Raw genomic sequence first — 55520 nt, forward strand, 5'->3', positions numbered from 1 at the left:
CGTCGATTTCGGGTGCGATTATGTGTGCTTGTGTACTCGTGTTTTTGAGTGCTTGTGTCTACGATGAGGTATGTCCACGATGAGAACCGCCACGTCCGCGCAGCGGCCAGGCCTGCGCGCCTATGAAGAGTCGGTCGGCCTGCCGTTCCCGGAGATCGTCACCCGCCTGCGAGAGACGCTCGGCGTGAAGCTCGTCGCATACCTAGGCAACGTCGGTTCGACCCGCCCCGTGGCCGGCTGGGCTTCGGGCACGAGCTCGCCCGGCCAGCTCGACGAACTGCGGCTGCGCACGGCGTACCAGATCGCTGGCGTGCTCCGTGAGCGGTACTCCGCCGCGACCACGCAGTCCTGGTTCCAGGGCATGAACCCGGCCCTCGACTACACGGCGCCCGCGCGGCTCCTCCGCGAACAGGAGCCTGCCGACGTTGGTGGTCAGCTGCTCTCGGCTGCGGCGTCCTTCGCCTTCGTCGGATGAGTTCGACCGGAATCCATGTGACCACCGACCCCGGCGTCATCTGGCGGATCGGGCACGCCCCTGACCCCTGGGCCTGGACCCCGTGGGAATATGCCGGCGACAACGGCCTATTCGATGGCCGCTGGGACGACCAGCTCGGCAAGTTTCGGACGATATACACGGCCGAGACCCTCGTCGGCTGCTTCCTCGAGGTCCTCGCCCGCCTTCGTCCCGACGTGCAGCTCGTCCGGGAGCTCGACGCGATCGTCGACGACGACGGCAGCGCACCCCTCTACCCGACCGCCGAAGCCGGCGCCGTCGGGTACGAGTGGCTCGAGGACCGCGTCTGGGCCCGTGGGACGCAGACCGGCGCGTTCTGCTTCATCACGCACTCGGACTCGGTCGCCTACCTTGCCGCGAGCGGTGTGTTCGCCGCTTTTGGCATCGCGGCTGCCGACATTGGCACCGACCTGCTCAAAGACCCGAACCGACGCGACATGACCAGGACGATCGCCCGGAGCATCTACGAGATGCGCGACGACGACGGAGCAGCCTTGTGCGATGGCGTCGAGTTCCGCTCCCGTCATGGCGACGAACTGGGCATGTGGGCGATCTTCGAGCGCTTCGCAGACGGCGACAACGACCGCCCGACACACATCGCACCGGACACACAGGGCACCATTACCCCGGACAACGAAGCCCTTCAGCACGCGTTCGCGACACTTGGGCTGCACTGGCACGACGCGGGCTGAAGCGCTATTACCCCTACGATGCCGCCATGCCCATGCCCCCAGAGCAACGCGCAGCGCAGCGCACTCTCATCGGTCTCTTCCGCGCCGGCAGCTATGTCTGGCTAGACGAGCAACGCGGACTCTGCATGTGGCGCAGTCACGATGCCGGCGAGTGGATGCAGGACGCGGGCGAGCTCGGCACGCACCTCGAAACGCTCGAGATCCCGTACTCGGTCGCGATCGAGACGCAGATCGTCCGGAAGCGCCAGGTGGCCGGCTTCACCGTTCAGGTCGCGCGGAAGGACTTCCCGGCGATCACGCGCTGGGTGCCGTCGTTCCAGAAGTCAATTGACGCCGCCGATGCCCGTTGGGCCGAGAACGAGCCCGCGGCCGACTGACCCGCGACGGCGCGCATGTACTCGCTTCGCCGCACGCCCAGCCATGCACGTAGACGACCGCGGCGATGACAACCAGGGCGGGGTCATGGCGTTGGCGTTGGCTTCTCGCTTTTCGTTCCGGTGATCACGGGCACTGTCTCCCCGTCATCCGCCGGGACGGTCGAGCAACCCGCGAGGCCGAGGGGGAGAAGCGCAGCAGCTGCGGCGAACAAGATGACGGGACGTCGCATGCCGGTCAGTGTAGATCGGCGCGGGCGGTCGCGACGGCACCACCTCCTCGGCGACGTCACCATCACCCCGGCGGCCACCGGCCGTGTGCACGCGCTCACCGAGCAGCACGCTGCGAAGAACGAGCTCTACGTTGAGTGGCCGCACGTCGGCGTTGTCCTGCACAAGCTCCGCGACCTCCCGGGCATGTACTCGATCGGCAGCGAGACCACGTTCGCGTGACAAAACAGCCCCACAGCTTGGTCGGCTGCGGGGGTGTTCTCTTTCCAGGACCCGACGCGCGTCAGATGTCCTCGATGTCGGAGAGACTGAAGTCGGAGATCTGCTCTAACTGCGTGCCCGACACGAAGAACGGGTTGTCATCGCGCCCATCAACCTCGATCATCACGACGTCGCCATCGCGCGTGAGGGTCTTGAAGCGGTCGCCGATGATCAGTGTGAGGTGCCCGTGCATCTCGCGTGTCTCATGCACGGTGTACAAGCCCCGCGCGTCCGCCCTCGCGATCGCATCCGTCGCCGCGTCGGTGAGCTCCTTCGCCTTCTTCGGGCCGAAGCGCTTGTAGAGGTAGGTGCCGCCCACTGTTACGCCGACGCCGACGAACACGAGACTGGTGAGCGCCACACCCTTGACGACGCCGACGCTCTCGCCCTCCGCGAAAATTTTCTCCAGAAGCTCTTCGGGTCCGCCGGCCGCCTTCGCCATCATCGAGAGGTTGACGTACTCGTCCATGTTGCCCAAGGCTGTTCTCCTGTCGAGTCGAGTGAGCAGGAGCCTATAGGCGAGGAACGATCACTCTCGGAGCTCGCCTCAAGCGACGGATCAGATGCATGCCGCACTCGTGATCGTGGCTTCGCCACCGGCGCCGACGCTCGGCGTGTACGAGCTGCCGCTCTTGGTGAAGATGTCGAACGTCGTCGTCTTCCACTGGCCGCGCGCCATGTGCTCGAGTCGCTCACGCCCGATGAGCACGACGTCGCCGTAGGAGTCCTCGAAGGACCACTCGAAGGCGAAACCCTTCTCGCACCCGTTCTCGTCGCCAACCTCAACGGTCCAGCAGTACGACTTCGCCTCGGACACGTTCGTCTCACAGCCCTCGGTCGGCTTCGTCGCCCAGGCGCCGCCGATGAACATCTCGGCGCTGGAGTCCATGCCCTTCGGACGAGAGCTCGTCGTCGTCGCGTCCGTCGTGCTCGCCGAGGTGGCCGAGCAACCCGTGAGAGCGCCAAGCACCAGAGCTGCGCCGATGATGAGGGCTGATCGTTTCACGAACGTCACCCTACGGGTTGGCGTTGCGCTGACCCCCACCGCCGTTCGCGGTACCGCACTCGTAGGCTGCTGCCATGACCGCACCAGTGCCCGTGCCGCGGCAGCCGTTCGATCCCGCCACGCTGTCGGTGCGCGAACTGCTTGCCAGCTACGTCGCGATCCTCGACGAGCTCATGCGCCGCTCGCTCGTCCGGACGCGCAACTCACCGCTCGGTGACCTCGCGGAGAGCCTCGCCGCGCGCGCCTACGGCGGATCGCTCGCGCCGAACTCGGAGAAGAGCTATGACCTCATCGCCGACGATGGCCGGCGGATCCAGGTCAAGGCGCGCACGGTGCGCGCCGACGACAAGCGGAGCCAGAACTTCTCGGCGGTCCGCTCATGGGACTTCGATGCGGCGCTGTTCCTGCTCTTCGACGCTGCGACGTACGACCTGGTGTGGGCGCGCGAGCTCGACCGCGACTTGACGCAGTCGCTCGGTCGTCGAGTCGAGCACACGAACTCGTCCGCGGTGCTCGTCCGTGACGTCGCGCACGCGGGCGCCGACGTGACCGATCTCGTTCGCGCGGCGTACGACCGCATTGACGAGCCGACCGTCTAGGCCGCCTGATGCAATAGGTGCGACTGGGGCCGCGACACTCAGGCTGCTCGTTCGATGGCCGCTGCGAACCGCCTCGCTGCGGTCTCCTGGGGCGGTGCGAACCCGCCGCGACCCATCTGACCGCCTGCCGCCCACGAGCCGGCCACGCTACGGCCAGGCAAGGCCACAGAGGGCCGTCGCGAACGAGCAAGCAGGGGCCGTGACCGGCGGCAGGGCGGAGCCTGACCACGGAGTGACCAGACTTTGGTCGCAAGCCGGCCGCACGGCCCGCAGCGGGCCGAATCCCCGTCGCGAGTGCTCCCGAACCATGAATCGGACCACCGTCTGGTCAGCGGGCGGCCAACAGTCGGTCACTGTGGGGCGACGCGTGCCCGCGGCGTGACCGGCAACTGACCAGCCACGCCCGGCGTCTACGACCTCGGAACGAGGGTCCCACAAGGGCATGAGTGGTGGCGGGAGCCTGGCGCGAAGGATGCGATCGGGGGCCATGCTCAGCCCGCACCAGGAGTGCCGCGCCCGGCGTCGGCCGGCGCTCGTTCGTGCCTCTCTCGGCCTCGGTCCTGGGGCGATGCACGCCTGGTGCGGGATCGCGGTGCAGGGGTAATCGGCCCCCCCCCAGGATGCGAGGGGATCGCGAGGGCGGACGGCCGCGCCCCCGCCCCCGCTGATGAGACGCCGGCGGAGACGGAGAACACCTCGTGCTCGAGGCAGAGGGAGCCCGAGCTCGGCGGAGCCTGATGATGCGAGAGCGTCCCCCCGGGGCTACGCCCCGTCGGCATCGAAGGCAGCACCGCTCGGGCCTGGCGGCCCTCCCGGATCCTCCGGTGCTTCGCGACCGAGAGGGCGAACGCGGCCAAAGCCTGACGCTCGGAGCGCGCGACGACGATCGCGGAGCGAACCAAGGGGATCGGCGTTCCGGTCGAACTCTGCATCGAGCGCACCGGCCGGACAACCTACTGACGTGGGGAACGAGAACACGGCTCCGAGCTACTCCATCGCGAGTTGTGTGGTCGAGACCGGGCATCGGCTAGTCGCGACGCCCGACCAGGACGGCGTTGACAGCAACGCGCTTCGGCGAGCAGGACGCGCGCTCCTTACCGCCGAGATCGCCGGATTTGGCCCAATCGGCCCAGGCGTTGAGAAAAAGAAGAATGGTCAAGGCCTCGAAATCCGGTTGCGGTTCTACGATGCGGATGAGCTCGCGCACGTCGACCGCATGCGCGATGAGGTCGAGGAAGCCGTGGGTCTCAGCATCGGTGGCTGGCCATGGGCGATCCAGTTCGCCCTCGACGTCATCGATGCTGGCGGGGGCTGGCTTGGCAGCGGATTGGAGTGGCCGACCGTCCGACCGTCCCGGCATCTCGACTTTCTTCCGAATCTGATCGACCGCCGTTGCCTGGTGCAGGACCGCGGACTGCTGCAGGTTCTTGGGCGACGTCTGCGCTATCGGATCGGGGTTGATCACAGGTGGGGCGAGTCCGATGTCTTCTGGTGGACAACAGTCCAGACCGAAGCTTGGATCGCACGCACCATCGTTGGGAACGAACACCAGTCGCTCGACCACGTGCACCGCCGCCAGTTCAACGGCGTGGTTCAGGAGCTCTTACCGTTGCCCGGTACATCGGTTGATCCCCTGCGCAATTCGCCAGACGACTGGGGCTTCGTCGACCTCGTCGACGATCCCATAACAATCGTCTCCATCGGCCCCGCCACCGGTGGGCAAACAGCGGTGGACGTTCGCAAGAGACTCGGAAGGGCGGGCGACCAGCTCCAGACCCGAACCCGTCGCGTCACGTCGGAATGGGGCGTGGACGATCCGGGCGTGCCGTACGCAGACGCCTTGGAAACACTCGCAGCGGAGCGACACGCTCGCAGGGAATGCGACGTCGTCCTCCTGTTCCGCGGCGGCTTCTCCAGCTCCGCCCCACTGACATCCGCATCGAGCCGCCGGATACTGGACGCGGCCCAGATCCTTGTATCGCAAGGCATTGAGGTGGTCATTGCGCTCGGTCATGGAACGACCAGTGTTCATGGACTGGCTGGTCGAGCGCCAGCGGTAGGTGTCTTCGAGGCGATCACCCCGACGGCCGGCGCAGCGTGGATCGTGCGGGAACACGTGAACAATCGCCTGGTAAGTGCAGTCCTGGACGATGGCCAGCCTCTCGATCCGTGACCTCCTTGCGAGGCACGCAGTGTGCCAATCCGTGTTGCGCGGGACTCGCGGCAGCAGAAACGCAGCGCGGCGACGGATTCAAGCATTTCGATGGCTACTGCGGCAGCGGTCCCTTCATGACCGAGATGCTCGCTGAGCTTGGCACGAGCGGCCTCCCGAAGACGATCGTCGCGACGGCGGAGTCGCATCTCGAGCTGCACTACCTCGAGATGCTGCACATCGCCAAGGCCCGACGAGACGGTGTCCGTGTCGGTAACAGCAACTTCGGTGGTCCGCGACCGTTTCCGAACCTGTAAGGGGCGTTATTTGAGGTCGCCCCGGCCGTGATGTGTGTGGCCGACGACCCGAATACTCGACTTATCGCGTGTTCTGGTCGACGCGTTCGACGCCAGTATGGAGCGATCTTCGCGCCATCGAGGACCTGTCCCGCCCGTTCCCGTCGTGTGGCTCCACAGTGGAGAGCTGTGCCAGACGAACTCGAAGTCACTCACCAAGGCTCGGAAGCCCACCAGCAATCACTCGAAGCGGCCACGCTCGTGACGACTTACACACCACGAGACCTGGCGGCTGAGCTCGGCTACGCGAATGAGTCCCGGCCGGGGGAGCCGCGCGGGAGCACCACCAAAAGCGCCACCCCCGAACACACCGGGCCCTTGGTGATCGACGAGGCGCACGCCGACGACGTGCGTGAACGTGCGTGAGGTAGCTGAGCGCTGTTACGACAGGTCGAGGTAGCGCAGCGCGTACCCGTCGGGCACCGTGCCGCTGTCGCCGAAGTAGTGGAAGAAGATCTCGGTGGCTTCGTCGGCGCCGAACACCTCGGCCGGGTGCACCGGGTGGTCGGTTCCTGCGACGTTCACCGTCTCGGTGAGTGGCTCGTCCACGTCGTGCTCGCGTCCGACGACGTAGTGGCGGAGCTCGCCGTTCTCGACGCGCTGGATCTCGATGCTCATGCGCTCGGCGCTGCCGCCGGCTTGGATGTACCGGCTGTTCCAGTCGTGGTCTGAGTAGCCGGGGGCGTCGGGCCAGCCGGCCGAGTCCGGGACGTACCAGAGCTGGTAGGCCCAGTCCTCGTGGTTGTCCAGCTGACCGAGGTTGAACCGGATCTGCTCCCGGTACGGCCGGAACGCGTCGGTCAGTCGCATGCTGGACTCGGAGTTGGTGGTCATGACGAACATCAGTGTCAGGGTACTTTCTGCTCGATGACCTCAGTGATCTTGATGATCCTGCCGTTGAGGGTCGCGATGGCGGGGTTGCTGGGGCTGACCGCGCCATCGAACGCGCGTTGCTCTGCGTTGCGGGACGCGGCGCCGCTCTTGATCTCGATGCCGACGTATGTGCCGTCCGGTTTCTTCGCCAGGCCGTCGTACACGCGGCCGTTCGAGACGCCGTCGACTCGGGCCTTGACCTTCGTCGTGTCGACTTCCGTACCGAGTCTCTTCTCGACTTGCTTGATGCCCTGTGCTTCCTTCTCGGCGGCGTCGACGCGAGCCTTGGAGTTGTCCTGCGACCGGTACTTGCCGTCCTTGCTGCGGCCGCCGTGCTTGTCGTGGGGCTCTTTCGCGCGCCGAGCCTTCTCGGCTTCCGAGGCATGGTCGGTGCGGTACGGGGTGTTCCGGTCATCGGTCATCGCATGGATACCGAGCTGACCGCCGCCGGTGGCGGCCATGCCAGCACCTGCGGCGATGACGCCGGCCCCGGCGATGTTCAGCGGCACACCGCCGATGGCACCGACGCCGGTGAGGTCAAGAGCCCCGCCGCCGACCTCCATCGCACTGCCACCGGCCATCATGGCGATTCCGCCGAGGAGCTCGAGTACCTCGTCGGGATGGTTGGTCATCGCATTGCCGAGTGAGGCGAAGATGTTGCCCGCGGTCGCCGCAGCATCTTGAACATGCGGCCACATCGCTTCGGCTTCCGCGCCCAGGACCGCACCGCCCACGCCGACGACGGCCTTGGTGGTGTTCCAAGCGTCCTCGAACCAGTTGTCGCGATCGGCCTTGGCACCCGTGCTGGAGACCTGCGCCGCGGTGTGGACCGGGTGAGCATTGACCGATGAGGGGCTGATCGCATCGACCTGTGCGGCGATGGCGTTCATCGTGCTGGTGACGTTGTCGTTGTGGGCCTGGACCCGGACACGCAGCCCGACCTCTTCCGTCACCAGCGCGGGAACCTGCTGCCAATTCTCGACCACGGTACCGACGGCGCCGAGCAGGTCACCCCGCGCAGCCTGCTTTGCTGCTTCCGCAGCGACTCGGCCAGGAGCGGAGGCGTGGAACTGCTCGATCTGCCGCACCAAGACGTCGTGATCGTGCTTGAGGTCCTCGATGCGGTTCGCTGCGATCGAGGCGACTTGCAGGAACTCGTCGGCGGCTGTCTGGATCTGCTTTGCCTTCTGGAGCGCCGGGCCCATCAGCGGAGCGAGGGCCGGCTGCAGTGCATCTGACGTGAACACCGCCGGGAGCCCCGACCAGGTGATGGAGCCGCTGGTCGCAGCCGACAACACGCCTTCGGCGGCAGCCGAGAACCGTTGAGCCGCTGACCGCAGCGAATCGGCGTCATCCGCGACGTCGATCACGTCGGCGGCATTCAGCGCACCAGCAAGGACGCTCACGGGCTGAGCTTCCGCGCCGCCATGGCAATCGAGGAGTCGGTGCTCGCGACCGCGTGGGCGGCGGTCGTGAGCGACGCGCCGAGACTCGTCATGCGGGTTCCGACATCGTCCGCGTTGCCGCGGAACCTTTCGGCGAGGCGCTGCATCGCACCCGCAAGCTGCGGCGTCGAGACGGCACTCGCTGCGCTGGCCAGCGCCGTGTCAGCGTCTGCAGCGTGCTCGTCGCTCGATGAACTGTGCACGTGCATCTCGCGGATGAGCGCGCAGAGTCCGCTTTCGTCGAGCCGGAGCTCCCCGGCCATGGCACCCCCCGTTCCTGGGCCAACGTGTTGCAGAGGCAACCATAAGCCGAAGACGTGTCGGACGCACCTGTCGCGAGCGCGAGGTGAGTGGTGGGAAGGGGTGCGGGGATCTCCGCGACCGAAACGCTTGCAGCACGAGATCGCAGGTCACCCTCGGGTGTCAACGGTCTTCCGCCGCAGCGTTGGCGACGCGTACGACCAACCCATCACAACTGATCGGCTACCGGTCGATGCGTGCGAGCCAATCGCGGACCAGGGCGGCAGTGACCTCCGGTTGCTCGAGGTGCGTGTTGTGCCCAGCTGCGTCGAGGACGACGAAGCTCCCTCTCGGGTAGTGGTCCCGGAGTGCGAGCCCGTCCTCGTAGCCGACGACGTCGTCCTGCCGACCGAACAGATGCAGGGCCGGCGCGGTGAACAGTTCCGGATGGCGCTCTTCCGGCACGGCGTCCAGCGCGTAGTCGGCGGCGATGCGGTCCATCACAGCAGGGTCGGCGCCACGGAGACCAGGCAGCACGTACCGCTCGAACGCTGTGAACGCGGCGGCGTCCTGGATGACGCTGACCTCCTCGAACGCTGCTCGCGCGTCGCCAGCGGCTTCGAGGACGGACGGTTCGGTGTGCAGCACTATGCGTTCCGGGACGGCGCGGTCGGCGTGTGCTGGCTGCACGACGCCAGCCAGGGTCGCGACACCGAGGACGCGGTCTCGGCGTTCGTGGGCGACGTGTCGGGCGATCATGCCCCCGAAGGAGTTCCCGATGACGGCGAAGGGCTCGTCGCCGAGGTGGTCGTCGATCTCGGCGAGTACCTCGTCGGCCACGTCGACCGCACTCTTCGCGGTCGCGGTCGCCGCGGCGGCTTCGGCCCACGGCAGGTCGAGGAACACCATCCGCCACGGCAGATCCTGCACCGCGTCCGCCAGCGGCAGCATGATCCGGTGGTCGACACCGAACCCGTGGATGGCGACGAGCGGACGACCAGAACCGAGAACGCGCGCAATCACCAGGTAAGCCTACGAGCAGCCCGAACCGAGAGCTGATCCATCGCCGGACCGCCCGCCGGGTCACGGCGGCGACGACGCAGTTCGGGTGGAAGTCGTGATCAGTACCGGCCGCGGCGACGCGCGACGGCGAGAAGCCCGAGCGCACCAGTGCCGAGGACGACCAGGGCGACTCCGACCCAGGCGGAGGCGGTGAAGAGGATGGCGAACCCTCCTGTTGTGACGATGTGCGGGGTGACCGACCGACCGTTCTCGTTCTCGTGGACCGCTGCCGATCGGTGATCGTCGTGGACCCCTACTCTCCGCGATCGGGGTACGCATCACCTGCTCGCTTTTCGTCACGATCCCGCCGTTGCTGCTCCGTTTTCCGAACCTGCTCCCACGGCGACGTTGGATCGGGGGACAAGATCCGGCTTGCAGAGCCCTTGTCTGGGAACTCGATGAAGGATTCCGTCGGCGCGTGACTTCCGTCTGGGGTGCCCCGTCTCATCCGTGAACAGCAACCGCTGGGAACGCCCGGCGGGACGAACGGAAGGAAACGACATGGCTGACACCACGACCCCCAACACCATCAGCAGCACCCGTTCCGCCGGCACCCACGCCGCGGGCTCGACTCCGTCGGGCAAGACCACGATCGACGACACCGTGGTCGAGAAGGTCGCCGGCATCGCCGCACGCGAGGTCAACGGCGTGCACTCGCTCGGCTCGGGCGCTGCCCGTGCGATCGGTGCGATCCGCGACGCGATCGGTCAGCGTGACTTCGGTCAGGGCGTCAAGGTCGAGGTCGGCGAGAAGCAGGTCGCCGCGGACGTGGTGATCGTCGCCGAGTACCCGGTGTCGCTGCAGCAGGTCGCCGACGGCGTGCGTTCGTCGGTCGCCCGTGCGCTGACCCAGATCGTCGGCATGGAGGTCGCCGAGGTCAACGTGACCGTCCAGGACGTCTTCATCCCGGGCGACGACAACGACGACGAGAAGAAGGAGTCGCGCGTTGAGTAACACGCTGACCGGCGCCCTCATCGGGGCCATCCTCGCCGTCGTCGCACTCCAGTTCGGTTTCTGGGGCTTCGTCCTGGTGATCGTGTTCGGCGCGATCGGTGCCCTCGTGGCCGCGATCTCGTCCGGCAAGATCGACCGTGGTGCCCTGACCGACGTGCTGACCGGACGTCGGAGCTCCCGGTGACCGGCGGCCCGGACGTGCCGGGCCGCGTGGAGATCTCCGCTCGCGCGCTGAACTCGCTGGCGCGGGCCGTCGCAGCCGAACGGCTCGGCGCGCCCGCCCGGCGGGTCCGCGTGCAGCTCGGTGACCACGCGGGCGCCGTCGCACTGCAGGTCACCGGCCCGATCCGTGCGCAGCAGGACGTCCTCGGCTCGGCCGTCGCCGTCGCCGAACGCGTTCGCGAGCGGGTCGGCGAGCTGTCCGGCCGTCGGGTCGGCAGCGCCCACATCGAACTCACCGGCATCGTGCACGAGCGCGACGGCCGGGTCCGGTAAGAGGAGGAAGACATGAGCACGACTTCGCTCGAACGACGCATCCAGCGTCGGAGCATCCACCGGTCACGGTCGGGTGCCGTCGCGGTGGCGCTCGTCGTCCTGACGCTGGTCGCGGCCTGGATCGGCACGGAGTCGGTCCTCAGGGCAGTCGGTTCCGCGCCGCTGCTCGCGGACCCGCAGACCGTCGTCGACGCGGCCCTCAAGCCCGACGGCGCGTTCGTGGCGATCGCCGAGGCGATCGCGGTCGTGCTCGTCGTCCTGGGCGTCGTGCTCATCGTCCTGGCGCTGAAGCCCGGTCGGCAGCCGCGATCCGCGGTCCCGCACGACCGGGGTGCCGTCGTGATCGACACCGCCATCCTCGCCTCGACCGCCGCGAACGCCGCCGCCCTGGCTGCGGGGCTGCCCGAGGAGCACGCGAAGGCGTCGGCCCGTGGCCGTTCGTCGGAGGTGCGGCTCGTGCCCCTGTCCGGGATCCCCGTCGACCAGGCCGCGGTCCGGTCGGCGGTCGAGGAGCGGCTCGGCCGCCTCGACACCCGGTTCGGCAAGCGCGTCACGGTCCGCGTGGAGCAGAAGGGAACCCTCGCATGACCAAGAGCAACCGCACCCTGAACAGGATCATCCTGCTCGTCCTCGGGCTGGTCGCCGTGATCATCGGCCTCGCCGTCGGCGCGGGCGTCCTGCCCGCGGTCCGCGATGCCCTCGCGCCGTACCTGACGTTCCCGTCGAAGGTCACCGTCCCGGCGGCGTCGCTGTGGATCGTCGCCGGCGCCTGCGTCCTCGTGATCGTCCTGGCGCTGCTGTGGGTGTTCACCCGCGGCCGAGGCGGCACGAGCGTCGCGGTCCGCGAACGCTCCGGCGACGACGAGGTGACGATCAACGTCGCGCTCGTCCGTGACGTCATCGACCACGAGCTCGATGGTGTCCGCGACGTCGTCGGCGCGAAGGTCGACACGTTCCTGGTCAAGCGCCAACGCGCCGCCCGGATCCGCGTCAGCGTCCGTCGCGGTGGCGACGCGGTGAGTGTCATCGACGCCGTCGACCACGCCATCGGCGTCCTGGACCGCACGCTCGGCCGGCAGGTGCCGGTCCTGGTCCACCTCACCGGCGGCACCCGCGCCGTCCTCGCCAAGTCGACCCGGGTGCAGTAGACCCGGCCGGCTGCACGACGAGAGCAGACCCCGGGAGGCGCACCGCGCCTCCCGGCAGCACCACCGACCACCAACCGGGCTGACGCCCGAACGAGCGAGAGGAGCCCGTCATGGGTCTCGACGACAAGATCAAGAACGCCGCCCAGGACCTCGCAGGCAAGGCCAAGGAGGCCGTCGGCAAGGCGACCGATGACGACCAGAAGGTCGCCGAGGGTCAGAAGGACCAGGCCGCGGCCAGCGCCAAGAAGGCCGGCGAGGACGTCAAGGACGTCTTCAAGTAACCCGTCTCGGACCCGGACGCCGCCCGCCCACGGTGGGCGGCGTCCGTCGTCCCGGAGCAAGGAGGAAGTCATGCAGCACGACCCGAACGCGAGGACGCAGATCATCGAGGTGCCCCTGCCCGAGGAGCTCACCGAGCCCCTGCCCGCGGACGCCTCGCCCGTCACCATCGCTGCGCGGACGGCCGCCGAGACCGCCCTCGGCGTCCACGGTGTGCACCACCTCGGCAACCTCCTGGCCCGCGCCGCCGACACGGTCCGCGCCCGGTTCGGCCGTTCCGCCGGGACGACCGGGGTGCAGGTCGACGAGACCGACGGCGAGCTCGACGTCGTCGTCTCGATCGTCGTGGAGTACCCCGAGCCCGTGGTCCGGGTCGCCGACGAGGTCCGCCGACAGGTGCGTGAGGCGGTTGCGCAGCTGAACTTCGACGTCGTCTCGGTCGACGTGCGCGTGCTCGACGTCCACGGACCCTTCGACGATGAGCCCAGCGCCCTCGACAGGGCGGTCGAGTCCGGGAAGGACGCGGTGGACCGGGTCCGCACCGCGGCTTCCGAGGCCGCTGCTCACGTCGAGGAGAGCGCGGCCGACGCCGCCGAACGGGCTCGCGATGCCGCGTCCCGCGCGGTCGACCGTGCCGGTGACGCCACGGACGCCGCGCGCGAGGCCGTGGCCGACGCCACGGATCGAGTCCGCGACGGCGCCGCCGAGGCCGCAGACCGTGCCCGGGACGGTGCCGATCGTGCTCGTGAAGCCGCTTCCGCCGCGGGCGATGACGCGACCGAGGCCGCGGGTGCTGCGCTGGACGCCGCTGTGGACGAGCGTGCCGCAGAAGCGCTCCGGGAGGATGCCGAGTCCCACGGCGAGGCCCGGAACTGACCTCGTCCCGCGGGGCGGTCCACGTCGGCACACCGCGGCGGTCGGCCTCCGGTGTGGACGGGTCCGATCCGACAGAAGCGCCCCTGGCTCCCGCCGGGGGCGCTTCTGTGTCCGGGAGAGGGACTCACCGCGTGGGCCGGCGATCGGCGATCGTCGGTCGGCGTGCGGTGGCTCGAGACCCGATGCCTCGGTGGGTCGTTCCGCCACTGCGGTAGGTTCCTGCCGTGCGGAGTGACCACCCCGAGGAGACCGCGCCCATGGCCGGGAGGCACGGCATCCTCCGCCCCGTCCGTCGCGGCACCGGACGGGTCGGCTCCACCGCCCTGAGTGGCCCGTCAGGAGCACTCGCTGCTCGGAGACCGCGAGGTGCCCGCCTGGCACCCCGACCGGTCGCGCCGGACCGGCGCCCACGGCGATCCGGCGCCGCCTCGGGAAGTGGTGCGCGCCTCCTGGCCGTCCGACGGCCGGCCGCGCAGCGATGCCGCGCCGAGCGTGCCGACGCACCCGCGCGGAGCGTGTCCTGACGGGGTGACCACGCGCCTCCGACGGGCCGCAGCCCAGCCCGTCGCGGCCCGATCTCGACGGAGGGTCTTGCGCTCGGAGCACTGGGCGTGCATCATCTGTATCGATACACTTCTGTATCGATACAGATGCTCGCAACGCCGAGTTTCTGCGATCACCGTCGATCACGAGGACGCACCGTGGCTCCCTCCCGTTACTTCGCCGACCCGGCCCTCCTGGTGGTCGACGGCGTCTTCCACCTGTACCCGACGACGGACGGCGAGCCGGACTGGGGCGCCGACGCGTTCCGGGTGTTCACCTCCACCGACCTGCTCCGCTGGGACGACCGCGGCGAGGTCCTCCGGCTCGGCACCGACGTCCGGTGGGCGTCGAGCCGGGCGTGGGCGCCCGCGGCCCACGTCGCCGGTGACCGCTACCTGCTGTACTTCTCGGCCGAGGACAACATCGGGGTGGCGTCCGCGCCGACTCCGCTGGGGCCGTTCGAGGACGCCGGTGAGCCGATCGTCCCGGCGGGCCGGTACCCCGGGCGGGCGATCGACCCGTCCGTCTTCGTCGACCACGACGGGACGACCTACCTGCTCTGGGGGAACGGTGCCGCGAACATCGCGCGGCTCGCCGACGACGGGCTGAGCATCGTCGAGGACTCGGTCGTCACGTGGCAGATCCCGTCCTTCCGCGAGGCGGCGCACCTCCACCGGCGCGGCGACCGCTACTACCTGAGCTGGTCCGAGAACGACACCAGAGACCCGGACTACCGGGTGCGGTGGGCGTCCGGACCATCGGCGCACGGCCCGTGGACCGACGGCGGCGTCCTGCTCGAGCAGTCGCCGACGGACGGCGTGTTCGCGACCGGTCACCACACGATCCTCCGTCTGCCCGGTTCCGACGACTGGATCATCGCCTACCACCGCTTCGCCGTCCCGGACGGTGACGGGTTCCACCGGGAGATCGTCATCGACGAACTCCGCCACGCGGACGACCGCTCCCTCGTCCCGGTCACGCCGTCACGCCGAGCGATCGAGCTCGTCTGACGTCCTGCTCCAGCCCCGAACACCACACGAAAGAGAGATGCAGCAATGACGCTCGTCCACCGCACACACCCCCGCCGCCGGGCGCTCCGGCGGAGCATCACGGCGATGCTCGCCGTCGGCGCCGTCACCGCGGCCCTGACCGGCTGCTCCGCCGGGAGCAGCGCCGACTCCGGCTCGAAGACCGTCACCTTCCTGTCGTGGGACAACGCCGCGACGATGAAGCCGGTCGTCGCAGCGTTCGAGAAGGCCAACCCCGGGTACACGGCGAACCTGTCCTACGCGCCCCCGGTCCCGCAGTACATCCAGAAGCTCCAGACCTTGCTCGGCTCGGGCACCGCACCGGACGTCTTCATCATCACTGCGGAGAACAAGACGCAGATCATGAACGGCGGCTTCGCGAAGGACCTCAGCAAGAAGTCCTGGACCGGCAACCTCGCCGACGCGGCGAAGGCCACCTACACGAAGGACGGCAAGCTCTACGGTGCCGCGACGTCGTCGTGGGGCGGCGGCCTGCTCGTGAACAAGCAGCTGCTCGCGAAGGTCGGCGTGACCTCGGCCCCGGCCACGTGGGACGACTTCCTCGCGCTCTGCAAGAAGCTCAAGGCAGCCGGGATCACCCCGTTCTACGAGGGCGGCGACGGCATGCCGGTGTCGCTCGCGGCCCTCGTCGGCGCGGAGAACGCCTCCCTCGGCGGGAAGATGGACGACCAGATCTGGTCCGGGAAGACCACGTTCGAGAAGACGTGGACGCCGAGCGTGAAGGCGTGGAGCGAGCTCTTCGACCAGGGGCTGGAGTCGCGGAGCGTCGCCGGTCTCACCGGTGACCAGGTGACGCAGCAGTTCGAGCAGGGCAAGGTCGCCATGATCGGGACCGGGTCGTGGGCGCTCGGCGGGATCCAGCAGTCCGCGCCGGACCTCGACCTCGAGTACTGGCCGGTGCCGACCCCCGACGGCACGGCGTACTGGGCGGGTGCCGTGGCCCCCGGCTACGCGATCAACGCGAAGGCGAAGGATCCGGTCGCCGCGGAGAAGTTCGTCTCGTTCCTGCAGAGCAAGGAGGGCGTGGAGGTCTTCCAGAAGCAGACGGCCGCGATCACGACGACCGCCGACTTCCAACCGAAGCTCGACGCCTCGCTGGACCAGATGACCTCGGCCGTGCGGAAGGGCGACTTCTACCTGCCCGCCGTCAGCTGGCCAGACCACAGCGACGTGATGTCGACGCAGGCGACCGCACTCCTGCAGCAGCTGATCGCCGGCAAGATCTCGCCGAAGGACGTGACCGAAGGACTCGACCAGAAACTGCAGAGCGTCAAGTAGCCGACCGCGCGGGGTGGCCGACCGGCCGCCCCGCGCACCGGCTCGACTCGGGAAGGTACCCATGGTCAACGTCACAACGCTCGCGCAGCCACGCGAGACCCGCTCGGCCGCCCCGTCGGTCCGTACCGGTCCGTGGTTCCGGCGAGCCCTCACCCGGATGGAGAGCACGTGGTTCGTGCTCCCGATCATCCTCGTCTTCGTCGTGCTGTACGCGGTGCCGATGTGCCAGTCGATCTGGTACAGCTTCACCGACTACAACGGTTACGTCCAGAACCCGAGCTTCGTCGGGCTGAAGAACTACGTCAGCATCTGGAACGACTCGTCGATGGTGCAGGCCCTCGGCTTCACGCTGCTCTACGCGGTGGCGACGACGGTCGTCGTCACGGTGCTGGCGATCCCGCTCGCGCTGGTCCTCAACCGACGGTTCTTCGGCCGCAACTTCGTGCGCTCGGTGTTCTTCTTCCCGGCGGTGCCGAGCGTCGCGATCCTCGGCCTCGTCTGGGGCTTCATCTTCAACCCGCTCGGCTCGGGCGTGATCAACTCGATCATCGGTGCCTTCGGTGCCGCTCCGATCCCGTGGTTGTCCGACGAGACCCTGGCGCAGCTCAGCGTGATCATCGTCGCGGTCTGGGCACAGGTCGGCTGGCACGCCGTGCTGTACCTGGCCTACCTGCAGGCGATGCCCTCGGACCTGTTCGAGGCGGCGAAGATCGACGGAGCCGGTCGTCTGCAGGAGTTCCGCTACGTGACACTCCCGCTGCTGACCCCGGCCGTCTCGGTGAGCTCGCTGCTCCTGCTCACCGGTGGCCTCAAGGTCTACGACCTGCCCTTCACCCTGACGAAGGGCGGGCCGGGGTTCGCGACGCGGACCCTCACCCAGGCGATCATCGAGAACGGGATCGCGCAGTCCGACATCGGTCGGGCGTCGGCGCTCAGCGTCCTGTTCCTGCTCGCCGTCGGCATCATCATCGTGGCGCAGCTCGCTGTCTCGCGCCGTCTGGAGGCACGGTTCTCGTGAAGCAGAGCAGAGGCATCGTCCTCAGCGTCGTGATGATCCCCATCGCGGCCGTCGTGGCACTGCCGTTCTACTACATCCTCGTCAACACCCTGAAGACGCAGCAGCAGACGGCACAGAGCCCGCTCGCACTCCCGAGCTCGTTCGACCTGTCCAACTACGTGACCGTCTTCCAGACCCTGCCGATCGTGCAGTCGTTCGTCAACACGCTCTACGTCACCGTCGCGTCGATCGCTGTGATGCTCCTGATCGGGTCGATGGCGGCCTTCGGGGTCCTGGTCGGCCGCGGTCGCCTCACCACGGTGGTCGGGGTGGTCCTCGTCATCGCGTTCCTCGTCCCTGGGCAGGCCACGCTCATCCCGCTCTACCGGATGCTCGCCGGCGCCGGGCTCGTCGACTCGCTCAACGGGCTCGTCGTGATGTACGCCGCGGGCGCGATCTTCTGTTACTTCCTCATCATCGGGTACATGCGCACCATCCCGACGGAGCTCTTCGAGGCGGCGCGGATCGACGGTGCGGGTGCGTTCCGGGTGTACTGGTCAGTCGTCCTGCCGCTGATCCGTCCGATCCTCGTGACGGTCGGGGTCTTCCAGACCATGTGGGTCTGGAACGACTTCATCACGCCGAACGTCTTCATCAACTCGCCGCAGAAGCAGACGCTCGTGTTGCAGGTGTACTCGGCGGTGGGGCAGTTCACGACGAACTGGCCGGTCTTCATGACGCTGAGCGTGATCGTGCTCATCCCGATGGTCGTCTTCTTCGTCGTCGCCCAGCGGCAGATCGTGAGCGGGCTCGTGGCCGGAGCGACGAAGGGATGAGCGCCGGGATCCTCCGGACACCGCAGTCCGGTGCGACCGACCCGACCCTGGTGCACGACCCGTCGACCGGCCAGTGGTGGATGTTCACGACGCTCCGTCGTCCGCACGACGACGGACCCGGCGTCCGGTGGGTGCACGGGAGCAGCATCGGCATCGCGACGAGCGACGACGACGGCGCGACCTGGTCGGAGCGTGGTGCGGCACACGGGCTGCCCGATGCCGACACCTGCTGGGCGCCCGAGGTGGTCCGCGTCGACGACGGGTGGCGGATGTTCCTCACCGTGGTCGACGGCGTGCCGTCCTCCTGGGACGGTGCGTCCGGGCACGTGGTCGAGTTCCGGAGCGGTGACCTCGAGCGGTGGGAACGTGTGGGCACGGTCGACCTCCGATCCGACCGGGTCATCGACGCCTGCGTGGCGCGGTGCGACGACGGACGGTGGCGGCTGTGGGCCAAGGACGAACACCGGGGCAGCTGCACGGTCGTCGCGAGCAGCGCCGACCTCGTCTCCTGGACGCACGAGGGCGTCGCGGTCCCGGCCACACCGCCGCACGAGGGCCCCGTGGTGTTCCGGCTCGGTCGGTGGTGGTGGATGGTCACCGACGAGTGGCGTGGACTCGCCGTCCACCGCTCGCCCGACGCGCGGCAGTGGACTCGCCAGTCGACCGGCGGAGGACTCGTGCTCGACCGTCCCGGCCGCGCACCGGACGACACCGAGATCGGCCACCACGCCTCGGTCGTCGTCGCGGCGTCGGGTCAGCCGCACGGCGTGCTGGTCTACTTCACCCACCCCGGCGGACCGGGGACGCGGGAGAGCGCGGTCCACTTCGCATCGGTCCGCGTCGAGTCGGACGTCCTCGTGGTCGACCGGGACGACGTGGGCGCACACCCGCTCGCCGGCATGGTCGACCGCGGCGTGCCCCGACCGACGCGCGACGCCGTCGTCGCCGGGAGCGCGGCATGACCGGCCGACGGCACGCCGGATGGCTCATGGCATCGTTCACCGACGACGACGACCACCGCGACGGCAACGAACAGGTGCGCTTCGCGGTGGCGATCGGTGACGAGCCGACCCACTGGCATCCCCTCGCCGGGTGGCGACCGATCCTCGCGAGCACCGTCGGCGAGCACGGTGCCCGCGACCCGTTCCTCGTCCGCGACGGTGCGCGGTTCGTCCTCATCGCGACGGACCTCCGGACCACCGACGCCGCCGACTGGGACCGGGCGGTCCGCCACGGGTCCACCGGTGTCCTCGTCTGGGAGAGCGTCGACCTCGTGGACTGGACCGGACCGGACCTCGTCCCGATCGCCGTCCCGGGCGCCGGCAACGCGTGGGCACCGAAGGCGTACCCGCTCCCGGACGGCTCCTGGCAGGTGTACTTCGCGTCGTCGCTCCACCCGGCCGGCAGCGACCGGACGACGGCGACCCACCAGCGCATGTTCGTCGCCCGCACCCGGGACTTCCGGTCCTTCGAGCCCGCCGAGGTCTACCTCGACCCCGGACACGACGTCATCGACGTCGCGTTCCTGCAGCTGGGCGGGTCGGTGCAGCGGTTCGCTGCGGACGCCCGAACGGATGATCCCGCGCGGGCGGTGCAGTTCGTGCGGCAGGAGTCCGGGAGCGTGCGGGACGATCCCTGCTTCACCGACGTCGTCGACCGGATCGGCGCCGGGGTGCTCCGGCGTGGCGAGGGCCCGGCGGTGTTCGCGGACCCGGTCGGCGACGGCGCGTGGCTCTTCATCGACGAGTTCACCTTCCGCGGGTACCAGCTCTTCCGGTCCCACGACCCAGCCCGAGGCCGCTGGGAGCACGTCCCGGGGACCGTCCTGCCGCCCGGGGTGAAGCACGGTTCCGTCCTGTCGATCGACCAGCACGAGCTCGACCGGCTCGTCGACGCGTTCGGGATCGCCGCGGCCGGCTGACGGGTCGGACGGACACGACCGGGCGCCACGTCGCCACGGTCCCGGTCGACTGCGCCAAGATGGACCCGGACGAGGAGGACGACGTGGTGACCATCCAGGACGTGGCGCGCACGGCCGGGGTGTCCGCGATGACGGTGTCGAACGTCATCAACGACCGTCCGCACGTCCGACCGTCGACCCGGGCGAAGGTGGTCCGGGCGATGGACGACCTCGGGTACCGGGTGAACGTCGCCGCCCGGAACCTGCGTGCCGGTCGGACGTCGACCATCGGACTCGCGGTCGCCGAGATCGACCGTCCGTACTGGGGGCAGCTCGCCGCCCGGATCATCCGTGAGGCGGCCCGGCACAACCTCCAGGTGCTGATCGAGCAGACCGGGGCCCAGCGCTCGGGGGAGATCGACGCCCTGGGGCGCTCACGGAATCGCATGTACGACGGGCTCATCCTCAGCACCGTCGGCCTCGGTCCGGCCGACGCCGACCTGCTCCGGGTGGACCAGCCGGTCGTCATCCTGGGCGAGCGGATCTTCGACGGACCGGTCGACCACGTCGCGATGGCGAACCAGGACGGTGGGCGCATCGCCGTCGAACACCTCATCGAGCGCGGATGCCGACGGATCGCCTTCCTCGACGGTGACGACGGCGACGACGAGATCTCGGTGTCCGCGCTCCGTGCGGTCGGCTACCGACAGGCCCTGCAGGACGCCGGCCTGACCCTCGATCCCCGCCGCCACGTGCGGATAGCGGACTTCACGATGGCGGGCGGACGAGCGGGCGTGGCACAGCTGCTCGCCGCCGAGACCGAGTTCGACGGGGTCTTCTGCATCACGGACACGGTCGCCATCGGTGCGCTGCGCGGCCTCGCGGACGCGGGCGTGGACGTCCCGGGGCAGGTGAAGGTCATCGGCTTCGACGACGTCGAGGAGGCCGACTACACGACGCCGTCCCTCACCAGCATCGACCCGGACCACGACCTGATGGCCCGCACCGCGGTCGACCTGCTGGTGGCGCGCATCGCCGGCGACGACCGCGCCCGCGTCGAGTTCACGAGCCCGGCGCGTCTGGTCGTCCGCGACTCGACCTGACGCCGCCGGAGAACCCCGGTGCTCCCGGCGTGCGAGGCTTGACGGGCTCCCCTCCCGCACAACCAGGAAAGGCCCCGGATGCTCGAGCTCCCGGCCGTGTTCGAAGTCGGCTCCCTGATCGTCATCGTGGCGATCCTGCTCGCCGACCTGCTCGTCGTGGCCCGGCGTCCCCACGTGCCGACGCTCAAGGAGTCCGGCGTGTGGGTGGGCCTCTACGTGGGCCTCGCCCTGCTGTTCGCCGTCGCGATGTTCGTCTTCGCCGGCGGAGAGTCCGCCGGGCAGTTCCTCGCGGGCTGGCTCACCGAGTACAGCCTGAGCATCGACAACCTCTTCGTGTTCGTGATCCTCATGGCCCGGTTCTCCGTGCCGAAGACGATCCAGCAGGAGGTGCTCATGCTCGGCATCATCATCGCGCTGGTCCTGCGCGGCGTCTTCATCCTGCTCGGCGCCCGGCTGATCGAGGACTTCTCGTGGATCTTCTACCTCTTCGGTGCGTGGCTGATCTGGACGGCGATCCAGCAGCTCCGCGGCGAGGACGAGGACGACGACAAGGACAGCCTCATCGTGCGGCTGCTCCGGAAGCGCGTGCGCATCACGGACACGTACGACGGCATGAAGTTCCGCGTCGTGCAGGACGGCGCCCGGCACTTCACCCCGCTCCTGGTGGTCCTCATCGCGATCGGGACGACCGACCTGCTCTTCGCCCTCGACTCGATCCCGGCGATCTTCGGCATCACCGAGAGCGCGTTCATCGTGTTCACCGCGAACGTCTTCGCCCTGATGGGCCTGCGGCAGCTGTACTTCCTGCTCGGCGGGCTGCTCGAGCGGCTGGTCTACCTCAAGTACGGGATCGCGGCGATCCTCGCGTTCATCGGTGTGAAGCTCGTGCTGCACGCCCTGCACGGCAACGAGCTGCCCTTCATCAACGGCGGCGAGCACGTGGAGTGGGCGCCCGAGATCGGCACCGTGGTGTCGCTGCTCGTGATCGTCGTGGCGATGGGCGTGGCGACCGGCGCCAGCCTGCTGCGGATCCGCCGCGAGGACGACGCGCACGACGAGGTCTCCCGCGACGCCGGAACGGCGTAGCGCCCCCCGACCGCGCGGACGGCGCGCGTCCGGCGGTGGACGCACCACGTGACGGACGGGAGGCGCGGGTCGGGCCCGCACCGTCCCTCCCGTCCGTCACCGGGTCGGGGCCGTCACCGGGTCGCGTCCGCGGTCCGCTAGCGTCGATCCCGGACCCACCACCCCCCCCTCACGAACCGGATCGAGCAACGATGCCTGACGTCCACCGCCCCGCCGACGACCGCTACGAGCGGCTGCCGTACCAGCGCGTGGGGAGGAGCGGGTTGCTGCTGCCCCGGATCTCCCTCGGGCTGTGGAACAACTTCGGCACCGACCGGGCGCTCGCGACGCAGCGGGACATCGTGCTGCACGCGTTCGACCGCGGGATCACGCACTTCGACCTGGCGAACAACTACGGCCCGCCGCCCGGAGCCGCCGAGGAGCAGTTCGGTCGCATCCTCGCGTCGGACCTCCGCCCGTTCCGCGACGAGCTCGTGGTGTCCACCAAGGCCGGCTACGACATGTGGCCCGGCCCCTACGGCAACTGGGGGTCCCGGAAGTCCATGCTGGCGTCGCTCGACCAGTCCCTCGGACGGCTCGGGCTCGAGTACGTCGACGTCTTCTACTCGCACCGGCCGGACCCCGAGACGCCGATCGAGGAGACCGTCAGCGCCCTCGTGACCGCGGTCCGGTCCGGCAAGGCGCTCTACGCCGGCATCTCGAACCACGACCCGGCGCAGACGGCCGCCGCGGCCGAGGCGCTCGCCGCCGAGAACGTCCACCTGCTCATCCACCAGCCGCGCTACAACATGTTCGACCGCGCGCCCGAGGACGGCCTCTTCGACGAGCTGCTCCGTCTGGGGACCGGCGCGATCGTGTTCTCCCCGCTGGCCGGTGGGCTGCTGACGGACCGCTACCTCGACGGCTCGGTGCCGGTCGGGTCGCGTGCGGCCGAGGGCCGGTGGTTCGGCGCAGACCGCATCGACGACGCGTACCTGACGACGGCGCGGGCCCTGAACGAGATCGCCGTGTCGCGCGGGCAGACGCTCGCGCAGCTCGCGATCACGTGGGTGCTCCGGCAGCCGGCGGTCACGTCCGCGCTCGTCGGGGCGTCGAGCGTCCGACAGCTCGACGGGACGCTCGACGCGCTCGAGGGTGCGCCGCTGACGGACGAGGAGCTCGCAGCGATCGAGGCCCTGGTGCCGCGCGGCTGAGCCGGGCAGGATGAGCGACATGACCGAGGACAGCGAGATGATCCACCCCCTGGTCGCGCCGAGCGGCGACGGGTGCGTCGAGTGCGACGCCACCGGGTCCTGGTGGGTGCACCTGCGCCGGTGTGCCGCGTGCGGCCACGTCGGGTGCTGCGACGACTCGCTGAACACCCACGCCACCCGGCACTGGGAGGCGACCGGGCACGCGGTCATCCAGAGCTACGAGCCCGGTGAGACGTGGGCGTACGACTACCGCGACCGGTCCACGTTCGAGGGCGTCGAGCTCCAGGCGCCGACGAGCCACCCCGTGGACCAGTCGGTCCCCGGGCCGGCGGACCGCCTGCCCGCGGACTGGTTGGAACGGCTCGGCGGGTCGCGCTAGGGCCGTCGACGCGACCGGGGACACACGGGAGGCGCGGTGCCAGCCGGCACCGCGCCTCCTGTCCTGCACGTGGTCACGCGATCAGCGTGACCGCGACGATCAGACCGCTGCGGCCGTCTCGTCGCGGCGCGGGAGCGTCCAGCCCGGGCGCACGAAGTGGCACGTGTACCCGTGCGGGTGCTTCTCGAGGTAGTCCTGGTGCTCCTCCTCGGCCTCCCAGAACTCACCGGCCGGCTCGACCTCGGTGACGACCTTGCCCGGCCAGATGCCGGAGGCGTCCACGTCAGCGATGGTGTCGAGGGCGACCTGGCGCTGCTCGTCGGACGTGGGGAACACGGCCGAGCGGTAGGCACGGCCGACGTCGTTGCCCTGGCGGTCCTTCGTCGACGGGTCGTGGATCTGGAAGAAGAACTCGAGCAGCTCGCGGTAGGAGATCTGCGACGGGTCGAAGACGATCTCGACCGCCTCGGCGTGGTCGCCGTGGTTGCGGTAGGTGGCGTTCGGGGTGTCGCCGCCGGAGTAGCCGACGCGCGTGCTGATCACACCGGGACGGCGACGGAGGAGCTGCTGCGCTCCCCAGAAACACCCGCCGGCGAGGATGGCGGTTTCGGTGGTGGTCATGGTGGCCTCCTGGTGTCGGGAGTACCGCTGGCTGCGGCACCGTGTGGTGCAACCGGCGAGGGCTGTGGTCTGTTCCCGCTGTGCGCGGAGCGCTGGTCCGCGTCGCGGACGCGGGCTCAGCGCTGGTCCGCGTCGCGACGACGGCCCGCCGCGTGCCAGCCGAGGGCGACCACACCGGCGCCGATCATGGCCTTGGCCAGCTCGCCGATGACGAACGGGTACAGGCCGTACGCGAGGGCGTGCTGCAGGTCGAGTCCGAGGGCGATCGCGAGCCAGGCCGTGCCGGCACCGAACGTGACGACGGTGCCGAGCACGAAGGACAGCAGCGCCGCGGTGAACCGGCGGCCGCCGAAGCGCTCGGCGATCCGTCCGACGAGTGCCGCGGCGGCGATGAACCCGACGACGTAGCCCCCGGTCGGGCCGAGCAGGACGCCCGGTCCGGCGGCGCCCTCGGCGAAGACGGGCAGACCGACGACGCCGAGCAGCGCGTAGACGAGCATCGACAGGGCGCCGCGACGGGAACCGAGCGCGCTCCCGACGAGGAGGACGGCGAGGGTCTGCCCGGTGACCGGCACCGGCCAGAGCGGGACGGACACCTGGGCGGCGCCTGCGGTCAGCAGGGCGCCACCGACGACGAGCGCGGTGCTGACCAGCGCGGTCCGGGGGAGCAGGACGTCGGCGTACGGGCGCAGGGCGGTGGTCGGCACGGGTGCGGGGGCGTTGGCGGTCATGATCGGGTCCTCGGGGAGCGGGTCGGCGGGTCGGGGATCGGGTGCGGTCTGGCGGGGTCAGACGGCGGCTGCGGCGAGCAGCGCGTCGGCGTCCCGGCGTGCGCCGGCGACGGCATCGGCGTCGAGCCCGCACGCGCGGAGGCAGGTGTCGGTGAGCAGCTCGCGGTCCTGGTCGTCCACGTCGCGGGTGCGGCGGAGCTGGATGACCGTCTCGGCGAGCTGGATGAGGACGCCGCCCAGACGCTCGGCCGTGACCGATCGCCGGACGTCCTCGCTCGCCGCCCGGGCACCGAGCCGCCCGTAGGTGTCCTGCAGCTCCTGCCGGTCGGCGCGGAAGCCGGCGTACCGGTCCCCCTGCACCTCGGGGAGCATGTAGAGCGTGCCGATGTTGTGGGGCGTCCGTGCGAGCGTGTCGATGTCGATGAGGACCAGGGCGGCGAGGGCGCCGGCGGCGGAGACGGTCCCGGGGACCCGCTCCTCGAGGCCGCGGACCACGTCGAGGCTCGGGCGGACCGAGGTCGTGAGCAGCTCGACGAGCACCTCGTCCTTGCCGGCGAAGTGGTAGTACAGCGAGGCCTGTCGGATGCCGACCCGCTCCGCGATCGCCCGGGTCGAGGTGGCGCTGAAGCCGTTCTCGACGAACAGCGCCGCGGCGGCGTCCAGGATCTGGTCGCGGGGGCTCAGCCCGGACGCGGTGTCCGGGACCGCTCGTGGCCTGCCGAGTCGGGTGGGCCGGTCGTCGGAGGACATGGCCCCATCCTCGCAGCCGGCCGTCACGCGTGCTCCCGGGCCGTGTGCTCCCGGGCCACCAGCTCGCGGTACGCACGCCAGCCGCCGTGGTGCGTGATGTCCTCGGCACCCGCGACGGCGTGCGCCTCGACCGTGAAGCCGGTGACGTCCGACCCGTCGTCGAGCGTCACGGAGCCGATCGCCATCGGTGCGGGGAGCGCCGCGACGAACGTCCCGAAGCCGGCGGCCGGCACCCGCCAGACCTCACCGGCGATCCCGGACGGCGCCGCGCTGCCGTCCTCCGACCGCACCTCGCCCACAGCACCGGCGCCCGACCGCACCAGCCCCGGCTTGGGTGGCACCGTGTCGAGGGCGTACAGCCGGTAGTCGGGGGCGGTGCGCGCCGCGCGGACGAACGTGCCGCCGGCGGCGACCAGCTGCCCGTTCAACGGCTGGTCCCGCAGGTGCGCGCCGACGACGAGGAGGTCGACGGTCGGGGCGGCGAAGGCCGCGGCGAGCGCCGCCAGGCGGCGGTCGGTGAACGCCGGTCCGGTCAGCATGACGCCGAACGGCAGCCCGTCCACGAAGCCGGCCGGCACCGCGAGGGACGCCATGTCCAGGAGGTTCGCGAAGTTCGTGTACCGACCCATCCGGCTGTTCGCACCGACCGGGTCCGCGGCGACCTCGTCGAGGGTCGGGTGCCAGGTGGTGGTGGGGGTGAGGAGCGCCGTCGTGCCGTCGAGCAGCGTGCGGCCCCTGGCACCGAGGGCGTCGAGGCGCTCCTGGTCGGCGAAGAGCGCCGCGGCCGTCGGCGTCGCGCCGCCGAGGACGATCGCGGCCACCGTGGGGTCGAGGTCCTCGCCGATCCGGTCACGGTTCGCCTCGATGTGGGCCCCGACCGCCGCGTACCGCTCGGCGACGAACGCGCCGTCGTACAGGAGCGTCGCGGCGTCGAGGAGCGGGGCGATGTCGACCTCGACGACCTCGTGCCCGAGGGCGCGGAACCGGTCGACGACACGGTCGAACGCCGCCGCCCATCCGGGCGCGAGGCCCTCGAGCTGCGTCGGCAGCGGCACCGCGATGCGCGGCACCGGGGGCAGCGCCACGAGGGAGCCGTCGGCCAGTGCGGCGTCCGGCCGGGCGAGCGGGTCGGAGCCGTCCGGCCCCGCCATCAGCTCGGCCACGGTCCGGGCGAGGTCGAGCGAGCGGGCGAACACGGTCACGCAGTCCTGCGACCGACAGGCGGGGACGACGCCGGTGTTCGGGACGAGCCCCTTCGTGGGCTTCACCCCGACGAGGTGGTTCAGCGCTGCCGGGACGCGTCCGGAGCCGGCGGTGTCGGTGCCGAGCGCGAAGTCGACCGTCCCGAGTGCGACGGCGGTGGCGGACCCGCTCGAGGACCCGCCGGAGATCCGGGTGGGGTCCCAGGCGTTCCGGACGGCGCCGAACGGCGACCGGGTGCCGACGAGGCCGGTCGCGAACTGGTCGAGGTTCGTCTTGCCGACGACGACCGCCCCGGCAGCCCGGAGTCGTGCGACGGCGGTGGCGTCCGCGGCGGGTGCGGACGCGAAGGAGCGCGCCGCGGCGGTGGTGGGGAGCCCGGCGACGTCGATGTTGTCCTTGACGGCGAAGAGCATGCCGGCGAGCGGCAGGGTCGGATCGACGGCCGATGCCTCGGCGACCACGTCGGCCCGGTCGCGCAGGGTGATCCACACCTCGGGACGGTCGACCGCGTCGATCCGGTCGAAGGCGGCGTGCACGCGGGCGACCGCGTGGTCGCCACCGCGGCCCGCACCGTCCCGGACGCTGCTCACGCCGCCGCTCACGCTGCGGCTCCGATCGCGGCGAGGACCTGCCCGGGTGCGACCTGGTCGCCCGGCTTGATGTAGACCTCCAACACGTGCCCCTCCACCGGTGCGTGCACCATCGACTCCATCTTCATCGCCTCCACCGCGAGCAGCTTCTGGCCCTCGTCCACCCGGTCGCCCGGCCGGACGTCCACCTGCCACACGGTCGACGTGAACGGCGCCGTCACCGCGGTCGCACCGGCCGGCAGGACGACCTCGTCCGGCAGCACCACGGCGGGTTCGTCACGGACGTCGAACTCGCCCGATGCCCGCCACCGCTCCTTCTCCTCGTCGAACGCGCGGGCCTGCTGCGCCCGGAAGTCGGCGATCGACCCGGCGTTGTCGCTGAGGAACCGGTTGTAGGACGCGATCGAGAACTCGCCGTCGACGGTCTCGAAGTCCCCGCGTCCCGCGTCGGTCTCGGCGCGCAGGTCGAGGAGCTCCTCGGCGGAGACCGGGTACCACTCGATGCGGTCGAAGAAGCGGAGCGCCCACGGGTCCTCCTGGAACAGGCCGCCGCGGCGGAACCGGTTCCAGATCTGCACGGTGCGGCCGACGAACTGGTACCCGCCCGGCCCCTCCATGCCGTAGATGCACAGGTACGCGCCGCCGATCCCGACCGAGTTCTCGGCCGTCCAGGTGCGTGCCGGGTTGTACTTCGTGGTGACGAGGCGGTGCCGGGGGTCGAGCGGCGTGGCGACCGGCGCACCGAGGTACACGTCGCCGAGCCCGAGCACGAGGTAGCTCGCGTCGAAGACCGTGCGGAACACGTCGTCGACGCTGTCGAGCCCGTTGATCCGCCGGATGAACTCGATGTTCCACGGGGTCCACGGCGCGTCGTCGCGGACCCCCGCCATGTACCGCTCGATCGCCAGCCGGGTCGCGGGGTCGTCCCACGACAGCGGCAGCTTCACGGTGCGGGACGGCACGACGAGCTGGTCGGTCGGCGGGATCTCGTCCTCGAGCTCGCGGAGGAGGCCCGCCATCGTGCTCGCCTTCAGCACGCTCGCGTCGGTGTGCACCTGCAGCGAACGGATGCCGGGGGTGATGTCGAGGACGCCGCGGGGCGCCTCCTCCTGCAGCTTCGTCATGAGCGCGTGCACGCGCATCCGCAGCGCGATGTCGAGCGTCATGTCGCCGTACTCGACGAGGACGTTGTCGTCGCCGTCGCGTCGGTACGCGACGCCCGGGCGGGCGTCGGTCGCGTCCAGACGCGCGATCACCCCGTCGTCGCCGTCGCCGCCGGTGCGGGGGACGGTCCGGGAGGCGCGGTTCGCCTCGAGCGCGGCCGCGTCGGCCTCGCGCACGGGGACGAACCGCACGGTGTCACCCGGTCGGAGCTGGCCGAGCTTCCACAGGTCGCCGCTGGCGACCACCGCCGGACAGACGAAGCCGCCGAGCGAGGGGCCGTCCGGCCCGAGGACGATCGGGGTGTCCCCGGTGAAGTCGATCGCACCCACCGCGTACGGGGTGTCGTGGATGTTCGACGGGTGCAGTCCCGCCTCGCCGCCGTCGGTCCGAGCCCAGCCGGGCCGGGGACCGATCAGCCGGATGCCGGTGCGGGCGGAGTTGTGGTGCACGACGTAGTCGGTGGCGTAGAACACGTCGAGGTCGGCGCGGGTGAAGAAGTCCGGCGCCGCGTGCGGCCCCTCGGTGACGGCGACCTCCCACGTGTCGGTGAGCGCGGTCCGCCGGTCGGCGGGGGTCGGACCGCCGACCAGGCCGAGCCGGCCACCGGCGGGGAAGGCCGGGTGCGGGGCGTCCGAGTCCGGGGAACCGGGACGCAGGACGTCACCGGCGAGCAGGGCACGACCGGCGTGACCGCCGAACCCGCCGAGCGTGAAGGTCGCGGTGGAGCCGAGGTACGTCGGGACGTCGAAGCCGCCGCGGACCGCCAGGTAGCTCCGGAGTCCCGGTCCGGCAGCCGTGCCGAGCGCGAGGGTCTGACCCGCCTGCACCTCGATCGGCTCCCACAGCGCCAGGGGCTCGCCGTCGAGCAGGACCGGCAGCGGTGCGCCCGTGACCGCGACGACGGCGCTCGCCGAGAAGCGGAGCGTCGGGCCCGTGGCGGTGACCTCGAGCGCCGGAGCACCCTCGGGGTTGCCGACCACGAGGTTCGCCTCGGCGAACGACGCCGCGTCGAACGGGCCGCTCGGCGGGACGCCCACCTGCCAGTACCCGACCCGGCCGGGCAGGTCCTGGATCATGGTCATGGTGCCGGGGGCGACGACGTCGATCCGGGGGTCCGGGTCCTCGGTCTCGTCGAGCGTCGAGGTGGAGTGCGTCGCGGTCCGGAGCTCGAGGTCGTCGGTGAGGGAGCGGAGCAGCCCGGCGTTCGTCACGATGCCGTCGACACGGGTGTCGGCGAGGGCGTCCCGGAGCAGGTCGAGTGCGTCGTCCCGGGTCTCGCCGGTGGCGATGACCTTCGCGAGCATCGGGTCGTAGAAGGCGGAGACCTCGGAGCCGGTCTCCACCCAGCCGTCGACGCGGACGCCGTCACGCTCGGGGAACACCGCCTGCGTCACGAGGCCGCTCGAGGGCAGGGACCCCTTCGCCGGGTCTTCGGCGTAGACGCGGGCCTCGACGGCGAACCCGGTCGGGGTCCACGCGCGGTCGAAGACGTCGTCGTCGATGCCGGCCGCCCCGTCCCGGGCCAGGCGCAGCATGAGCTCGACGAGGTCGACGCCGAAGACCTCCTCGGTCACCGGGTGCTCGACCTGCAGCCGCGTGTTCACCTCGAGGAAGGACGCCTCCTCGCGGACCGGGTCGTAGACGAACTCGACCGTCCCTGCGCTGCGGTACCCGACGCTCTCGGCGAGCCGACGGGCGGACGTGTGCAGTGCCTCCCGGACCCGGCGGGGGAGCGCCGGGGCCGGGGCCTCCTCGATGACCTTCTGGTTGCGGCGCTGGAGCGAGCAGTCGCGGTCGCCGATCACGGCGACGCGGCCCTCGCCGTCGCCGAAGAGCTGGACCTCGACGTGTCGGGCCGGCCGGACGAGCCGTTCGAGGAAGATCCCGGCCGAGCCGAAGGCGGCCGACGCGGTGCGCTCGACGCTCGCGTACGCCTCGCGGACCTCGTCGAGCGTCGCGCACGCCTGCATGCCGATCCCGCCGCCGCCACCGGTGGCCTTGAGCATGACCGGCAGGCCGATGCGCTCCGCCTGCAGGACGGCGTCCTCGACGCTGTCCAGCAGCCCGGTGCCGGCGAGCATCGGGACGCCGGCTGCCGCGGCGAGCTCACGGGCGGTGTGCTTCGCGCCGAACCGGACGATCTGCTCGGCGGTCGGGCCGACGAAGCGGATGCCGGCGGCCTCGCACGCCGCGGCGAACTCGGTGTTCTCGGACAGGAAGCCGTAGCCCGGGTGCACGAGTCCCGCGCCGGTGTCGATCGCGGCCTGGACGACGGCGTCGATCCTCAGGTACGACTCGCGCGCCGGGGCCGGACCGAGCCGGACGGCGACGTCGGCCTCGCGGACGTGCGGGGCGGCGCGGTCGGCGTCCGAGTAGACGGCGACGGTACGCATGCCGAGCGCCTTGGCGGAGCGGATCACGCGGCGGGCGATCTCGCCGCGGTTGGCGACGAGGACGGTGTCGGTGGAGAGCGGGGGAGTCACGGTGTCGGTCCCGGTGGGGTCGGGCGCGGCGGTCACGGCTGGACCACGATCATGCGCAGCGGGGTGCAGGAGAAGTCGTTGCACGGGTTGTTCATCTGCGGGCAGTTCGAGACGATCACCAGGACGTCCCGCTCGGCACGGACGGCGACGCGCTTGCCGGGGGCACTCATGCCGTCGACGATGCCGAGCGCCCCGTCGGCCTCGACCGGGACGTTCATGAACCAGTTGAGGTTCGACACGATGTCCCGGGCGCCGAGGCCGTGCCGTCCGGCCTCGGCGAGGAAGTTCTCGCGGCAGCCGTGCTGGAACTGTGTGTGGTGGCCGTAGCGGAGCGTGTTCGACTCCTTCGAGCACGCGCCGCCGATGGTGTCCTGCCGGTCGATCTCGTTGCCGACGACGGTCATCAGCGGGCGGCCCTCGTTCGACATGAGGACGGTGCCGGTCCGGACGTAGGCGTTGCCCTGCGCCGCGAGGGTGTCCGGAACGCTGTAGCGCTCGTCGGGGTCGTGCGCGTCGTAGACCAGGCAGTCGGCGCTCTGGTTGCCGCCGACGTCGACGATCGTGAGCACCTCGCCCGCGCGGACCACGGAGGACCACGGTGCGAGCGGGGCCACGTCGTCGTCGCGGACGACGGTGCCGGCGACGAGGGAGCCGCTCCGGTCGAGGGGGACGTCCGGCGCGTGGACCGCGCCGACCGGGACGGTGGAGGTCGTGGTGGCGATGGTCATCAGCAGCCTCGTGCTTCCGCGTAGTCGATGGAGTTCAGGTAGGCGCGGTGCAGCTCCGGCGTCGCGGTGAAGCGCTCGTCGGCAGCGGTCGTCGGGGCGCCGCGCCAGGCGTGCACGCGCAGGGGACCGACCGTGTAGCCGGGTCGCGGGTCGATCGGGTGCGGCACGTTCGCGACGAGGACGAGGAGCGGCAGTTCGGCGACGAGGGTGACGTGTCGGTCCGGTCCGGCGCTCCCCGTGGGCGTCAGCGTGCCGTCCGCCTCGACGCGGACACCCCGGAAGAACGAGACGCTCGGCGGGAGGTCCCGCTTCGACAGGCCGTGCTTCGCCGCCGCCTTCGCGAGGAGCGACCGCCCGCTCGGGCTCGGGCCCTCCGGTGCTGCGTCGCCGTACTTCCGCTCGTTCCCGGCGTCGGTGCTCGTGCCGCAGAACGCGTCGTGGTGGCCGGAGGTGTCCTCGACGATGCTCGCCAGGACCCGCCCGTCGCCGCTGAGGAGCGGGGAGCCCTGGCCGAGGTACGCCTGCCACGGGATCTTCTGCGTGTCCGCGACGTTGAGGCGCTCCCACGGCTCGAGCGCGTTGTACACGAGCACGTTCGCGCACGCGTCACCCGTCGGGTCGTCGAAGCGGATCCGCGTCCCCCGGGCGAGCACCTTGTGCGTGTACCCGCCCGGTGCCACGGTCTCGGCCCACACCAGACCGGCCGGGTCGACGCCCGCTGGGGCGAACGGCGACGACGACGCGGGCAGGTACGGCATCCAGTCGGAGGTCGCACCGCCCTGGGCGCGGGCGTCCGATCGCGAGGCGATCACGCTGTCGGTCTGGTGCAGGTCACGCACGGTGGTTCCTTCCGGTGGAGCGGGTGGAGCGGGTGGAGCGGGTGGAGCGGGTGGAGCTGGCGGTGCTGGCGGTGCGGGGTCGCCGGTGGCGCCGGGGTCAGGCCTCGACGGGGGTCGGCGCGGTGTGCGGCACCTCGGCGAGGGTGATCGGCCCGTGTGCGCGGTGCCGCCACGACGACCACGCCCACCCGACGACGAGGACGCCGCCGATGAACAGCAGCGCGCTGTACTGCAGCCACCAGGAGTGCCCGGTGAGGTCGTAGATCTCCGGGCGGGGCCAGATCAGGTTGACCGCCATGCCGATCTGGAACGCGACGGCGAGGGCGTTCAGCGGGATGCCCCACCGGCCGAGCGTGAAGAGCGGCCGGCCGTCCTCGTCCACCCCGGTCGGCAGCCCGGTGCGACGGAGTCGGATGCGCTGGACGAGCAGCGGGCCCGTCACGCCGAGGTACGCCAGGTAGAGCATCGCGATGCAGAGGCTGGAGAGGGCGGTGAAGATCGCGGACTGGCCGATGTTCACCGCGAGGGCGAGCCCGGCGCCGACCCCGACGACGATCGACGCCGCGATCGGGGTGCCCGTGCGGGGCGAGACGCGGGCGAGCGTGCGGTGGAAGGGCAGCGCCTGCTCACGCGCCATCGAGAAGACCATGCGGGCACCGGCGGTCTGCACCGCCAGGGTGCACGCGAACACGGCGACCGCCACGGTGCAGAGGAGCAGCCGGCCGAACACGTCGCCGAGCGCCGAGGTGATCACCCAGGCGAGGCCCTGCGTGGCGAGCTTGCCGTCGGTCAGGCTCGGCGCCGCGATGAGCGCACCGATGATGAGCAGGCCGCCGCCGAGACCCGACACCGTCAGGGCGCGGATGATCGTCTTCGGGGTGGTCCGCCGGGGGTTGTGCGTCTCCTCGGCGAGCTCGCCCGCCGAGTCGAAGCCGACCATGACGTACGCGGCCATCAGCGACGACGCCAGGAAGGCCCAGACGTACGGCTCGTTCGTCGGGCCGGCGTACCCCTCGGTCGTGAACACCACGGTCGGGGAGCGGTGCGGCAGCAGGAACAGCGCGACGATGAGCACGACGACGCCGACGATCTCGACGAGCACGCCGAAGCTCGTCACCCGGGCCATCAGCCGCACGCTGAGGATGTTGACGATCGTCGTCACGGCGAGCATGACCAGTCCGAGCACGACCGCGTTGGCGGCACCCGTCGGGGACGCCAGCGACGGGTCGGCACCGGCACCGCCCACGATCTGGAAGCCGCTCCAGATCGCCGGGAGCACGGCCTGCACCGCGATGGCCGCCACCGCGACGGTGAGGACCTGCCCGATGATCATCGTCCAGCCGGTGAACCAGCCGAACCGCGGCCCGGCGAGCCGGCTCGACCACTGGAAGATCGCGCCGGAGATCGGCCAGCGTGCGGCGAGCTGGGCGAAGTTCAGCGCCACGAGCAGCTGGCCGCCGAAGACCAGCGGCCACGCCCAGAAGAACGCCGCGCCCCCGAGTCCGAACCCGAGCCCGAAGAGCTGGAAGACCGTGGTGAGGATGGAGACGAAGGAGAACCCGGCGGCGAAGGACGAGAACGAGCCGACCCCGCGGTGGAGTTCCTGCTCGTAGCCGAGCCGGGCGAGGCCCTGGGCATCGACGCTGGACGTGGCGCGGGGTGCGTGGAGCGGTGCTTCGGGAGAGCGCATGGCTGCAGACCTTTCGCGGAGTACCTGTCGGGTGACAGGTAGTGCGACCAGTGTTCTGCGCTGCTGTGTCGTCCCCGTTGCCCGGCTGTTTCGGTCTCGTGTCGCAGGTCGTCGGCATGTAAACGTTGCGCGACGGCGACGACGGACGGGAGGCCCGTGGCGGATCCGCCACGGGCCTCCCGTTTCGTCATGTGGTCGCGTGAACGAGGGCGGGTCAGTCGGTCGTGCCCTCGAGCGCGTCGAGCGCCGCGACGTCCTCGGCCGACAGCGCGAAGTCCACGTCCGCGTTCGCGGCGATGCGCGACGGCGTGGTCGACTTCGGCAGCGGCAGCACGTCCTGCTCGAGCAGGTAGCGGATCGCGACCTGGGCGACGCTCTTGTCGTACTTCGCCGCGATCTCGGCGATCTGCTCGTTGTCGAGCAGTCCGCCGGTGGCGAGCGGCGAGTACCCCTCGGTGAGGATGTCGTGCTCGCGGTCGAACGCGGTGGTCTCGGCCTGCGTGTTCCCGATGAACCAGCGGATCTGGTTGGCGTGCGGGACGACGTCGGTGCGGCCGAGCAGGTCCTCGAGGTCGGCGACGGCGAAGTTCGAGACACCGATGCTCTTCGTGCGTCCGGCGTCGTACAGCTCCTCGAACACCTTCCACACCTCGACGTTGCCGTCCCGGTGGTCGGAGCCCATGTCGCTCCAGGGCCACGGCGCGTGGATCAGGTACAGGTCGACGTGACCGAGGTCGAGGTTGCGGCTGGACTCCTCGAAGGCCTCGCGGGCACCGGACGCGGTCTTCACCTCGGCCGGCAGCTTCGTGGTGACGAAGAGCTCGTCGCGCGGGATGCCGCTGTCGCGGACGGCCTCGCCGACGCTGGCCTCGTTGCCGTAGGCCAGGGCGGTGTCGATGTGTCGGTAGCCGGCGTCGAGCGCGGCCTTCGTGGCGTCGTAGGCGTCGGCGCCGGACGGGATCTGCCAGGTGCCGAAGCCGATCTTCGGGATGTGCAGGCCGTTGGACAGGGTGAACGTGTCGATGAGAGCGGGCATGGACCGGACAGTACGCCGCGCGGACGGACGCGACCGGACGGGGGACGCGGCACCGCGCCTCCCGTCCGGACGGCGGTGCGTCAGCGACGCGGCCGGATCCGGAGCGTCACCACCTGGAACGGGCGCAGGCCGAGCGCGACCGTCCCACCACCGTCCCAGGCGAAGTGCCGGGCGGACCGCGGTGCGTCGTCGATCGGGCGCTCGCGGAGGTCGACCTGCTCGACGGACGCGGCGTCGATCCGCAGCGCCAGCACGGTGTCGGTCCGGGCGCCGAGCGCCTCGTACAGCCGGACGACCACGTCGCCCGAGCGGTCGTCGGCGAGCTTGACCGACTCGACCCGCACGCCGGACGACGAGGACACGGCCGGTGCCGTCAGCGTGGTCGTCGCGGCCGTCTCGCCGGACACCGCGCGGAGCGGCAGGTTCTCTTCGTACCCGCTCGCGACGACGTCGTCGAGGTCCGCGCCGGGGTGCACGGCGTACGAGAAGGTGTGGTGGCCGAGGTCCTGTTCCGGGTCCGGGGACTGCGCCCCACGCACCAGGCTGAGCCGGACCTCGGTCTCGACCTCGCCGGTCGACCCGATCCGCCTGGTGACGTCGTGGCCGTAGGTGCCAGCGTTCGTGACCCCGATGCCGTAGCCCGGCTCCTCGACGTGCACCCAGCGGTGGGCCATGACCTCGAAGCGGGCGTCGTCCCACGAGGTGTTCGTGTGCGTCGGCCGACGGAGGTGCCCGAACTGGATCTCGGCGCTGTGGTGCTGAGCGTGCACGACGAACGGCAGCGAGGCCTTCAGCAGCTTCTCGCGCTCCTGCCACTCGACCTCGACGCCGAGGTGCACCCGCACGTCGTCGGCGTGCACCGCGATCGTCTGCACGAGCTCGGAGGCGCCGAAGCGCCGGCGGACCCGGACGGTCGCGCGGAGGTCGCCGTCGGCGACGAGCTCGACGGACTCGGCGCCGCGGAGCTCGACCACCGAGTGCCGGTAGTGCGCGTCGATGTCCCACGCGTCCCAGGCGTTCGGCAGGTCCTCGTGCAGGTGCAGCAGGTTCGCGCTGCGGTCCGCCGGCACGAGTTCCCGGTCGTTCGCCAGGTCGCGGATGGAGTCGACGAGCCCGTCGTGGTCGACGTGGACGCGGACACGGCCGTTGTCGAGGACCGTGCCGCCGGCGTCCGTCGTCGCTCGGACGGGGTTCGTCGGTGCCACGACGGTGAGCGGGGAGAGCGCGTGCGCCCGTGCCTCGACGACGCCGATCGGCGTGCCGTCGTCGTCGACGACGAGCTCGTGTCGGTCGTGGTCAGCGGCGTTCGCGACCACACCGGTCGCACCGAGGTGCGTGAGCGCGCGGGCGATGAGCTGTTCGATCTCGGCGTGGTTCCGCCGGTAGCTCTCCTCGTTCTCCTCGTGCACCCAGCGGATGGAGGAGCCGGGCAGGATGTCGTGGAACTGCTGCAGCAGCGTCGCCTGCCAGAGCTCGTCGAGGCACGCGTACGGGTACTCGGCGCCCTGCAGCGCCGCTGCCGTCCACCACAGCTCGGCCTCGCGGAGCAGGTGCTCGGCCCTGCGGTTGCCGCGCTTCTCGCGGGCGTGCGACGTGAACGTGCCGCGGTGCAGCTCGAGGTACAGCTCGCCGACCCAGACAGGGGCGTCCTGGTACTCGTCGCGCGCCCGGGCGAAGAAGTCGTCCGGGTGCTCGATCTCGACGCGGGGCGAGCCCTCGAGCGACTCGACCCGGCGCTGCCGCTCCATCATCTCGCGGATCGGACCGCCGCCGCCGTCGCCGTAGCCGAACGGCACGAGCGACGTCGTCGCGGCGCCCTTCTCGCGGAACTGCCGGACGGCGTGGTGCAGTTCCTCGCCCTCGAGCGTCGAGTTGTAGGTGTCGATCGGCGGGAAGTGCGTGAAGATCCGGGAGCCGTCGATGCCCTCCCACCAGAACGTGTGGTGCGGGAACGTGTTCGTCTGGTTCCAGGACAGCTTCTGCGTGAGGAACCAGTCGAGGCCGGCGAGCTTCGCGATCTGCGGGAACGCTGCGGTGTAGCCGAACGAGTCCGGCAGCCAGATGCCGTGGGTGTCGGCGCCGAGCTCGTCGGCGAAGAACCGGAGGCCCTGCGTGATCTGCCGGACCATGGCCTCGCCGCCGGGCAGGTTGCCGTCCGGCTCGATCCACTGCGAGCCGACGACGATCCACTGTCCGCGGGCGATCGCGGCCTTGATCCCCTCGAACACCGCCGGGTAGCGCTCCTTGACCCACGCGTACTGCTGCGCGCTCGACGCGGCGAACCGGAGGTCGGGGTACTGCTCGGCCAGGGCGAGCACGTTCGAGAACGTCCGACCGGTCTTGCGCTTCGTCTCGCGGATCGGCCAGAGCCAGGCGCTGTCGATGTGCGCGTGGCCGATGCCGCTCAGCCGGTGCGCGGACGGGTTCGCCGGGCTGGCGAGGGCCCCGGCGAGCTCGGCGCGGGCCGCGGCGGCGGTGCCGACGATGTCGTCGAGCGCCAGGACGTCCATCGCGCGTTCGAGGTCGCGGAGCACCTCGTGTCGACGCGGGTCGGTCTCCGGCAGCTCCTTGACCATCTGGAACAGCACTTCGACGTCGAAGCGCAGGGCCCAGACCTCGGGTTCGAACACCGCGAGCTCGGCGGTCCGGAACGTGTAGATCGGGGTCTCGGGCGCGGTCCGCTTCGAGCCGTACGCCGTCGGGACGAACTCGTTGACGAGGATGTCCGGGTTCGCGGCCGCCTCGAGGAACAGGTGGACCTGCTCGCCACCGTCGGCCTGGTCGGCGATGCGCAGGTAGTGGTTGCGCGGGTGGATGCCCTTGACCGGGGTGCCGTCCGGGGTGTGCAGGAGCCCCTCGGCCTGGTTGCCGGGCCAGTCGCCCTGGAACCCCGGGTCGACGAGGAGCTCGACGGTCCGGCCGGCCCACTCGGCGGGGACGGTGCCGGTGACCTCGAACCACCAGGTCGACCAGGCCCGACCCCACTGGTCGCCGACCGTGAAGGGACGGTACTCGGCCGCCAGCGCCTCGGCGGCGGGCACGGGCTCGTCCGGCACCTGCCAGGCGGCGAGGGTGACCGGGGTGCGTGCCTGGTACACGGCGGGGACGATGCGCTCGTTCAGGACGCGCTCGATGCGCGCCTCGACGAGCTTCTGGTTCTGGTGCATGGCTGTGCTTTCGGGACGGGCCGGCCGGCGGCGGCAGCGCTGTGCGCCGTCGGCCGGGAGGCGCGGGTCAGGACAGGTAGGCGAGGTGCGGGAACGAGGACCGTGCGTCGTCGAGCAGCGCACGGGCGACGCGGACGGAGTCGACGAGCGGGTGGTGCGCGAGGGCGCGGAGCGCCGCGGCCCGGTCGGCGTGCAGTGCCGCCTGGATCGTCTGTCGTTCGACGTACTTGACCGCGGTGACCGTCCCGAGCCCGAAGTCGGGCACCCGGGCGCCGGGGATCGGGTGTGCACCGGTCGCGTCGACGATGCACGGGATCTCCACCACGGCGTCGTCGTCCACCCCGGCGAGGGCACCGGCGTTCCGGACGTTCAGGATGAGCCGCGCGCGCTGGTCGTACGCGATGCCCCGCATCAGTGCCAGCGCGACGTCCTCGTAGCCGCCGGAGGTCATGTCCTCGACGTCCCGCTCTCCCATGCCGACCGAGTCGCGGTTCGTCGCCATGTACGTCGACTCACGCTCGTGCCGGCACTCCTGCCAGGTGTGGAACGGACGGGTGCTCGAGGCGGCGTCCACCCAGAACCGGTCCTGCTGCTCGACGAGGTAGCGCGCCCGGGTGTGCGGCGCGTACTGGTCGGCCTGCAGGACGTCGCGCCGGTAGGCGTAGTAGTGCAGGTACTCGTTCGGCAGGGCACCGAGGGCCTGGATCCACTCCGCCCCGAAGAGCTTGCCCTCCTCGAAGGACTCGATCCGGTCCGCGTCGGCGAGGACCTCCGGGAGCCGGTCCACGCCGTCCACGCGGACCGCGGTGAGCCATCCGAGGTGGTTCAGGCCGGCGTACTCGAGTTCGACGTCCGGGCCGTGCTGGATGCCGAGGGTGCCGAGTGCCCGACGTGCGAGCCCGATGGGGGAGTCGCAGATGCCGATGACCCGCTCGCCGAGCACCGTCGACATGGCCTCGGTCACGACACCGGCCGGGTTCGTGAAGTTGATCACCCACGCGTCGGGGGCGAGTCGCTTGATCGTGTGCGCCAACGCCATCACGGTGGGCAGCGTGCGGAGGGCGTAGGAGATGCCGCCGAAACCGACGGTCTCCTGCCCGATGACGCCGTGCGACTGCCCGATGCGCTCGTCGGTCGCGCGGCCCTCCATCCCGGCGACCCGGATCGCGGAGAACACGAAGTCGGCCCCGGGCAGGGCTTCCTCGACGTCGGTGTGCACGCTGATCGCCGGCGCGTCCGCGACGCCCTCGGCCTGGTCGGCGAGGATCCGCGCCATCGTGCGCAGCCGGTCGACGTCGACGTCGACGAGCGCGACCTGGGTGACCCGCCCGTCGGCGTGGTCGCGGAGCAGTGCGGAGTACACGAGCGGTGTGCGGAAGCCGCCACCGCCGATCATGACGAGCTTCATGCGACGAGGACCTCCACGCCGTGGGCTGCGAACGCCGCGGCGACCGGGACCGGCGGTTCGGCGTCGGTGACGACCCGCACGATCGATGACGGCAGGTCGATCCGCGCAGCCCCGGTGCCGGGGAACTTGCTGCTGTCGGCGAGGACGGTGACCTCGTCGCACGCGGTGGCGATCGCCTGCTTAATGGGGACCTGCGCGATCGTGGTGTCGCGGAGGTCGCCGCTCGCCGAGATCCCGCTGACGCCGAGGAAGGCGTGGTCGGCGCGGATGAGCCGGAGCGAGTCGGTGGTCAGGTGGCCCGAGACGCAGTGGTACACCGCGTCGTAGTCGCCGGGCAGGAGGACGAGGTGGACCTCGGGGTCGTCCTTGAGGACCTCGAACACGGCCATGTTCGCCGTGATGACGGTCACCGGACGCCCGCGCAGCAGGGTCGCGAGCTGCAGCACCGTGGTGCCGATGTCGAGCACGACGGTGTGGCCGTCCTCGACGAGGTCGGCCGCCGCGGTCGCGATGCGGAGCTTCTCGTCGCGGTGCACCGTCTCCACCTCGGGGAAGGGGGCATCGCCCTCGTGTCCGTCGGCGAGCACCGCACCGCCACGGGTGCGGCGCAGCAGACCGGCGTCGTCGAGGCGCTGCAGGTCGCGGCGGATCGTCGCGACGCTCGATCCGGTGGCCTCGGCGAGGTCGGTCACCGAGGCCGCGCGGTCAGCACGGAGGCGATCGAGGATGGCGAGATCACGGATGTCCTTCATACCGATCAGCATAGCGATCAAATTCGATCAACATGCAAACCTTTTCAAACAAAAAGATGCGCGATGTCGATCGATCTGTGTTACAACTTCCTCACACGCCGACCGATGGAGGCAGCGATGGACGACCGACCGACACCGAGCACCGATGCTGACGTGCTCGTCGCCGGGATGCTGTTCTTCGACGCCGTGTTCGCCGACCTGCCGCACGGTCCGGTGCTCGGCCAGGAGCACTGGACGCCCCACTTCGCGTGGACGCCCGGCGGCATCGCCAACTTCGCCATCGCCGCGGCCCGTCTCGGCGCGTCCACCGACGTCGCAGCCGCTGTCGGCGACGACGAGCTCAGCGGCCTCTGCCGTGCCGCGCTCGCCCGCGAAGGCATCGGCACCGCCCTGCTCGCCCGCATCCCGGGGTGGTCGATCCCGGTGAGCGCGTGCCTCGGCTACGACGGGGACCGGGCGATCGTGACGGGCGGAACCGAGTCGCCCGTCGCCCTCCCGGACATCCTCCCGGCGACCGGCGGTCGTGTCGCGGCGCTGCACGTCGACGAGTCCACCGCGGAGTGGGTGCGCACGAGCGCCGACCGGGGGCAGCGGGTGTTCGCCGACGTCGGGTGGGACGCGTCCGGCGCCTGGGACCCCGCGGTGCTCGACGCGATCGACGGTGCCCACGCGTTCACCCCGAACGACCGCGAGGCCATGGCGTACACACGGACCGACGACCCTGTCCGCGCTGCGCGGCTCCTCGCCGAGCGCGTCCCGCTCAGCGTCGTCACGTGCGGCGCGGACGGCGTGGTCGCCGTCGACTCGGCCTCAGGCGACGAGGTCGTCGTCCCCGGCGTGCGCGTCCGGGCGGTCGACGCGACCGGCGCCGGCGACGTGTTCTGTGCCGCGCTCGCCGTCGCCTCCCTCGAGGACCGACCGCTCCGGGAACGCGTCGACCTCGCGGCGCTCGTCGCCGCGATCACGGTCTCCCGACCCGGCGGGGCGTCCACCGCTCCGCGGCGGGACGAACTCCTGCCGTGGCTCGCCGCCAACCCGACCGCGGCCCAACCGCGCCGGTACGACTTCCTCCCCACGTTCCTCCAGGCCGCCACCGCCGGTCCGGCGGATCCCAGACCCTGACGTCCCACCGCACCACTTCCCCGATCGCCACCCGAACCCAGGAGAACCCATGCGCACCCCCACGAAGCGTCGCCGCACCGCCGCGGTCCTCGCCACCGCGGTCGCCGCGGCACTCGTCCTCACCGGCTGCTCCGCCGGATCGTCCGCGTCCGACGGCAAGCTCACCGCCTGGCTGTGGCCCGGCGCACTCGGCGACTCGGTCGTCTCGAGCGCGAAGAAGGAGTTCGCCTCGGACAAGCTGCAGGTCAACGTCATCGGTGGCGACTTCAAGCAGAAGCTGGTGACGACCTTCACCGGCAAGACGAACGTCCCCTCGATCACGGGCGTCAAGGGCGAGGACATGCCGTACTTCCTGCAGCAGTCCAGCCTCTTCACGGACCTGAAGTCGCTGGTGCCCGCGTCCTACCTCGCCCAGTTCCCGAAGTGGAAGCTCGCCGAGGCCACGACGTCGGACGGCAAGCTCATCGGCATCCCGACGGACATCGGTCCGTCCGCCCTGTTCTACCGCGAGGACGTGCTGGCCGAGGCCGGCCTGCCGAGCGAGCCCGCCGCGGTCGCGGACGCCACGAGCACCTGGGACAAGTACTTCGCGTTCGGCAAGGAGCTGAAGGCCAAGACGGGTGCGTCCCTCGAGGTCTCCGCTGGTGACGTCTTCAGCTGGTCGATGGCGCAGGCCGACAGCGGCTTCGTGAGCAAGACCGGCAAGTTCCTGGGCGACGACAGCACGGTCAAGCAGGCGTGGGAGCGCGCGGTGACGGCGGAGCGGGCCGGCATCGTCGCGAACATCGAGGACGGCAGCCCCGACTGGGCATCGGCCGTCAACCAGGGCAAGCTCCCCACCGTCATCGGCGCTGCGTGGCACGCCGGCGACATCAAGAGCGCCGCACCGGACACGTCCGGCAAGTGGCGAGTCACCGCGACCCCCGGCGGCCCCGGCAACGCCGGTGGGTCGTTCCTCACGATCCCCGCGGCGACGTCCGACAAGAAGGCCGCCCTCAAGGTGATCGAGGCCCTGGTCGCACCGTCGGCGCAGGCCACGACGTACAGTCAGGTCGGCAACTTCCCCTCGTCGTCGAAGGCGCTCGACGAGTCGGCGCTCACCAAGGGCGACGCGTTCTTCGGTGGACAGGACACCGTCTCGGTCTTCCAGAAGTCCATCGAGTCGATGCCGACGAGGTACACCAGCCCCTACGACGCACAGGTGTCCGCCCCGTACCTGACGGAACTGACGAACGTCCAGACCGGCAAGGACCCCGACAAGGCCTGGTCCGACGCCGTGCAGGCCGCGAAGTCGGCGTTGGAATCGGCGAAGTGACCGCCTCCGTCGCACCGTCGCTGGCGGGGCCGGGTCGAGCGACCCGGCCCCGCCGGCGGGGCATCCGCCGCACCTGGCCGATGTACCTCGCGGTCGCCCCGTTCTTCATCCTGTTCCTCGTCTTCGGGCTCTACCCGACGATGTACTCGCTCGTCCTCTCCTTCCAGGACTGGAACGGGCTCGGCGACCCGACGTGGGTCGGTCTCGAGAACTTCCAGAAGCTCTTCACCGACCCGACCTTCTACCTGTCGATCCGGAACACGTTCGTCATCTTCGCGCTGTCGACGTTCCCGATGCTCGTCATCGCGATCGTCATCGCGGCGATGCTGAACAGCGCCGTCCGGTACAGCACGGCCTTCCGGATCGCCTACTTCATCCCGAACATCACCTCGGTGGTTGCGATGGCGGTGCTGTTCGGGTCGATCTTCGGCCAGAACTTCGGTCTCGCGAACACGCTCCTGCACGCGATCGGTCTGCCGGCGGTGCCGTGGCTGAGCACCCCGTTCGGCATCCAGGTCACGGTCTCCCTGCTCATCACGTACCAGTGGACCGGCTACAACGCGATCATCTTCCTCGCCGGCATGCAGTCCATCGGCGGCGAGGTCTACGAGGCCGCGAAGATCGACGGCGCCGGCGCCTTCCGCAGCTTCTTCTCGATCACGCTGCCGCTGCTGCGCCCCACGGTCATCTTCGTGCTCGTCGTCAGCACGATCACCGGCCTGCAGAGCTTCACCGAGGCCCAGGTGCTCACCACCACCGCCGGTTCGACGAACAGCGGCGGGGCCGGTCAGGGCGGCCTGACGATGGTCCTGTACTTCTACCAGCAGGCCTTCGGGTTCAACCGCTTCGGCTACGGGGCGGCGATCGCCTGGGGCGTGTTCCTCATCGTCGTCGTGTTCACGATCATCAGCTGGCGCTTCACCGCCGGCCGGAAAGAGGAGGCACGCGCGTGAGTGTCCTGACCCGTCCGACCACTGCCGCCCCGACCCGGAGCGCGACCGTCACCCGTCGCCGCCGCAAGGGTCCCGGTGCTCCGCGCGTCGTGCTCTACACGCTGCTCACGATCGGCGCGGTCATCTCGATCTTCCCGCTCTACTGGCTGTTCGTCATGGCGAGCAACACCACCAGCGACATCTACAAGTCGCCGCCGGTGTTCGTGCCGGGGCCCTGGTTGTTCCAGAACATCGGCGAGGTCTTCGACAAGATCGACTTCGGCGGTGCCCTGCTCAACACCGTCATCGTGTCGGTGAGCGTCACCGTCCTGGTGCTCTTCTTCGACTCGCTCGCCGCGTTCACCTTCGCGAAGTTCGACTTCCCGCTCCGGAAGACCCTCTTCACGGTCGTGCTCGTGACCTTCATGCTCCCGATGCAGCTGTCGATCATCCCGCAGTTCATCACCATGACGAACCTCGGCTGGGTCGGTCACCTGCAGGCCCTGATCGTGCCGGCCGCCGCGAACGCCTTCGGCATCTTCTGGCTCCGGCAGTACATCCTGTCGAGCATCCCGGACGAACTCATGGACGCCGCCGTGATCGACGGCGCCGGGTTCTTCCGGCAGTGGTGGACGGTCTGCATCCCGCTCATCCGTCCGGGTCTCGGGTTCCTCGGGATCTTCACGTTCATCGGCTCGTGGAACGACTACCTCTGGCCGCTCATCGTGCTGAACGACCCGAACCACCTGACCCTGCAGGTCGCGATGGCCCAGCTCAACACGACCTTCGCGAACAACTACAGCATGGTGATGGCCGGTGCGCTGCTGTCCGTGCTCCCGCTCCTGGTCGTCTTCCTCATCGGCGCCCGCCAGTTCATCGGCGACATCGCCAAGGGCGCGATCAAGTGACGGCACCGGGCGCGGTCGGACCCCTCGGGACCACCGACCCCGGGTCCCGGACACGCCTGGCGCCGCGCGCGCGGGTGCGGTCGGACGCCCGGACGCTCTCGCTCGACGGGACCTGGCGGTTCCGGCTGCACGACCGGGTGCCGCGCGACGAGGTCGACGGCGTCCCGCCGTTCGCGCGCGGGGACGCACACGCCGACGCGCACGCGGCGTCCGACTGGACCGACCTGCCGGTCCCCTCGCACTGGGCCCTGCACGGGCACGGATCGCCCTGGTACACGAACATCCGGTACCCGTTCCCGGTCGACCCGCCGCACGTGCCGGACGCGAACCCCACCGGCGACCACCTCCGGACGTTCGAGCTGCCGGAGTGGTGGCCCGTCGACGGGCGGACCGTCCTGCGGCTGGACGGCGCCGAGTCGCTCGCACGGGTGTGGGTGAACGGAGCCGCCGTCGGCTGGTCGACGGGCAGTCGGCTGGCCGTCGAGTACGACGTCACCGACCACCTCCGCCCCGGCACGAACACCGTCGCGCTGCGCGTGGTGCAGTGGTCGCAGGGCAGCTACCTCGAGGACCAGGACCAGTGGTGGCTCCCAGGGGTCTTCCGGTCGGTCACCCTCGAGCACCGGCCGCTCCACGGCCTCGACGACGTCTTCGTGGTCGCCGACCGCGACCCGTCGACGGGTCGCGGCACGCTCGTCGTCGAGACGGCCACCACCGCCCCGGAGGTCACCGTCCGCCTCGCCGAGGTCGGCCTGGAGGCGCGGGTCGACCCCGCCACGCCGGCCCGGCTGGACGTCGGTCCGGTCGACCCCTGGTCGGCGGAGACACCCCGGCTCTACGACCTGGTCGTGGCCACCCGGACCGAGACGGTCCGCCTGCGCGTCGGGTTCCGTCGGGTCGAGGTCGTCGGCGACCGACTGCTCGCGAACGGCGCGCCCCTGGTGTTCCACGGGGTGAACCGGCACGAGACGCACCCGGACCTCGGTCGCGTCTTCGACGAGGCGGTGGTCCGCGCCGACCTGTCGCTCATGAAGCAGCACGGCGTGCAGGCCATCCGCACCGCGCACCAGCCGCCGCACCCGCGCTTCCTCGAGCTCGCCGACGAGTACGGCTTCTGGGTGGTGCTCGAGTGCGACCTCGAGACACACGGCTTCTGGGAGGTCGACTGGGTCGGCAACCCCTCGGCGGACCCCGCGTGGCGGGACGCCTACCTCGACCGCGTCCGGCGGACGGTGGAACGGGACAAGAACCACCCGTGCGTCGTCATGTGGTCGCTCGGCAACGAGTCCGGCACGGGCGCCAACCTCGCCGCGATGGCGGAGTGGATCCGCCGCCGGGACCCGTCGCGACCGATCCACTACGAGGGCGACACCGAGGGCGCGTACACGGACGTGTACTCACGGATGTACCCGACGCTCGAGGAGATCGACTCGGTGTGCGGGACCGTCACGATGCCCGTGCACGAGGTCGGTCCCGCTGCCGGAGCGCGGCAGCGCGCCAAGCCCTTCGTGCTGTGCGAGTACGGGCACGCGATGGGCAACGGACCGGGGGCGCTCGCCGACTACCAGGACCGCTTCGACCGCTGGCCGCGGCTGCACGGCGGCTTCGTCTGGGAGTGGCGGGACCACGGGATCCGGACGCGGACCCCGGACGGCGTCGAGTACTTCGGTCACGGCGGCGACTTCGGCGAACCCGTGCACGACGGTGTCTTCGTGATGGACGGGCTCGTGCTGTCCGACGGGACGGCGACCCCGGCGCTCGCGGACCTCGCGGCGCTCTGGGCCCCGGTGCGGTTCACCCGCGAGGGCTCGTCGCTCACCGTCCGCAACGTCCGCCGTCACGCCGACACGGCGGACCTCGCCGTGCACTGGGAGCTCGCGGTCGACGGACGGGTGGTCGACGGCGGCACGCTGGACGTGCCGACGGTCCTGCCCGGCCACGAGGCCACCGTGGCCCTGCCGAGCGACGCGATCGCCCCCCGGCGCGGCCGCGAGGCGCACCTCACCTTCCGCGCGGTCCTCCGGCACGACACGGTGTGGGCCGGTCGCGGGCACGTGCTGGCACGGCAACAGCTCGCCGTCGCGGCCCTGCCGCCCGTGGCCGGCCCGTCCGGCGGATCCACCCGGCCGGTCGGTGCCGTCTTCGACGACGACGGGACGCTCCGCGCGTGGTCGGGGATCCCGATCCGGGCGATCGAGCCGGAACTGTGGCGCGCCCCGACGGAGAACGACCGGGCCGCGGGGCAGGGGTCGTACGAGACGACGTGGCCGGAGCTCAGCGCGGGGCGGGGCGACGAATCCGTCCCGCCGTCGGCCGACCGTTGGCGGGAACGGGGACTCGACCGGCTCACCCACCGTGTCACGGCGCTCGAGCACGACGGCGACACCCTCGTGCAACGCGTCCGGTCGATGCCGGCGGGCAGCGCGTCCGGCATCGACTCCGAGTTCCGGTGGACGGGCGACGGGGACGACCTCCGCCTGCGGTGGAGCGTCACCCCGACTGGAGCGTGGGACTGCACCTGGCCGCGGATCGGTCTGCACCTCGAGCTCGACGCCGACCTCGCCGACCGGGTGTCGTGGTGGGGGACCGGGCCGCACGAGTCCTACCCGGACGCACGGAACGGTGCCGTGGTCGGCCGCTTCGAGCGATCCGTCGACGACCTCGTGGTGCGGTACGCCCGGCCGCAGGAGACCGGCCACCGACCCGGGCTACGTGAACTCGCGGTCGGGCCGCTCGTCGTCGTCGCCCACGAGCGCGCCGGGGCGGACCTGCCGGGGTTCCAGCTCGCACGGCACAGCGCCCAGCAGTGGGACGCCGCCGAGCACCCGCACGAGCTCCCCGTGTCCGACCTGCTGCACCTGTACCTCGACGCGGCGCAGCACGGCCTGGGGTCCCGAGCGTGCGGTCCGGACGTGCTGCCCCGCCACGCCCTGTGGCCCCGGCAGGTCGCGCTCGAACTCGTCCTGCGCGCCACGCCCGGCCGTTCGCCGGATCCCGCGCTCCGCTGAGGACGGTGCGCGGACGTCGCCGAGATCGCCTACCATTCGAACACACGTTCGAACCAGGAGGTCGAGGATGATGCTCACGCACGAGGTCGCCACGGTGTGGTGGGAGCAGGGCGTGCCGGACCGGATGGTGTGGCGGGAGCGCCGCTGGCGGGTGTCCGACACCCCGACGCGCCTGACGGCGACGGCGGAGTACCTGCCGTCGGCGATGACGCACGCGCCGGAGCGCACGGTCGGGTGGCGGTTCCAGGCGAGCTCGGGTGACGAGGCCGTGGTGGTCGACATCGCCCCCGACGGCGACGGCTGGGTGGTCGCGCGGACCTGGCGCTGACGGTCGTCTACGCGCTGCCGCGCCAGACCACCTCGGTCGGCAGGACGAACCCGCGCGGGGTGTCGTCCGTCCCGGCGATCTGCTCGAGGACCTGCTGGGCCGCGTGCTCGCCGAGGGTGCGGGCCGGCTGCCGCACGGTCGAGAGCGGCGGGTCGCAGCGGAGCGCCCACGCGCTGTCGTCGAAGCCCACCACGCCGACGTCGCCCGGCACGGACCGGCCGGCCCGCTGCAGGACGTCCATCGCCCCGGCGGCGACGGCGTCGGACGCAGCGAACACCCCGTCGACGTCCGGTGCCCGCTCGAGGAGCTCACGCATGCCCTCGACGCCGGCGGTGTAGCTGAAGAGCGGGTTCCGCGCGACCAGTCCGGGGTCGAAGCGGTCGCCGAGCGCGGCGGTGAACCCGGCGAGGCGGTCCTGGCCGGAGTCGCGGTCGAGCCCCGACGCGAGCATGCCGATGCGTCGCCGGCCGGTGTCGACGAGTCGCCGGGTGATCGCCTCGGCCGCGGAGCGGTTGTCGATGCCGATCCACGAGGTGTTCGGCGCGTCGGACGGGTGCCCGACGAAGCACGCCGGCAGTCCGATCTGCTCGATGGCGCGCGTCACCGGGTCGCCGTCGCGGGCGGAGAGCACGATCGCACCGTCGACGAAGCCGCCGCGCAGGTACTCGACGACGCGTTCGTTGTCGCGGGCGGAGTCGACCATGATCGTCACGAGCTGCTGGTCGGCCTCGGACAGTACGGCGTTCGTGCCGATGAGGATGTTGCCGATGTTCGGGTCGTCGAGCACCTGGACGCTCGGTTCGTGCACGATGAGCGCCACGGCGCCCGATCGTCGGGTGACGAGGCTGCGGGCCGCGGCACTGCGGACGTAGCCGACCCGGCGGACGGCGTCCTGGACGGCTTCGCGGGCCTTCGGCGACACGTACGGTTCGTCGTTGAGGACGCGGGAGACGGTGCCGCGGGAGAGTCCGGCCTCGTCCGCGACGTCCTGGATCGTGGCGCGGGAGCGGGCGGACCGGACGTCGGACATGCGGCAACGATAGCGGCTCGCCGCCCGCGGATCGGCGGCCGACGGGCGTCGAACCACGATCGCGACGTCGAACCGGGCGTCGACGCTGGTTCGACGTCGGAAGCCTGGTTCGACGCGGTCGTGTTGACACGGACCGGATTCTGTTGTTCACTCTGGGAGCGCTCCCAGAACCATCCCGCCCCGATCGGCTGGTGCGGACTGGGAGCGCTCCCAGAACATGGGTGACCTTCGCCGTCGAAGGGGTCGTTCGCGACCGGGACGGTGCAGCGCCGCCCCGATCAGCGAGGACCCGACGTGACCACCACCACCCAGCCGACCGTCGCCACCGGCGCGCTCGGGCTCGGCTCGACCGGCCTGGCGTTCGGGTGCGACTACAACCCCGAGCAGTGGGACCCCGAGGTCTGGGTCGAGGACGTCCGGCTCATGCGCGAGGCCGGCGTGAACCTCGTCGCGATCAACGTCTTCGGCTGGTCGCACGTCGAGCCGCGCCGGGGCGAGTACGACTTCGCCGCGCTCGACCGCGTCATCGACCTGCTGCACGGCGCCGGGATCGGCGTCGACCTCGGCACCGGGACGGCCTCGACCCCGCCGTGGCTCACCACCGCCCACCCCGAGGTCCTGCCGGTCGTGGCCGACGGGACGACCCGCTGGCCCGGCGGACGCCAGGCGTTCTGCCCGAGTTCCCCGGTCTACCGCGAGCACGCCCTCGCCCTCGTCCGCGCCACCGCCGAGCGCTACGGCGACCACCCCGCGGTCCGGCTCTGGCACGTCTCGAACGAGCTCGGCTGCCACAACGCGCACTGCTACTGCGACGTCTCCGCCGAGGCCTTCCGCGGCTGGCTCCGGAACCGGTACGGCACCGTCGAGGAGCTGAACGCCGCCTGGGGCACGTCCTTCTGGAGCCAGCGCTACTCCGCGTGGGACCAGGTCCTGCCGCCGCGGGCGACGCTGTCCTTCACGAACCCCGGCCAGACGCTCGACTTCGACCGGTTCTCGTCCGACGAGCTGCTCGCGCACCACCGCGCCGAGGCCGAGGTCCTGCGCGGCCTGAGCGACAAGCCCGTCACGACGAACTTCATGGTCGCGGCGCACATCACGGCGCTCGACTACTGGTCGTGGACCGCGGACATGGACGTCATCGCGAACGACCACTACCTCGACCACCGACTGCCCCGACCGCACGTCGAGCTCGCGTTCGCCGCGGACACCACCCGCGGGCTCGCCGGCGGAGCGCCCTGGCTGCTCATGGAGCACTCGACGGGCGCCGTGAACTGGCAGCCGTACAACGTCGCGAAGGCGCCGGGGGAGATGCTCCGGAACACCGTGGCGCACATCGCCCGTGGGGCCGACGGCGTCTGCTTCTTCCAGTGGCGCGCGTCGGTGCAGGGCAGCGAGAAGTTCCACTCCGCACTCCTGCCGCACGCGGGCACCGACTCCCGCACCTGGCGCGACGTCGTGGACCTCGGCGCCCTCGTCGAGCGGCTCGGCGAGCTCCGCGGGTCCCGCGTCGTCGCCGACGTGGCGCTCGTCTTCAGCTGGGAGAACCAGTGGGCGGCCGACCTGGAGGCGCACCCCAGCACCGCGCTCCGCTACCTCGAGCAGGTCCACGCGTTCCACGCCGCGCTGTGGGACCTCGGCGTGACCGTCGACGTCGTGGCACCCGGCGCGTCCCTCGATGGCTACGCCGTCGTCCTCGTGCCGGAGCTGTACATGGTGCGTGACGAGCACGCCGCGGTCGTCGCGGACCACGTCGCCCGCGGTGGGCACGCGGTCGTCACCTTCTTCAGCGGGATCGTCGACGAGCGCGACCGTGTCCGGACCGGCGGCTACCCCGGTGCGTTCCGCGACCTGCTCGGCGTGCGCGTGGACGAGTTCCTCCCGCTCGGCGCCGGCCAGACCCTCGCGCTCACCGACGGCACCCGGGCGCACACCTGGTCCGAGCCGGTCTCGTTGCACGGTGCCGAGCCTGTCACGGCCTACGCCGAGGGGCCGCTCGCCGGGTCGCCCGCCGTGACCCGCAACGCGCACGGCGCGGGCAGCGCCTGGTACGTGTCGACCGTCCTCGAGGACGCCGCGCGCACCGAGCTGCTCCGCCGGGTCCTCGCCGAGGCCGGTGTCGCACCGGACCCCGCCGCCCGACCCGGCCTCGAGGTCGTCCGCCGCCTGGACGACCAGCACGAGTGGGTGTTCCTGCTCAACCACTCCGACCAGCCCGTCGAGCACCACGAGGCGGGCCACGAGCTCGTCGCCGACCGCCCCGTCGCCGGCACCACGACCATCGCCCCCGGTGGCACCCAGATCATCCGCACGGACAGGAAGCGTTCATGACCACCACAGCCCAGCGACCCCGGGTCGCCCGACGTCCACGCGGCGGGGGCTTCCGGTACCGCCGCGCCATCGCGGTCTTCGTCACGCCGTTCGCGGTGCTCTTCACCGCGTTCTACCTCGTCCCGATCCTCTACGCGGTGTGGCAGTCGCTGCAGAAGATCGAGCGCCAGGGCACGTTCGGCGCCCCCACGCAGGTGTTCGGTGGACTGAGCCAGTACGTGCTCGTGTTCCAGAACAGCGAGTTCTGGGGCTCGGTCCTGCGTGTCCTGCTCTTCGGCGTTGTCCAGGTGCCGGTGATGCTCGCCCTCGCCCTGGTGTTCGCACTCCTGCTCGACTCGCCGCTGCTGCGCGGGAAGCGGTTCTTCCGCCTGGCGTTCTTCGCGCCGTACGCCGTGCCCGGTGTCATCGCCGCGATCATGTGGGGCTACCTCTACGCGCCGAACCTCTCGCCCTTCTCGGCCGTCACGTCGAAGGTCGACCTCCTCGGTTCCGGGACCGTCCTCTGGGCCGTCGCGAACGTGGTCACCTGGGTCTACGTCGGCTACAACATGCTCATCATCTACTCGTCGCTCCTCGCGATCCCGACCGAGATCTACGAGGCGGCGAAGCTCGACGGGGCGTCCCAGTTCCGGATCGCCTGGTCGATCAAGATCCCGATGGTGGTCCCGGCGATCGTGCTCACCGCGGTCTTCTCGGTCATCGGCACCCTGCAGCTCCTCACCGAGCCGACCGTGTTCCGCCAGTTCACCTCGACGATCTCGTCGACCTTCACGCCGAACATGCTCGTCTACTCGACCTCGTCGGTGCCCAACTTCAACCTCGCCGCCGCGTTCTCCGTGGTCCTCGCGGTCGCGACGTTCGTCCTGTCGATCGGGTTCCTCCGACTGACCCAGCGGAAGGGTGACCAGTGACCGTCAACGCACCGAGCCGACGCGACGCCGTGCGGAACGCCGGCCGACCGCTCGAGCCGAACCGCGCCTCCAGGCCCCTGCAGCCCGGCGCACGCGGGCCGCGCGAGAGCGTCATCTCGCGGAGCACCGCGATGCTCGTCATGGGCGTCTTCACGATCTACTTCCTGCTGCCGATCTTCTGGCTGTTCGTCTCGTCGACCAAGACGACCGCGAACTTCAACACCACGTTCTCGCTGTGGTTCAGCGCGTCGTCGGTGCAGGACTTCATCACGAACCTCGGCGACCTGTTCACCCGGCAGGACGGCGTCTACGTGCGCTGGATGCTCAACAGCATCGCCTACGCCGGGGTGGCCGGGCTCATCGGGACCGTCCTGTCGGCGATGTGCGGCTACGCCCTGGCGAAGTACCGGTTCCGCGGACGCGAGGTGCTCTTCAACGTGTTCCTCGGCGGCGTCCTCGTGCCGGCGACCGCGCTGGCCCTGCCGCTGTTCCTCATCTTCAGCCAGGTCGACCTGACGGACACGTTCTGGTCGGTGTTCCTGCCGAGCATCGTCAGCCCGTTCGGCGTCTACCTGTCGCGGCTGTTCGCAGCGTCGAGCGTGCCCGACGAGATCATCGAGGCCGCCCGCATCGACGGCTCCGGCGAGGTCCGGACGTTCTTCACCGTGGCCGTCCGGCTCATGTCGCCGGCGCTCGTGACGATCTTCCTGTTCCAGTTCGTCGCGATCTGGAACAACTTCTTCCTGCCGCTCGTGATGCTCCGCGACTCGTCGCTGTTCCCCGTCACCCTCGGCCTCTACACGTGGAACTCGAGCGTGAACCAGTACCCGGACCTCCGCACCCTCGTGCTCATCGGGTCGTTCGTCTCGATCATCCCGCTCCTCGTCGCCTTCCTCTCCCTGCAGCGCTTCTGGCGGTCCGGCCTCGGCGCCGGCGGCCTGAAGTAGCCCGCCCGCGCGCGGCCGCCCGGCCCGGGCGGCCGCCCGGCCGACCGGCCCGCCCCCGACCAGCGCCACCGACCCCACTCACATCCCGAACGGAAACAGCATGAAGACAACGAAGTTCCTCAGCGTCGCCGCCGTCGCGGTCGCCGCGACCGTCGCCCTCGCGGGCTGCAGCACCGGTGGCAGCGGCTCGGGTGGCGGTTCCGACACCGCCGCCGCGAGCTGCAAGCCGTCGAGCGGCAAGGTCACCCTCGACTTCACCACCTGGGTGCCGAACATGGACAAGGTCGTGGACATCTGGAACAAGGCCCACCCGGACATCCAGGTGAAGGTCTCGATCGTCGCGAACGGCAACAGCGGCACGTACCAGAACTTCTTCAACCAGCTCAAGGCCAAGCAGGCTCCGGACATCGGGCAGGTCGAGTACGACACGCTGCCGGCCTTCCGCGTGCAGGGCGGCCTCGAGGACATCGGTGCGTGCTCCGGCATCAGCGCCGCGAAGAAGGACTTCTCGGACGGCCTGTGGAACCAGGTCACGTTCGGCGAGTCGAAGTCGGTCTACGCCGTGCCGCAGGACTCCGGTCCGATGGCGCTGTACTACCGCAAGGACCTCTTCGACAAGGCCGGGCTCGACGTCCCGAAGACCTGGGAGGAGTACGCCCAGGACGCCGTGAAGATCAAGGCGATGGGCGGCAACATCACGAACTTCGCCAAGGGTGACGTCAACCAGTTCGCCGGGCTCGTCTCGCAGGCCGGCGGCCAGTGGTTCTCCAACTCCGGCTCGGACTGGACGGTGAACCTGACCGACAGCGCGTCGAAGAAGGTCGCGGACTACTGGCAGGACCTCATCGACAAGAAGCTCGTGAACACCCTGCCGAGCTTCACCGACCAGTGGAACAGCGCCTACGACAAGGGCCAGGACTGGACCTGGGTCTCGGCCGTCTGGGGTGCGAACACCATCTCGAGCGGTGCACCGTCGACCTCGGGCAAGTGGGCCGTCGCGCCGATGCCGCAGTGGTCCGAGGGTGACTCGAAGTCGGCCGCATGGGGCGGTTCGTCGAACGTCGTCTTCGCGGGCAGCAAGCACCCGGCCGAGGCGTCGGAGTTCCTCGTCTGGCTGAACACCTCGAAGGAGGCGCTCGCCGCGCTGAACAAGGAGGCGAACCTCTACCCCGCGTCGTCCACCGGCGCCGAGCTCCCCGCCCTCACCGAGGGGCTGCCGTTCTACGGCAACCAGAAGATCTACGAGGAGTTCGCGACCGCGGCGAAGGACATCCAGCCCTTCACCTGGGGTCCGACGATGACGCAGACCTACTCGGACGTGTCGGACGGCTTCGGCCAGGCGGCCTCCGGGCAGGGGACCCTCCTCGACGCGCTCGAGTCGGGGCAGTCCAAGACGGTCGCGGCGCTCAAGGCGCAGTCGATCCCGGTCAAGGAGTGATGCCGGCGGTCTGATGCGCCCACGCGCACGACGACGGACGGGAGGCGGGGGGGCCCCGGGGGCCCCCCCCCCCCGGGGGGGGGGGGGGGGGGGTTGGGGGGGGGGTGGGGGGGGGTTGGGGGGGGTGGGGGGGGGGGGGGGGTTGGAGCGAGATAACAGGGGGGGGGTGG

At 70.7% G+C, this 55520-nt stretch carries 54 protein-coding genes; 35 read left to right on the plus strand and 19 right to left on the minus strand.

Annotated elements, in window-relative coordinates:
* Positions 1-70 precede the first annotated feature (70 nt).
* The 4 genes from ACIQUC_RS15305 to ACIQUC_RS15320 all read left to right on the plus strand — a co-directional run bounded on the left by ACIQUC_RS15305 (position 71) and on the right by ACIQUC_RS15320 (position 2033).
* Positions 71-475 (plus strand): hypothetical protein, encoded by a 405-nt coding sequence (locus ACIQUC_RS15305; protein ID WP_258377395.1) that lies wholly within the window; start codon positions 71-73, stop codon positions 473-475.
* A complete protein-coding gene (locus tag ACIQUC_RS15310) occupies positions 472-1206 on the plus strand; it encodes an RES domain-containing protein (RefSeq protein WP_402268582.1) in 735 nt (244 codons plus the stop codon). Before ACIQUC_RS15305 ends, ACIQUC_RS15310 begins: the two co-directional genes overlap by 4 nt.
* A 26-nt stretch (positions 1207-1232) precedes the next feature.
* Complete coding sequence (locus ACIQUC_RS15315; RefSeq protein WP_402268585.1) at positions 1233-1583, plus strand: hypothetical protein; 351 nt, start codon at positions 1233-1235, stop codon at positions 1581-1583.
* A gap of 213 nt (positions 1584-1796) precedes the next feature.
* Positions 1797-2033, plus strand: a complete 237-nt coding sequence (locus ACIQUC_RS15320) for a hypothetical protein (RefSeq protein ID WP_402268588.1) — start codon at positions 1797-1799, stop codon at positions 2031-2033.
* 61 nt (positions 2034-2094) lie between these two features.
* On the opposite strand, the gene ACIQUC_RS15325 is transcribed toward ACIQUC_RS15320, so the two are convergent.
* Both ACIQUC_RS15325 and ACIQUC_RS15330 read right to left on the minus strand, forming a co-directional pair.
* The gene (locus ACIQUC_RS15325; RefSeq protein ID WP_402268589.1) at positions 2095-2541 is read right to left on the minus strand and encodes a hypothetical protein; all 447 of its coding nucleotides are present in this window, start codon (positions 2539-2541) and stop codon (positions 2095-2097) included.
* A 90-nt stretch (positions 2542-2631) separates the two neighbouring features.
* Positions 2632-3078 carry a hypothetical protein gene (locus ACIQUC_RS15330; protein ID WP_402268592.1) on the minus strand — a complete coding sequence of 149 codons (447 nt, stop codon included), beginning with the start codon at positions 3076-3078 and terminating at the stop codon, positions 2632-2634.
* Positions 3079-3152: 74 nt separating this feature from the next.
* Here ACIQUC_RS15330 and ACIQUC_RS15335 point away from each other — a divergent pair, with 74 nt between their 5' ends.
* From ACIQUC_RS15335 to ACIQUC_RS15350, 4 genes are all read left to right on the plus strand, one after another.
* Positions 3153-3677, plus strand: coding sequence for a DUF6998 domain-containing protein (locus tag ACIQUC_RS15335; RefSeq protein WP_402268595.1), 525 nt, complete (start codon positions 3153-3155; stop codon positions 3675-3677).
* Positions 3678-4638: 961 nt separating this feature from the next.
* Positions 4639-5850 (plus strand): hypothetical protein, encoded by a 1212-nt coding sequence (locus ACIQUC_RS15340; protein ID WP_402268599.1) that lies wholly within the window; start codon positions 4639-4641, stop codon positions 5848-5850.
* Positions 5847-6146 carry a hypothetical protein gene (locus ACIQUC_RS15345; protein ID WP_402268602.1) on the plus strand — a complete coding sequence of 100 codons (300 nt, stop codon included), beginning with the start codon at positions 5847-5849 and terminating at the stop codon, positions 6144-6146. The genes ACIQUC_RS15340 and ACIQUC_RS15345 overlap by 4 nt, the downstream gene beginning before the upstream one ends.
* Positions 6147-6314: 168 nt before the next feature.
* A complete protein-coding gene (locus ACIQUC_RS15350; protein WP_402268604.1) occupies positions 6315-6551 on the plus strand; it encodes a hypothetical protein in 237 nt (78 codons plus the stop codon).
* A 15-nt stretch (positions 6552-6566) separates the two neighbouring features.
* Here the strand turns inward: ACIQUC_RS15350 and ACIQUC_RS15355 are convergent, their stop codons facing one another.
* The 4 genes from ACIQUC_RS15355 to ACIQUC_RS15370 all read right to left on the minus strand — a co-directional run bounded on the left by ACIQUC_RS15355 (position 6567) and on the right by ACIQUC_RS15370 (position 9766).
* The gene (locus ACIQUC_RS15355) at positions 6567-7028 is read right to left on the minus strand and encodes a hypothetical protein (protein WP_402268606.1); all 462 of its coding nucleotides are present in this window, start codon (positions 7026-7028) and stop codon (positions 6567-6569) included.
* A gap of 5 nt (positions 7029-7033) precedes the next feature.
* Positions 7034-8464 (minus strand): hypothetical protein, encoded by a 1431-nt coding sequence (locus tag ACIQUC_RS15360; RefSeq protein ID WP_402268609.1) that lies wholly within the window; start codon positions 8462-8464, stop codon positions 7034-7036.
* Entirely contained in the window at positions 8461-8766 is a 306-nt protein-coding gene (locus tag ACIQUC_RS15365; RefSeq protein WP_402268611.1) for a hypothetical protein, read from the minus strand. The genes ACIQUC_RS15360 and ACIQUC_RS15365 overlap by 4 nt, the downstream gene beginning before the upstream one ends.
* Positions 8767-8986: 220 nt before the next feature.
* A complete protein-coding gene (locus ACIQUC_RS15370) occupies positions 8987-9766 on the minus strand; it encodes an alpha/beta fold hydrolase (RefSeq protein ID WP_402268614.1) in 780 nt (259 codons plus the stop codon).
* A gap of 540 nt (positions 9767-10306) precedes the next feature.
* On the opposite strand from ACIQUC_RS15370, the gene ACIQUC_RS15375 reads away from it, so the two are divergent.
* The 17 genes from ACIQUC_RS15375 (at position 10307) to ACIQUC_RS15455 (ending at position 23921) form a co-directional block, all read left to right on the plus strand.
* Positions 10307-10759, plus strand: coding sequence for an Asp23/Gls24 family envelope stress response protein (locus ACIQUC_RS15375; RefSeq protein ID WP_402268616.1), 453 nt, complete (start codon positions 10307-10309; stop codon positions 10757-10759).
* A complete protein-coding gene (locus ACIQUC_RS15380) occupies positions 10752-10943 on the plus strand; it encodes a DUF2273 domain-containing protein (RefSeq protein WP_022907639.1) in 192 nt (63 codons plus the stop codon). Before ACIQUC_RS15375 ends, ACIQUC_RS15380 begins: the two co-directional genes overlap by 8 nt.
* The gene (locus ACIQUC_RS15385) at positions 10940-11254 is read left to right on the plus strand and encodes a hypothetical protein (protein ID WP_402268619.1); all 315 of its coding nucleotides are present in this window, start codon (positions 10940-10942) and stop codon (positions 11252-11254) included. Before ACIQUC_RS15380 ends, ACIQUC_RS15385 begins: the two co-directional genes overlap by 4 nt.
* Positions 11255-11266: 12 nt before the next feature.
* Positions 11267-11842: a DUF6286 domain-containing protein gene (locus tag ACIQUC_RS15390; protein ID WP_402268622.1), complete on the plus strand. Its 576-nt coding sequence runs from the start codon at positions 11267-11269 to the stop codon at positions 11840-11842.
* The gene (locus tag ACIQUC_RS15395) at positions 11839-12402 is read left to right on the plus strand and encodes an ABC transporter permease (RefSeq protein WP_022907642.1); all 564 of its coding nucleotides are present in this window, start codon (positions 11839-11841) and stop codon (positions 12400-12402) included. The genes ACIQUC_RS15390 and ACIQUC_RS15395 overlap by 4 nt, the downstream gene beginning before the upstream one ends.
* 110 nt (positions 12403-12512) lie before the next feature.
* Positions 12513-12683 (plus strand): CsbD family protein, encoded by a 171-nt coding sequence (locus tag ACIQUC_RS15400; protein WP_402268624.1) that lies wholly within the window; start codon positions 12513-12515, stop codon positions 12681-12683.
* Positions 12684-12753: 70 nt separating this feature from the next.
* Positions 12754-13557 (plus strand): Asp23/Gls24 family envelope stress response protein, encoded by an 804-nt coding sequence (locus ACIQUC_RS15405; RefSeq protein WP_402268627.1) that lies wholly within the window; start codon positions 12754-12756, stop codon positions 13555-13557.
* 701 nt (positions 13558-14258) lie between these two features.
* Positions 14259-15110 carry a family 43 glycosylhydrolase gene (locus ACIQUC_RS15410; RefSeq protein ID WP_402268630.1) on the plus strand — a complete coding sequence of 284 codons (852 nt, stop codon included), beginning with the start codon at positions 14259-14261 and terminating at the stop codon, positions 15108-15110.
* 45 nt (positions 15111-15155) lie between these two features.
* Positions 15156-16427 (plus strand): ABC transporter substrate-binding protein, encoded by a 1272-nt coding sequence (locus ACIQUC_RS15415; RefSeq protein WP_402268633.1) that lies wholly within the window; start codon positions 15156-15158, stop codon positions 16425-16427.
* 61 nt (positions 16428-16488) lie between these two features.
* Positions 16489-17445 carry a carbohydrate ABC transporter permease gene (locus tag ACIQUC_RS15420; RefSeq protein WP_402268636.1) on the plus strand — a complete coding sequence of 319 codons (957 nt, stop codon included), beginning with the start codon at positions 16489-16491 and terminating at the stop codon, positions 17443-17445.
* Entirely contained in the window at positions 17442-18260 is an 819-nt protein-coding gene (locus ACIQUC_RS15425; RefSeq protein WP_402268638.1) for a carbohydrate ABC transporter permease, read from the plus strand. Before ACIQUC_RS15420 ends, ACIQUC_RS15425 begins: the two co-directional genes overlap by 4 nt.
* Positions 18257-19222, plus strand: coding sequence for a hypothetical protein (locus tag ACIQUC_RS15430; RefSeq protein WP_402268641.1), 966 nt, complete (start codon positions 18257-18259; stop codon positions 19220-19222). The genes ACIQUC_RS15425 and ACIQUC_RS15430 overlap by 4 nt, the downstream gene beginning before the upstream one ends.
* Positions 19219-20181, plus strand: coding sequence for a glycoside hydrolase family 43 protein (locus tag ACIQUC_RS15435; RefSeq protein ID WP_402268644.1), 963 nt, complete (start codon positions 19219-19221; stop codon positions 20179-20181). Before ACIQUC_RS15430 ends, ACIQUC_RS15435 begins: the two co-directional genes overlap by 4 nt.
* Positions 20182-20240: 59 nt before the next feature.
* On the plus strand, positions 20241-21263 hold the full coding sequence (locus ACIQUC_RS15440; protein ID WP_402268647.1) for a LacI family DNA-binding transcriptional regulator: 1023 nt from the start codon (positions 20241-20243) through the stop codon (positions 21261-21263).
* Between the two features lie 78 nt (positions 21264-21341).
* Positions 21342-22349: a TerC family protein gene (locus ACIQUC_RS15445; RefSeq protein WP_022907645.1), complete on the plus strand. Its 1008-nt coding sequence runs from the start codon at positions 21342-21344 to the stop codon at positions 22347-22349.
* A gap of 191 nt (positions 22350-22540) precedes the next feature.
* Positions 22541-23542, plus strand: coding sequence for an aldo/keto reductase (locus ACIQUC_RS15450; protein ID WP_402268650.1), 1002 nt, complete (start codon positions 22541-22543; stop codon positions 23540-23542).
* A 19-nt stretch (positions 23543-23561) separates the two neighbouring features.
* Positions 23562-23921, plus strand: a complete 360-nt coding sequence (locus ACIQUC_RS15455; RefSeq protein ID WP_402268652.1) for a UBP-type zinc finger domain-containing protein — start codon at positions 23562-23564, stop codon at positions 23919-23921.
* Positions 23922-24020: 99 nt separating this feature from the next.
* Here the strand turns inward: ACIQUC_RS15455 and msrA are convergent, their stop codons facing one another.
* The 12 genes from msrA to ACIQUC_RS15515 form a co-directional block, all read right to left on the minus strand.
* The gene (gene msrA, locus ACIQUC_RS15460; RefSeq protein ID WP_402268655.1) at positions 24021-24542 is read right to left on the minus strand and encodes a peptide-methionine (S)-S-oxide reductase MsrA; all 522 of its coding nucleotides are present in this window, start codon (positions 24540-24542) and stop codon (positions 24021-24023) included.
* Between the two features lie 116 nt (positions 24543-24658).
* Positions 24659-25273, minus strand: a complete 615-nt coding sequence (locus ACIQUC_RS15465; protein WP_402268658.1) for a biotin transporter BioY — start codon at positions 25271-25273, stop codon at positions 24659-24661.
* Between the two features lie 57 nt (positions 25274-25330).
* The gene (locus tag ACIQUC_RS15470) at positions 25331-26023 is read right to left on the minus strand and encodes a helix-turn-helix domain-containing protein (protein ID WP_402268660.1); all 693 of its coding nucleotides are present in this window, start codon (positions 26021-26023) and stop codon (positions 25331-25333) included.
* Positions 26024-26046: 23 nt separating this feature from the next.
* Positions 26047-27816 carry an allophanate hydrolase gene (gene atzF / locus ACIQUC_RS15475; protein WP_402268663.1) on the minus strand — a complete coding sequence of 590 codons (1770 nt, stop codon included), beginning with the start codon at positions 27814-27816 and terminating at the stop codon, positions 26047-26049.
* Between the two features lie 8 nt (positions 27817-27824).
* Entirely contained in the window at positions 27825-31499 is a 3675-nt protein-coding gene (uca, locus tag ACIQUC_RS15480; RefSeq protein WP_402268665.1) for an urea carboxylase, read from the minus strand.
* Complete coding sequence (locus ACIQUC_RS15485; RefSeq protein WP_402268668.1) at positions 31496-32191, minus strand: urea amidolyase associated protein UAAP2; 696 nt, start codon at positions 32189-32191, stop codon at positions 31496-31498. Before ACIQUC_RS15485 ends, uca begins: the two co-directional genes overlap by 4 nt.
* The gene (locus ACIQUC_RS15490; protein ID WP_402268671.1) at positions 32191-33030 is read right to left on the minus strand and encodes an urea amidolyase associated protein UAAP1; all 840 of its coding nucleotides are present in this window, start codon (positions 33028-33030) and stop codon (positions 32191-32193) included. The genes ACIQUC_RS15485 and ACIQUC_RS15490 overlap by 1 nt, the downstream gene beginning before the upstream one ends.
* Positions 33031-33127: 97 nt before the next feature.
* Positions 33128-34720 carry an amino acid permease gene (locus tag ACIQUC_RS15495; RefSeq protein WP_402268673.1) on the minus strand — a complete coding sequence of 531 codons (1593 nt, stop codon included), beginning with the start codon at positions 34718-34720 and terminating at the stop codon, positions 33128-33130.
* A 214-nt stretch (positions 34721-34934) separates the two neighbouring features.
* Positions 34935-35756, minus strand: a complete 822-nt coding sequence (locus tag ACIQUC_RS15500; RefSeq protein ID WP_402268676.1) for an aldo/keto reductase — start codon at positions 35754-35756, stop codon at positions 34935-34937.
* An 80-nt stretch (positions 35757-35836) separates the two neighbouring features.
* Positions 35837-38923: an alpha-mannosidase gene (locus ACIQUC_RS15505; protein WP_402268679.1), complete on the minus strand. Its 3087-nt coding sequence runs from the start codon at positions 38921-38923 to the stop codon at positions 35837-35839.
* A 67-nt stretch (positions 38924-38990) separates the two neighbouring features.
* On the minus strand, positions 38991-40331 hold the full coding sequence (locus tag ACIQUC_RS15510) for a 6-phospho-beta-glucosidase (RefSeq protein ID WP_402268682.1): 1341 nt from the start codon (positions 40329-40331) through the stop codon (positions 38991-38993).
* On the minus strand, positions 40328-41083 hold the full coding sequence (locus ACIQUC_RS15515) for a DeoR/GlpR family DNA-binding transcription regulator (RefSeq protein WP_031261630.1): 756 nt from the start codon (positions 41081-41083) through the stop codon (positions 40328-40330). Before ACIQUC_RS15515 ends, ACIQUC_RS15510 begins: the two co-directional genes overlap by 4 nt.
* A 63-nt stretch (positions 41084-41146) precedes the next feature.
* Here ACIQUC_RS15515 and ACIQUC_RS15520 point away from each other — a divergent pair, with 63 nt between their 5' ends.
* The 6 genes from ACIQUC_RS15520 (at position 41147) to ACIQUC_RS15545 (ending at position 48696) form a co-directional block, all read left to right on the plus strand.
* A complete protein-coding gene (locus ACIQUC_RS15520) occupies positions 41147-42205 on the plus strand; it encodes a carbohydrate kinase family protein (RefSeq protein WP_402268685.1) in 1059 nt (352 codons plus the stop codon).
* Positions 42206-42254: 49 nt separating this feature from the next.
* Positions 42255-43520 carry an ABC transporter substrate-binding protein gene (locus ACIQUC_RS15525; RefSeq protein WP_402268687.1) on the plus strand — a complete coding sequence of 422 codons (1266 nt, stop codon included), beginning with the start codon at positions 42255-42257 and terminating at the stop codon, positions 43518-43520.
* Positions 43517-44473, plus strand: a complete 957-nt coding sequence (locus ACIQUC_RS15530) for a carbohydrate ABC transporter permease (protein ID WP_022906096.1) — start codon at positions 43517-43519, stop codon at positions 44471-44473. The genes ACIQUC_RS15525 and ACIQUC_RS15530 overlap by 4 nt, the downstream gene beginning before the upstream one ends.
* Complete coding sequence (locus tag ACIQUC_RS15535) at positions 44470-45360, plus strand: carbohydrate ABC transporter permease (protein WP_402268690.1); 891 nt, start codon at positions 44470-44472, stop codon at positions 45358-45360. The genes ACIQUC_RS15530 and ACIQUC_RS15535 overlap by 4 nt, the downstream gene beginning before the upstream one ends.
* A complete protein-coding gene (locus tag ACIQUC_RS15540) occupies positions 45357-48368 on the plus strand; it encodes a glycoside hydrolase family 2 TIM barrel-domain containing protein (RefSeq protein ID WP_402268693.1) in 3012 nt (1003 codons plus the stop codon). The genes ACIQUC_RS15535 and ACIQUC_RS15540 overlap by 4 nt, the downstream gene beginning before the upstream one ends.
* A 67-nt stretch (positions 48369-48435) precedes the next feature.
* Positions 48436-48696, plus strand: a complete 261-nt coding sequence (locus ACIQUC_RS15545) for a hypothetical protein (protein ID WP_402268696.1) — start codon at positions 48436-48438, stop codon at positions 48694-48696.
* Positions 48697-48703: 7 nt separating this feature from the next.
* Here ACIQUC_RS15545 and ACIQUC_RS15550 read toward each other — a convergent pair whose 3' ends face one another.
* Positions 48704-49726: a LacI family DNA-binding transcriptional regulator gene (locus tag ACIQUC_RS15550; RefSeq protein WP_402268699.1), complete on the minus strand. Its 1023-nt coding sequence runs from the start codon at positions 49724-49726 to the stop codon at positions 48704-48706.
* A 294-nt stretch (positions 49727-50020) separates the two neighbouring features.
* Between ACIQUC_RS15550 and ACIQUC_RS15555 the strand changes: the two genes are divergently transcribed.
* From ACIQUC_RS15555 to ACIQUC_RS15570, 4 genes are all read left to right on the plus strand, one after another.
* Positions 50021-52054, plus strand: a complete 2034-nt coding sequence (locus tag ACIQUC_RS15555) for a beta-galactosidase (protein ID WP_402268701.1) — start codon at positions 50021-50023, stop codon at positions 52052-52054.
* The gene (locus ACIQUC_RS15560) at positions 52051-52965 is read left to right on the plus strand and encodes a carbohydrate ABC transporter permease (protein ID WP_022906102.1); all 915 of its coding nucleotides are present in this window, start codon (positions 52051-52053) and stop codon (positions 52963-52965) included. Before ACIQUC_RS15555 ends, ACIQUC_RS15560 begins: the two co-directional genes overlap by 4 nt.
* Positions 52962-53912 (plus strand): carbohydrate ABC transporter permease, encoded by a 951-nt coding sequence (locus ACIQUC_RS15565; protein ID WP_402268704.1) that lies wholly within the window; start codon positions 52962-52964, stop codon positions 53910-53912. Before ACIQUC_RS15560 ends, ACIQUC_RS15565 begins: the two co-directional genes overlap by 4 nt.
* Before the next feature lie 100 nt (positions 53913-54012).
* On the plus strand, positions 54013-55350 hold the full coding sequence (locus tag ACIQUC_RS15570; protein WP_402268707.1) for an ABC transporter substrate-binding protein: 1338 nt from the start codon (positions 54013-54015) through the stop codon (positions 55348-55350).
* Positions 55351-55520: the final 170 nt, after the last annotated feature.

Source organism: Curtobacterium sp. NPDC098951 (genome assembly GCF_044759965.1).
Classification (GTDB): domain Bacteria; phylum Actinomycetota; class Actinomycetes; order Actinomycetales; family Microbacteriaceae; genus Curtobacterium.

Excerpts from the sequence above, each read along its gene's own strand:
- ACIQUC_RS15560 (WP_022906102.1), top strand. The coding sequence starts at position 52,051 with ATGACCACCACAGCCCAGCGACCCCGGGTCGCCCGACGTCCACGCGGC.
- ACIQUC_RS15420 (WP_402268636.1), top strand. The coding sequence starts at position 16,489 with ATGGTCAACGTCACAACGCTCGCGCAGCCACGCGAGACCCGCTCGGCC.
- ACIQUC_RS15500 (WP_402268676.1), bottom strand. The coding sequence starts at position 35,756 with ATGCCCGCTCTCATCGACACGTTCACCCTGTCCAACGGCCTGCACATC.
- ACIQUC_RS15365 (WP_402268611.1), bottom strand. The coding sequence starts at position 8,766 with ATGGCCGGGGAGCTCCGGCTCGACGAAAGCGGACTCTGCGCGCTCATC.
- ACIQUC_RS15515 (WP_031261630.1), bottom strand. The coding sequence starts at position 41,083 with ATGAAGGACATCCGTGATCTCGCCATCCTCGATCGCCTCCGTGCTGAC.
- ACIQUC_RS15485 (WP_402268668.1), bottom strand. The coding sequence starts at position 32,191 with ATGACCATCGCCACCACGACCTCCACCGTCCCGGTCGGCGCGGTCCAC.
- ACIQUC_RS15440 (WP_402268647.1), top strand. The coding sequence starts at position 20,241 with ATGGACCCGGACGAGGAGGACGACGTGGTGACCATCCAGGACGTGGCG.
- ACIQUC_RS15545 (WP_402268696.1), top strand. The coding sequence starts at position 48,436 with ATGATGCTCACGCACGAGGTCGCCACGGTGTGGTGGGAGCAGGGCGTG.
- ACIQUC_RS15495 (WP_402268673.1), bottom strand. The coding sequence starts at position 34,720 with ATGCGCTCTCCCGAAGCACCGCTCCACGCACCCCGCGCCACGTCCAGC.
- ACIQUC_RS15390 (WP_402268622.1), top strand. The coding sequence starts at position 11,267 with ATGAGCACGACTTCGCTCGAACGACGCATCCAGCGTCGGAGCATCCAC.
- ACIQUC_RS15405 (WP_402268627.1), top strand. The coding sequence starts at position 12,754 with ATGCAGCACGACCCGAACGCGAGGACGCAGATCATCGAGGTGCCCCTG.
- ACIQUC_RS15435 (WP_402268644.1), top strand. The coding sequence starts at position 19,219 with ATGACCGGCCGACGGCACGCCGGATGGCTCATGGCATCGTTCACCGAC.
- ACIQUC_RS15570 (WP_402268707.1), top strand. The coding sequence starts at position 54,013 with ATGAAGACAACGAAGTTCCTCAGCGTCGCCGCCGTCGCGGTCGCCGCG.
- ACIQUC_RS15505 (WP_402268679.1), bottom strand. The coding sequence starts at position 38,923 with ATGCACCAGAACCAGAAGCTCGTCGAGGCGCGCATCGAGCGCGTCCTG.
- msrA (WP_402268655.1), bottom strand. The coding sequence starts at position 24,542 with ATGACCACCACCGAAACCGCCATCCTCGCCGGCGGGTGTTTCTGGGGA.
- ACIQUC_RS15450 (WP_402268650.1), top strand. The coding sequence starts at position 22,541 with ATGCCTGACGTCCACCGCCCCGCCGACGACCGCTACGAGCGGCTGCCG.
- ACIQUC_RS15430 (WP_402268641.1), top strand. The coding sequence starts at position 18,257 with ATGAGCGCCGGGATCCTCCGGACACCGCAGTCCGGTGCGACCGACCCG.
- ACIQUC_RS15305 (WP_258377395.1), top strand. The coding sequence starts at position 71 with ATGTCCACGATGAGAACCGCCACGTCCGCGCAGCGGCCAGGCCTGCGC.
- ACIQUC_RS15400 (WP_402268624.1), top strand. The coding sequence starts at position 12,513 with ATGGGTCTCGACGACAAGATCAAGAACGCCGCCCAGGACCTCGCAGGC.
- ACIQUC_RS15310 (WP_402268582.1), top strand. The coding sequence starts at position 472 with ATGAGTTCGACCGGAATCCATGTGACCACCGACCCCGGCGTCATCTGG.
- ACIQUC_RS15455 (WP_402268652.1), top strand. The coding sequence starts at position 23,562 with ATGACCGAGGACAGCGAGATGATCCACCCCCTGGTCGCGCCGAGCGGC.
- ACIQUC_RS15375 (WP_402268616.1), top strand. The coding sequence starts at position 10,307 with ATGGCTGACACCACGACCCCCAACACCATCAGCAGCACCCGTTCCGCC.
- ACIQUC_RS15520 (WP_402268685.1), top strand. The coding sequence starts at position 41,147 with ATGTCGATCGATCTGTGTTACAACTTCCTCACACGCCGACCGATGGAG.
- ACIQUC_RS15355 (WP_402268606.1), bottom strand. The coding sequence starts at position 7,028 with ATGTTCGTCATGACCACCAACTCCGAGTCCAGCATGCGACTGACCGAC.
- ACIQUC_RS15470 (WP_402268660.1), bottom strand. The coding sequence starts at position 26,023 with ATGTCCTCCGACGACCGGCCCACCCGACTCGGCAGGCCACGAGCGGTC.
- ACIQUC_RS15335 (WP_402268595.1), top strand. The coding sequence starts at position 3,153 with ATGACCGCACCAGTGCCCGTGCCGCGGCAGCCGTTCGATCCCGCCACG.
- ACIQUC_RS15395 (WP_022907642.1), top strand. The coding sequence starts at position 11,839 with ATGACCAAGAGCAACCGCACCCTGAACAGGATCATCCTGCTCGTCCTC.
- ACIQUC_RS15510 (WP_402268682.1), bottom strand. The coding sequence starts at position 40,331 with ATGAAGCTCGTCATGATCGGCGGTGGCGGCTTCCGCACACCGCTCGTG.
- ACIQUC_RS15315 (WP_402268585.1), top strand. The coding sequence starts at position 1,233 with ATGCCCATGCCCCCAGAGCAACGCGCAGCGCAGCGCACTCTCATCGGT.
- ACIQUC_RS15550 (WP_402268699.1), bottom strand. The coding sequence starts at position 49,726 with ATGTCCGACGTCCGGTCCGCCCGCTCCCGCGCCACGATCCAGGACGTC.
- ACIQUC_RS15320 (WP_402268588.1), top strand. The coding sequence starts at position 1,797 with ATGACGGGACGTCGCATGCCGGTCAGTGTAGATCGGCGCGGGCGGTCG.
- ACIQUC_RS15445 (WP_022907645.1), top strand. The coding sequence starts at position 21,342 with ATGCTCGAGCTCCCGGCCGTGTTCGAAGTCGGCTCCCTGATCGTCATC.
- ACIQUC_RS15415 (WP_402268633.1), top strand. The coding sequence starts at position 15,156 with ATGACGCTCGTCCACCGCACACACCCCCGCCGCCGGGCGCTCCGGCGG.
- ACIQUC_RS15525 (WP_402268687.1), top strand. The coding sequence starts at position 42,255 with ATGCGCACCCCCACGAAGCGTCGCCGCACCGCCGCGGTCCTCGCCACC.
- ACIQUC_RS15465 (WP_402268658.1), bottom strand. The coding sequence starts at position 25,273 with ATGACCGCCAACGCCCCCGCACCCGTGCCGACCACCGCCCTGCGCCCG.
- ACIQUC_RS15325 (WP_402268589.1), bottom strand. The coding sequence starts at position 2,541 with ATGGACGAGTACGTCAACCTCTCGATGATGGCGAAGGCGGCCGGCGGA.